Genomic DNA, 57,671 nt, shown 5'->3' on the forward strand with positions numbered 1-57,671 from the left:
CAGGGGCTGGCCTCCTACGGTCGGTCTTGCTGTAGGAGCTCGCCCCGCGAGCGATATATCGGCCAGGGGCTGGCCTCCTACGGTCGGTCTTGCTGTAGGAGCTCGCCCCGCGAGCGATATATCGGCCAGGGGCTGGCCTCCTACTGTTGAAGGTGGAGTTGGTGCAGGGCCAGAGTGCCCTCCGACCAGGCCAGAAAATCCTCGTAGGCGCAGTAATACACCGTGCCCAGAGTATCGGGCTGGCCGCGCAGGGCCAGATGGGCGCATTGGCGTGGTTTTCTGTAGCGTCCGGTGATCCAGTGCAGGGTATCGCCGTTCCGGCGGACCAGGGCCCAGCGATAGTCGTTCAGGGCATAGTCGGGGCGCGCCGTAACCTCGGGCGTTTCACCCAGTTCGTGCATGATGCGACGCCACTTCGGGCCGTGACCGGTACCCGGCCCGGCAAGCGCGTGGGCGATCTCGTGCAGCAGGGTGGCGCGGGCCTGGGCCATGTTGCCGGCCGCTGCGTGATGGCGGGAGAGTTCGATGCGGCGCTCGCGGTAACGACAGAGCCCCAGTGTGCGGCGCTGCCGATTGAAGGCAAACTGCCAGCCCGGCAGGTGCCGGGCCAGCAGGGAATCAGCCAGCATCTCTACAGAGCGCAGCTTGGACTGTTGTGCGTCTGCTGCAACCAGACGGTTACTGTCTACTGTCGACCGTCTACTGGCGACCGTCATATGTCCAGCTCACAGCACTGCTTCTAGTTACCGGAATAACGCTGGAAGACCAGCGTCGAGTTGGTGCCGCCGAAACCGAAGCTGTTCGACATGACGCGATTCAGCGTCACCCCTTCGCGGGTTTCGGTCAGGATGTTGCAGCCTTCGGCTGCCGGGTCGAGGGTGTCGACATTGGCCGAGCCGGCTATGAAGTTGTTCTGCAGCATCAGCAGCGAGTAGATGGCCTCCTGCACGCCGGTTGCACCCAGCGAATGGCCGGTCAGTGACTTGGTGGACGCCACCAGCGGTACCGCCTTGCCGGCGAAGGCTTCTTTCACCGCGCCCAGTTCAGCCGTGTCTCCGGCCGGGGTGCTGGTACCGTGCGCATTGATGTAGTCGATGTCGCCGTCAACGGTGCTCATGGCCTGCTGCATGCAGCGCACTGCGCCCTCGCCGCTCGGGGCCACCATGTTGTAGCCATCCGAGGTTGCGCCATAACCGACCAGCTCGGCGATGATGTTGGCGCCTCGGGCCCTGGCGTGTTCCAGCTCTTCCAGTACCAGCATGCCGCCGCCGCCGGCGATCACAAAGCCGTCACGGTCGGCATCATAGGGGCGGGAGGCTTTCTCGGGCGTGTCGTTGTACTTGGTCGACAGGGCGCCCATGGCATCGAACAGGCAGGACAGGGTCCAGTGCTCTTCCTCGCCGCCGCCGGCAAATACGATGTCCTGCTTGCCGAGCTGGATCTGCTCCATGGCATTGCCGATACAGTGCGCGCTGGTTGCACAGGCAGAAGTGATGGAGTAATTGATGCCCTTGATCTTGAAGGGCGTGGCCAGACAGGCCGATACGGTGCTGCCCATGGTCTGGGTTACCCGATAGGGGCCGACCCGCTTCAGGCCTTTTTCCCGCAGGGCGTCGGCGGCGTCTACCTGATTGGCTGAAGACGCACCGCCGGAACCGGCGATCAGGCCCACCCGGGGGCTGGAGTATTCGGCTTCGGACAGTCCGGCCTGCGCGATGGCCTGCGCCAGGCTGTAGTAGGCGTAGGCTGCTGCATCGCCCATGAAACGCAGGGTCTTGCGGTCAATATGTTCCTGCAGGTCCAGATCGGTCTGCCCCGCAATATGACTGCGCATACCCATTTCTGCGTAAGCTTCTACCCGGCGGATGCCGGATTTCATCTGACGCAGACTGTCTGTCACGGCCTCAAGGTCATTGCCGAGGCAGGACGCAATACCCATTCCGGTGACTACTACACGACGCATATCAGCCCTCCATCTGGCCGGACGAAAAGAGCCCGACCCGCAGATCTTTTGCGGTATAAATGACTTTGCCGTCGACTTCGACCGTGCCGTCGGCAATACCCATGACCAGCTTGCGCTCGATCACCCGTTTCATCTGGATATTGTAGCGGACCAGCTTGTTGTCCGGCAGTACCTGGCCGGTGAACTTGACTTCACCCGAACCCAGAGCGCGGCCACGACCCGGGTTGCCTTTCCAGCCCAGGAAGAAACCGACCAGCTGCCACATGGCATCCAGGCCCAGGCAGCCGGGCATGACGGGGTCGCCGGGGAAGTGACAGGCAAAGAACCACAGGTCCGGATTGATATCCAGCTCGGCAATGATCTGGCCCTTGCCGTAGTCGCCGGACCCCTCGGAAATATGAGTGATACGGTCCAGCATCAGCATTTCCTTGACCGGAAGCTGAGCATTGCCCGGACCGAACATGTCGCCGTAGCCGCACTGCAGCAGCATGTCCTTGTCCAGTGAACTGGGTCGTTCTGTCATGTGAGTTAACCTTTCTGTGCTCTGAATCGATTCAGGGGCCAGCCGACGGCTGTGGCCACAATGGGCGAGACAATACCGCAAAAGGTCGTGTCTATTCCATAACAGTGGCGAAAAAGTGTCTTGAATAGGCTGTTGCGGGTACAAAAAACCCGGCTGTGCCGGGTTTTTGTGCGTTGCAGGTGAAGCTCGAAGGCGCTCGGGCTTATTGCTCGAACAGTTGGTCCAGACGACCGCGGTTGTTGCGCACTACGTCCTTGTCAGCTTCCGGGGCACTGGCCATGCGTTCCATCATGGCCATGGCGCCACTGGCCTGCTCCCGAATCATCTCGAGCTGCTGCTCGTTGATGTTCGGATCAGACTCGAGCTGTTCCAGCTGGGCCTGCATCTGCTGCTGCATTTCTTCATAGGAACCGGCCTGCGGGTCTTCTTCCATCACCACGGCACCGTAAGCATTGACGATGCGGGCGCCAGTGCTGGCCCAGGCATCACCATCGTTGAAGCCATAGTCTTCAATGATATCCTGCATGCTCGGGTTCTGGCTCACGGCCATGGACATGGAGGCTTCCAGATTGGTGGGGTCATCCGGGTCCGTCATGTCGGCGTCGGACATTTCGTTTTCCTGGGCCCAGACTTCAATCTCGTCCATGGAGTCGGCCCAGCGGTCGATGACATCACTGTCAAGATCGGTGGCAGAAGCTGCTACCGCTGCCAGCATCAGGGCAAGCGCAGCAAACAAGGGGGTAAAATGACGCACAGGAAATCTCCATCTATCTGTTTTTTGGATCGAAGCAGCCCTGCCAGGGCTTCTACTACGACATAGCCAAAAGAGACTAACCTGCTGCATTTTGTGCGTCAAATGGCCCGCCGAGGCGCAATCGAGCCCGGCATGTCAATCCGGCGCGGTATTCACTATGCTTTGCGCATGAGCAATCTATCCCTGACCCCGGGCTGGCTGCGGCGTTCGGCAGGCCTGCTGCGTTCGCTGATCATTTACCGGCATCCGTTTCGACAGCGCGGGCTGCGCCGTCTTTACAAACCTTTTGTACGCAGCGGCGGGCTGGCGTTTGATGTCGGGGCGCATCTGGGTGATCGCACGCGTGCTTTTTCCAGTCTGGGCTGCCGCGTGGTGGCCTGTGAACCCCAGCCGCACCTGCGCGCCTGGCTGCTGCGCCTGGAAGGCCTCCGGCCCGGGGTGACCATCTGCGCTGCCGCCATAGGCGCCGAATCCGGTCGTGCCGAACTGGCCATCAGTCAGGCCACGCCGACGGTATCGACGCTGGCGACGAGCTGGCGTCGGGGCATTGGTGCAGCCAACGAGACTTTCAGCCGCGTACGCTGGGAAGAGCGCATCGAAGTGCCCGTAATCACCCTGGATGAGCTGATTCGCGAGCATGGACTGCCCGATTTCTGCAAGATCGATGTGGAAGGGTATGAAGAGGCTGTGCTGCAGGGGGTGTCACAGCCATTGCCGGCCCTGTCGATCGAGTTTGTGGCGGGCAGTCTGGATGACACCGAGCGCTGTGTGAAGCGATTGGAAGCGCTGCTGGCGCAAGCGCCGGAACCAAGTCGCTATCGGTACAATGTGGTGCCGGGGGAAGGGCGGCGCTTTCTGTTCGGAGCCTGGCAGGCCCCGGAGGACCTGCTGGGCTGGCTGGCGCGTGGCGCCGGAGGCTATTCCTCCGGCGATGTCTACGCGCGTCTGGAGGCCTGCTAGGCAGCTGTCTTGCCGAGCAGGTACTCGGTCAGCAGGCCGACCGGACGCCCGGTTGCACCGGTCTTGGCGCTGGTCCAGGCGGCGCCGGCGATGTCCAGGTGGGCCCACTTGTAGTTGCGGGTGAACTCGGACAGGTAGATGGCGGCCGTGATGGAGCCCCCGGCGCGACCCTGGCCGATATTGCGCAGGTCGGCATAGGGTGATTCCATTTCTTCGCGGTAGTCGTCCCACAGCGGCATGGGCCAGGCGCGGTCCCAGGCCTGCTGGCCGGCAGCGACCAGGTCCTGTTGCAGGCTGTCGTCGTTGCTGTACAGGCCGATCGGATGGTGGCCCAGGCCGATCACGATGGCGCCGGTCAGGGTGGCCATGTTGACCACGCTCTGCGGTTCGAAGCGCTCGGCATAGGTCAGGGCGTCACACAGCACCAGGCGGCCTTCGGCGTCGGTATTGAGAATCTCGACTGTCTTGCCGGACAGGCTGGTCACCACGTCGCCCGGGCGGGTTGCACGGGCCGAAGGCATGTTCTCGGCAGCCGCCACAATGGCTACCACATTGATCTTCGGCTGCAGCTCGGCCAGCGTGGAGATGGTGCCGAAAACGGACGCGGCGCCGCACATGTCGTATTTCATCTCGTCCATGTTCTGGGCCGGTTTCAGGCTGATACCTCCGGTGTCGAAGGTCAGGCCCTTGCCGACCAGGACATGCGGCTTGACGTCATCACCGGCACCCTTGTAGTGCATGATGATCATCTTGCCGGGTTGGTCGCTGCCCTTTGACACGGCCATGAAAGCGCCCATGCCCATTTTTTCCATTTCGGCTTCTTCCAGAATATCGGTCTGCACCTGCTCGTAGTGGTCGGCCAGGCTCTGCGCCTGCTCGGCCAGATAGGTCGGCGTGCAGATGTTGGGCGGCAGGTTGCCCAGCTCGCGGGCCACGTTCACGCCATGTGCCACGGCCTTGCCGTGCCGGATGGACGCGGCCAGTTCGCCTTCGGCGGCAAGCAGGAAGTGTTCCGTGGTGTATTCGGGGTTTTTCTCGGACTTGGTGGTGTCATAGCTGTAGGTGCTGGTCAGGGTCCACTCCACCAGGTGTGCGGCCAGCCAGTCCTGAGTGCGGTCCTTGACCTTGAGGCCGCTCAGCAACACGGTGACCGAGGTCCGGCGTGACTGCTTGACCACCTGTGCCAGCGCTGCCGCCACCTTCTTCAGTTGATTCTCGCTCAGAGACAGCGAGTCGCCGGTGCCCACCAGCATGATCTGGGCGCCTTCGGGCCGCAGCAAGGGTGTCACGGTGCCATCCTTGGTGCTGATCCACTGTTGTTCACGCCAGGTGCGCACCTGGGCGGCCAGGTCCTTGGGCAGCGGGCTCAGGGCAGCGTCTTCCTTGCCCACAAAGGCGATGACAACATTGGCGGCATCGTTGAAATCCGCCTGTGCAGTCTGTTTGAAATTCATACAGGTGTATCTCCGTTGTCGATCCGCAGGCCGCTTTCGGCCTGCGGTGGTCCGATGTTCAGTTGTTGGCGTGCAGTTCGTCGTTCAGTGCCACGGCACTCTTGTTGGTCAGACATTCCACCTGGCCATTGGTCGAGTTGCGGCGGAACAGCAGGTCGGACTTGCCAGCCAGGTCGCGCGCCTTGACGGTTTCCACCGGTTGTCTGTTCTCGTCCAGCATCTGCACCTTGGTGCCGGCCGTGATGTACAGGCCGGATTCGACCGTGCAGCGGTCACCCAGTGGAATGCCGACCCCGGCATTGGCGCCCAGCAGGCAGTTTTCGCCCACCGAGATGATGATGTCGCCGCCGCCGGACAGGGTGCCCATGGTCGAGCAGCCGCCACCCAGATCAGAGCCGTCACCGACGACGACACCGGCAGAAATGCGGCCTTCGATCATGCCCTTGCCCAGGGTGCCGGCATTGAAGTTGATAAAGCCTTCATGCATGACGGTGGTGCCTGCACCCACATGGGCCCCCAGGCGCACCCGTGCCGTGTCTGCAATGCGCACGCCACTGGGCACTACATAGTCTGCCATCTTGGGGAACTTGTCGACGCAGTCAACACTCAGGGTCTCGCCGGCCAGGCGAGCGGCCATGCGGCGCTCGGGCAGGTCGGGCAGGTCGATCGGGCCCTGATTGGTCCAGGCGATATTGTGCAGCAGACCGAACATGCCGCTCAGGTCGGTGCCGTGCGGGCGTACCAGACGATGCGAGATCAGATGCAGTTTCAAAAAGGCCTCGGCCACTGACTGCGGCGCCACATCGGTGGCCAGTACCACCAGCACCAGGTCGGCATCAAAGGCCACGCCGCGCGCCGCGAACTGGGCGGTCACTTCATGGCCAGCAGCGCTCATGGTCTGGGTGATGGTGTGCAGCGCCGAGCTGCGCAGCTCCAGCACTTCATTGCCACCCTGATAACCCATCTCCTGCAGGCGTTCCTGCAGGCTCTTCGGGGCCGACAGCAGCGGTTCCGGAAACCAGGCTTCGATGATCTTCTTGTCACTGTTGCGGGTTACCGACCCGAGGCCGATTGCAAAGGTCATGCTGTCTCCTGCTTGCAGAAATTGATGAAAGGGAAATTCAAAGTACGGCGGCCCAGTCGTCGGCGTGGAAGCCGACCAGCAGGTGCTCCCCTGCGGGCATGACCGGGCGCTTGATGACCGAGGTGTTGGCGGCCAGTACCGCCGCTATCCGGCTGTGGTCGTCACTGTCGCAGGCCTGTTTGTCGGCCTCGGAAAGACGCCGCCAGGTGGTGCCGCGCCGGTTGACCAGTACCTCGGAGCCAACCTGTTCCAGCCAGGCCACAAGTAGGGCTTCGTCGATGCCGGCCTTCTTGTAATCATGCAGTTCGAACTCGACACCGCGATCGGTCAGCCAGCGCATGGCCTTCTTCATGGTGTCACAGTTGCGGATACCGTAAATCGTGTAATCAGTCACAGTGTATTCCTTGCGCCTTGTTCGGGTCGCCGTCTACAGGCTTTTGCAGAAGTCGCGGATGCGCTCGGCCGCTTCCAGACACTCGCCCAGCGGGGCGACCAGAGCCATGCGCACGCGACCTGCGCCCGGGTTGATGCCATCCACTTCGCGGCCGACGTAGGAGCCCGGCAGTACGGTGACATGGGCCTGTTCATAGAGTCTGCGCGCGAAGTCTTCATCCGATATGGGGGTGCCGGCCCAGAGATAAAACCCCGCATCCGGCATGCTTACGTCCAGCACATCTTCCAGCACCGCCAGTACGCGGCGGAACTTTTCCCGGTAGGCGGTACGGTTCAGCTCCACATGGTTTTCTTCCGACCAGGCGAGGGCACTGGCTTTCTGCACCTGCAGCGGCATGGCACCGCCCTGATAGGTACGATAGCGCAGAAACGGGCGAATCAGGTTCGCATCACCGGCGACAAAGCCGGAACGCAGGCCGGGCAGGTTGGAACGTTTGGACAGGCTGTGGAAGACCATGGCCCGCCGATAGGTCGCATCGCCCCGATGCGCACAGGCCTCCAGCAGGCCGACCGGGCGTTCGCGCTCGGTGAAGTAGATCTCCGAATAGCACTCATCGCTGGCAATGATGAAATCATGCTCGGCGGCCTTGTCGAGCAGATAATCCAGCACATCCATGGGCACCACGGCACCGGTCGGGTTGCCGGGTGAACAGAGGAACAGAATCTGGGTGCGTGCCCAGACCGAATCCGGCACGGCGCGGTAGTCCGGGTTGAAGTGCTGCGCGGGCAGACAGGGCAGCAGCAAGGGCTCGCCGCCGGCCAGGAAGGTGGCGCCTTCATAGATCTGATAGAAGGGGTTGGGCATGACGACATAGGGCCGTTCAGCGGCCTGGCTGCGATCGAACACGGCCTGCACAAAGGCGAAGATGGCCTCGCGGGTGCCGTTGACGGGCAGTACATGGGCGTCAGCGTCCAGCGGTGGCAGACCGAAGCGATGGCTGAGCCAGCGCCCGATGGCATTTTTCAGCTCTGCACTGCCGCCGGTGGTGGGGTAGACCTCGATGTCGTCCAATGCCTCGATCAGCGCCTGGCGCACGAATTCGGGCGCCGTGTGCTTGGGCTCACCGATGGACAGCGCAATCGGGTCCAGGTCCGGGTTCGGTGTGACCTCGGCCTTGAGAGCTTTCAGGCGCTCGAACGGATAGGGCTGCAGCCGACCAAAGTGTTCATGCATGAGTCTGCTCCGTCAGTTCATTCAGCTTGCGTGTCAGTTCAGCACGCAGGCGCTCACTCAGTTCGCCGTCCTGCAGTGGCCGGTTGTCGGCATCCACGACAAAGAAGACGTCTTCCACCCGCTCGCCCAGGGTCGAAATGCGGGCGCTCTGCAGGTAGACCCCGATGTCGATGAACACCTCGCCGATCAGTGCCAGCAGGCCGGGTCGGTCCGTGGTAATGACTTCAACAATGGTGCGCTCGTTGAGCAGGTCATTGGACAGCGTCACCCGGGTCGGAATATTGAAATGCTTCAGTGTGCGCGGCACGCGCCGCGTGCTCGGCTTGCGCTCGGGCGGCTCGGCCACGGCCATCAGCAGCCGGTGCTGGATGTCGCGCAGACGTTCGGTATCGCGCATGTCTATCGGGCTGTCGTCTTCCTCCAGTACGATAAAGGTATCCAGACTGTAGCCGGAAGAAGGCGATGTCATGATGCGGGCGTCATGGATGTTGAGCTGCAACTGGTCCATCACATAGGCAATATCGGCAAACAGATTGATCCGGTCCGGCCCGTAGATGAAGATCTGGGTGGCGGACTCGAACGCCCCTTCGTTCAGTTCCTGTACCAGCACCAGCGGCACGCCTTCGCCCTGCTGACAGATGGCCTTGGTGTGCCAGGCAATGTTCTCGGCGGTTTCGCGCAGGAAATAGTCGTCACCCGGGTTCTTCCAGAAACCGCGTATCTCGTCTTCGGCATAGCCGTCGGCCGCCAGGATGCTGATCGCCTTGCGCTTGGTGTCCTCGATACGTTCTTCCTTGCCCACCGGGTTTTCCAGACCCCGGCGCAGGGCCAGCTTGGACTCGGTGTAGAGCTGTTTCAGCAGTGCCGCCCGCCAACTGTTCCAGAGGCTCGGGTTGGTGGCATGGATATCGGCCACCGTCAGTACGTAGAGATAGTCCAGATGCACCAGGTCCTGCACCTTTTCGGTGAAACGGTGGATGACATCCGGGTCGGACACGTCTTCCCGTTGCGCGGTGAGCGACATCAGCAGGTGATTCTCCACCAGCCAGACCACCAGATCAGTGTCCCAGTCGGGCAGGCGGTGGCGATGACAGAACTGGTGGGCCAGTTCGGCGCCGATTTCGGAGTGGTCGCCGCCCTTGCCCTTGCCCAGGTCGTGGAAGAGCCCGGCAATATAGAGCAGATCCACCTTGGGCAGCAGATGGATGATGCGACAGGCCAGCGGAAACTCCACCAGGTTGGCCCGGTGTCGGAACCGGCGCAGGTTCTGCACGGTTTTCAGGCTGTGGGCATCCACGGTGTAGACATGGAACAGGTCGAACTGCATCTGGCCGATGACATCGCCGAACTCGGGCAGGTACAGACCCAGTACTCCATAGCGGTTCATGCGCCGCAGGTTGGTCGACACCCCCTGCGGCGAGCGCATCAGTTCGATAAAGAAGGAACTGTTGCGAATGTCATTGCGAAAGGCGGGGTCGATCAGATGGCGGTGTGCGAAGATGCTGCGAATGGTACTGGCGCGAATGCCCTTGAGCTCCGGGTTCTCGGCCAGCAGTACAAAGACCTCCATAAGTGCCGACGGGGTGCGCTGAAAGACCTCCGGCGAAGTCATCTCCAGATAGTTGTTGCGTACCTGAAAGCGGTTGTTGAGGCGGCGCGGTTCGGTATCCTTATCCTGACTCAGCAGGGCTTCTTCGAAATGCTGCAACAGCATTTCATTGAGTTCCCGCAGGTGGAAGACCGTGCGGTAATAGGTCTTCATCAGTTGTTCAACGCCCAGCGCCTCTTCGCTGTCGCGGAACCCGAACAGTTCGGCAACGGCCTTCTGCAGGTCAAACAGCAGGCGATCTTCCTCGCGCCCGGCCAGCAGATGCAGCGCATAGCGGATGCGCCACAGATAGTTCTGGCCGTCGATCAGGGTCTGGAATTCGTTCTGGGTCAGAAAGCCGCGCGAGACCAGCTCTTCCAGCCGATCATCACCGAAGTGGCGCTTGACCACCCAGCCAATGGTCTGGATGTCGCGCAGGCCGCCGGGCGAGGACTTGATGTTGGGTTCGAGGTTGTAGGCCGTGTCACCGTATTTCTCGTAGCGGTGCACCTGTTCGTTCATCTTGGCCTTGAAGAAGCTGGCGCTGGGCCAGATATGGGCCGCATCGGTGGCCGCCTGCATAGCATCGAACAGGCTCTGGTCACCTTCCAGCAGGCGGGCTTCCAGCAGGTTGGTGACAATGGTCAGGTCTTCGGTGGCCTCGTCGATACAGGCATCCAGGGTGCGCACGCTGTGGCCGATGTCGAGGTTGAGATCCCACAGCAGGGTGATAAAGGCCTGCACGGACTCCACATGGGCTTCGATGTCCTGCTCGGTGCGAAACAGCAGCAGCAGATCGATGTCGGAATGGGGCAGCAGTTCGCCGCGCCCATAGCCGCCGACGGCGACCAGAGCGGCCTGCCGAGGCCAGTCGAAGTGGTGCCAGAGCCGGTGCAGCAGGGCGTCGATGGCACGGGTGCGGTCGCGCACCAGGTCGGCCACGAACTCGCCGCTGCGAAAGCGCCGGTACTGGGCTTCCCGGGTCTGTTCGAGGGCCTGCTTCAGCGCCCCGATATCCATGGGCTGCTGATTGAGGGCGGCGCTGATGGCCGTTTCATCCAGGATCGAGTCGTTGACTTCTGGTGCCAGCGTCATGATGGAGGTCCGACCTGTTAAAAAGGTAACGTTTCGTCACTGCGTCGGGTGAGCACTTCCGGTCCATCAGAGGTCACCAGTATGGTGTGTTCCCACTGGGCAGACAGCTTGCGGTCCCGGGTGACCACAGTCCAGCCATCCGGCAGCAGCTTGTTGTGTCGCTTGCCGGCATTGATCATCGGTTCGACAGTGAAGGTCATGCCTTCGACAATCTCGGTACCGGTGCCGGGACGGCCATAATGCAGAATCTGCGGGTCCTCGTGGAACACGGTGCCGATGCCGTGGCCGCAGTATTCGCGCACCACCGAATAATGGTTGCTCTCGGCGTGCTGCTGAATCACATGCCCGATGTCACCAATATGCTTGCCGGGCAGGGCCTGTTCAATGCCCTTGTACATGCATTCCTGCGTGACCCGGATCAGGCGCTCTATATGCGGCTTGGGCGGCCCGACCACAAACATCTTGCTGGTGTCACCGTGATAGCCATCCTTGATGACGGTGACGTCGATGTTGAGGATGTCACCCTTCTTGAGAATCTTGTTGTCGTCCGGAATACCGTGGCAGATCACATGATTGACACTGGTGCAGATCGACTTGGGAAAACCCTTGTAGTTCAGCGGCGCCGGAATGGCTTTCTGCTTGTTCACGATATGATCGTGGCAGATGCGATCCAGCTCGCCGGTACTGATGCCGGCCTCGACATAGTCGCCGATCATTTCCAGCACTTCGGCGGCCAGACGGCCGGCGACGCGCATTTTTTCGATGTCTTCGGCGCTCTTGATACTGATGCTCTCTTTACCCATTGACTGCAGATGCTTCCTGAGACTGAGGACGCCAGTTTAGTGTTTTTTGCACCTGACTGCGAGGGTCGACCGCTTCCGGTTGCCTGAAAATGCACTCTGTGGTATAAACCGCGCGCTCCATCGCTGTGTGCCGACCCGTCGGCCCGGACGCTGGAGTAAATACACACGGTCTGACAACACGCATCGCCGGGTGCTGCTCGAGAATCTGCGGATTGCGGGCAGTTGGAGGTGTCAGGTCAGACCGGAGGCCTAACCCAAATTGAAAATGAGGCAATTTATGTCAGTCACCATGCGTGACCTGCTCAAGGCAGGCGTACACTTCGGCCACCAGGCCCGTTTCTGGAACCCGAAGATGAAAGAATACATCTTCGGTGCCCGCAACAAGATCCACATTGTGAATCTGGAAAAGACACTGCCCGCGTTCAATGAAGCGCTGCAGTATGTCGAGAACCTGGGTGCCCAGAAGCGCAAGATTCTGTTTGTCGGTACCAAGCGTGCCGCTGCCGATATCATCAAGCGTGAAGCACAGCGCATCAGCATGCCCTATGTGTCCCACCGCTGGCTCGGCGGCATGCTGACCAACTACAAGACCATCCGTCAGTCCATCCGTCGCCTGCGTGACCTGGAAGCCCAGCAAAACGATGGCACGCTGGACAAGCTGACCAAGAAAGAGCACCTGATGCGCGAGCGCGAGATGGACAAGCTCGAGCGTTCCATCGGTGGTATCAAGGAAATGGGCGGTCTGCCCGATGCCCTGTTCGTGATCGATGTCGACCATGAGCGCATCGCCATTACCGAGGCCAACAAGCTCGGTATTCCGGTTATCGGTATCGTCGATACCAACAGCAACCCGGATGGTGTGGATTTCGTCATTCCCGGTAACGATGACGCCATCCGCGCCATCGAGATCTATGTCACCGCTGTGGCTGACGCTGTCGCCCGCGGTCGTGCCAGTGCCGCTGGCTCTCCGGACGAATTCGTGGAAGTGGAAGAGGCGGAAGCGCCTGCAGAGACCACGACTGAAAAGTCGTGATCTGCACCCTCGGGTCGTCCTGACGACGCCCGATGATACTGGCGGCCTGCAACAGGCCGCCCTTCCATCTGAATCCCAATCTTTTTTCGAGGTAGCAACTCATGGCAAATGTAACAGCAGGACTGGTCAAGGAACTGCGTGAACGCACCGGCCTGGGCATGATGGAGTGCAAGAAGGCACTCGTCGAAGCCGGTGGTGAGATCGAGGTGGCCATCGACAACCTGCGCAAGAGCAGTGGTCTGAAAGCCGCCAAGAAGGCAGGTCGTACCGCCGCTGAAGGCGTGGCCGCCATCCGCGTGGCCGAAAACGGCCAGTCCGGTCTGATTCTCGAAGTCAACTGCGAGACCGACTTCGTGGCCCGTGACGAGAACTTCCTGGGTTTTGTCGACACCGTGGCCGACAAGGCCTTTGCGGATCGTCAGACTGACGTCGCGGCCCTGATGGCCGGTGACCTGGAGTCCACCCGTGAAGCGCTGGTACAGAAAATCGGCGAGAACATCTCTGTGCGTCGCACCGCCGTGGTAGACGGTGGTGAGGGTGCCGTGGTGGATGGCTACATCCACGGCGGTCGTATCGGTGTACTGGTACAGCTGCAGGGCGGCAATGCCGATCTGGCGCGTGATATCGCCATGCACGTGGCAGCGATCAATCCGCAGTACGTGGCACCCGACTCCGTGCCTGCCGAAGTGCTGGAGCGCGAGAAGGAAGTGGTGCGGGCACAGTCCGAGGCCTCGGGCAAGCCGGCCGAGATCATCGAGAAGATGGTGCAGGGCCGTATCAACAAGTTCCTGTCCGAGGTGAGCCTGGTCGAGCAGCCGTTCGTCAAGGACCCGGACGTCAAGGTCGGTGATCTGGCCAAGAAAGCCGGTGCACAGGTGGTCAACTTCGTACGTTTCGAAGTCGGTGAAGGCATCGAGAAGGAAGAAGTCGATTTTGCCGCTGAAGTGGCTGCGCAGGCTGGTCTCAACCGCTGAGCCGGTCCCCGCAAGGCCATACGGCCGACCCCGCGTCCTGCGGGGTCGGTTGCCAGGGTGCGTGATTGCCCGCTGACAGTGCCCGCGCCCTGTTGTAACATCCCCCCACCTGATTCCCCACGAGGTCTTTATGCCGAGTAAAGAAAGTTCTTCGCGCTACAAGCGTATCCTGCTCAAGCTCAGTGGTGAGGCGCTTGCCGGCAGCAAGGGCTTCGGTATCGATCCCAAGGTGCTGGACCGCATGGCACTGGAAATCGGGCAGCTCGTGGGTATCGGTGTACAGGTGGGGCTGGTCATCGGTGGCGGCAACCTGTTTCGCGGGCAGGAACTCAGTGCGGCAGGCCTGGACCGTGTCACCGGTGACCACATGGGGATGCTGGCCACGGTGATGAATGCACTGGCCATGCGTGATGCTCTGGAGCGGGCCAATATCCGCACCCGTGTCATGAGTGCCATCCCGATGAGCGGTATCGTGGAGCACTATGATCGGCGCACGGCGGTCAGGTATCTGAATCAGTCCGATGTGGTGATATTCTCTGCCGGTACCGGCAACCCGTTTTTTACTACCGATTCCGCAGCCTGTCTGCGCGGTATCGAGATCGATGCGGACATCGTCCTGAAAGCTACCAATGTCGACGGTGTCTACACGGCCGATCCCAAGAAGGACCCGGAAGCGCGCAAGTACGATGTACTCACCTACAGTGAGGTACTGGACAAACAACTGGGCGTAATGGACCTGACGGCCATCTGCCTGGTGCGCGATCAGAACATGCCCGTGCGTGTATTCGACATGAATCAGCACGGTTCCCTGGTACGACTGGTGGTCGGCGAAAATGAAGGCACGTTGATTGTTGAGGACACTGAGAATGATTGAAGACATCAAAAAGGATGCTGAAGAGTCCATGCGCAACGCCGTTGCAGCACTGGAGCAGGCATTCAAGAAAATTCGTACCGGCCGTGCACACCCCTCCATTCTGGACGGGGTCCTGGTCGATTACTATGGCGCGGAAACGCCGCTGAACCAGGTCGCCAACATTTCGGTGGAAGATGGCCGAACGCTCAGCATCGTACCCTGGGAGCCTTCCATGGTGCCGGCGGTTGAGAAGGCCATCATGAAATCCGATCTGGGCCTGAATCCGTCCACGGCGGGCAACAACATCCGCGTTGCCATGCCGATGCTGACCGAGGAAACGCGCAAGGAATTTGTGCGCCAGGCCCGCCATGAGGCGGAGAATGGTCGTATCTCCGTGCGCAATGCGCGCCGTGATGCCAACAGCATGATCAAGGATCTGCTGCGGGACAAGGAAATCACCGAAGACGATGCGCGCAGTGGCGAAGATCAGATCCAGAAGCTGACCGACAAGTACATTGCCGAAGTTGACGCGCATCTGGAAGTCAAGGAAGCTGACCTGCTGAAGGTCTGAAACTGAGCCCGGCGGCAGCCTCCGGTGCCAGGTTGGAGCTGCTGTCGGGCTGGGTCGTCGCGGGTTGAAGGGCGGCCGGGTCACAGAGAAACGAGGTCAACTCAATGCCGGATTTTTCCCACCTGGGCAAGGTGCCCCAGCACCTGGCCATCATCATGGATGGCAACAACAGGTGGGCGCGTGAGCGCAGGCTGGGTGGCGTTGCCGGTCACAAGGCCGGAGTCCGATCCTTGCGTACCACGGTGGAGCATGCTGCTCGTGCCGGAGTTCAGGTGCTGTCGCTCTATGCGTTCAGCAGCGAGAACTGGCGTCGGCCCGAAGAAGAGGTGAAGGGCCTGATGGAGCTGTTTTCCTGGGCCCTGACCAGGGAAATCTACAAGTTGGTCAAGAACAACCTGCGACTGCGCATCATCGGTGATCGGTCCGGCTTTGCACCGGCCATTCAGGACGCCATCGAGCGGGCCGAACACCTGACCCGTGGTAATACCGGCATGCTGATCGTGGTCGCCGCCAATTATGGCGGCCAGTGGGATATCACCCAGGCCGCCCGGCGGCTGGCCGGCGAGGTTGAAGCCGGACAGTTGCGTGCCAGCCAGATCACCGAGAGCATGCTGGCCGAGTATCTGGCCCTGAGCGACCTGCCGCCGCCGGATCTCTGCATCCGCACGGCGGGCGAACAGCGCCTGAGCAACTTCATGCTGTGGCAGCTGGCCTATGCCGAGCTGCACTTCTCCCCGGTGCTGTGGCCGGACTTTGATGCCGATGCCCTGTACACTGCCTTTGCCGATTATGCCCGCCGCCAGCGACGGTTTGGCGGGCGAGAATCAGAACCCACCGCTGTGGAACTCAAACACTATGCTGCTGAATGATCGCGTCAAAACGGCGCTTGTACTGATCCCGGTCATGCTGGCCGGCATCTACCTGTTGCCGCTGACGTGGTTTGCGCTCTTTATTGGTGTGATCGCCGTCCTGGGGGCCTGGGAGTGGGCTGATCTGTCCGGCTTCAGCGCCACCTGGCAGCGGCTGGCTTATCAGGCGCTGATCGCCGTGTTGCTGCTGGGCCTCTATCTGGGGCTCAGGAAGGACATCCTGCCGGCAGCCGCAGTACTCGTGCTGGCCAGTGCCTGGTGGCTGCTCGGCACCTTGCTGGTGCGGCGCTACCCGGCATCGGTCAGCCTGTGGTCGCAACCACAGGTCAGGCTGCTGATGGGTGTCCTTATCCTGCTGTCGATGTGGATCGGTTTCTACTGGATAGTGCGTGCGGATGACTCCCGGCTGCTGATCACCCTGCTGATGCTGCTGGTCTGGGGCGCCGACGTGGGGGCCTACTATACGGGCCGTCGGTTCGGGCGCCACAAACTGGCGCCGAATGTGAGCCCGGGCAAGACCTGGGAAGGCGTGCTGGGCGGGCTGGTCGGCGCTGCCGTGCTGGCCCTGGTACTGCTGGCGCTGTTCAGTGACCTGTCAGCCTGGAGCGCGCTGGACTATCTGATACTGGCCGTGTTTGCCGGTACCGTGGTGTCCATCTCCGTGGTTGGCGATCTGGTGGAAAGCATGGTCAAGCGTCACCGGGGCCTGAAGGACAGCGGGCAACTGCTGCCGGGCCACGGCGGCATCATGGACCGGATCGACAGCATGTGTGCGGCAGCGCCCGTGTTCGCGGCCTTTGTCTATTTCTGGCCAGCGCTGCAACTGGGGCAGGGGTAACCTATGGCGACCCTGCGTCGTGTCACCGTCCTGGGTGCTACCGGCAGCGTTGGCTGCAGTACCCTGGATGTCATCAGCCGGCACCCGGAACGCTATCAGGTGCTGGCGCTCAGCGGGCACAGCAATCTGACCCGGCTGGCGCAGCAGTGTGCCACCCATCGCCCGGTCTATGCCGTGGTGCCTGATCAGCAGGCGGCCATTCAACTGACCGCAGCGCTCTCATTGCTCAGTCCGCACACCGAAGTTCTGGCCGGTCCGGAAGCCCTGCAGCGGGTTGCGGCGCTGCCCGAGTGCGATATTGTCATGGCGGCCATAGTGGGTGCTGCCGGTCTGGCCCCCACGCTGGCAGCAGCCCAGGCCGGCAAGACGCTGTTGCTGGCCAACAAGGAGAGCCTGGTGGTCGGGGGCGCCCTGTTGATGCAGGCGGTCAGGGCCGGTGGGGCAACACTGCTGCCCATCGACAGCGAACACAATGCCATCTTTCAGTGTCTGCCGGCCGCTACGGACGACCGGGCCGGCGTGACCTCGGTGCTGCTGACCGCTTCCGGCGGTCCCTGCCGTACCCTGAGTGCAGCCGAACTGCAGGCCGTCACCCCGGAACAGGCCTGTGCACACCCCAACTGGTCCATGGGACGCAAGATATCGGTAGACTCGGCCACCCTGATGAACAAGGGGCTGGAACTGATCGAAGCTTGCTGGCTGTTTGATTTACGGCCCTCTGACATCGAAGTGGTGGTGCATCCGCAGAGTGTCATTCATTCTATGGTCAGATACGCCGATGGCTCGGTGCTGGCCCAGTTGGGTGAGCCGGACATGCGCACGCCCATCGCCTATGGTCTGGCCTGGCCGGAGCGGATAGATGCCGGCGTGCAACCGCTGGATTTTTCCACTCTGCAGGCGCTGACGTTTGAAGCCCCGGATATGGACCGCTTTCCCTGCCTGCGCCTGGCGGCCGAGGCCTTTGAGGCGGGCGAGACGGCACCGGCCATATTGAATGCCGCCAACGAGGAAGCCGTAGCGGCTTTTCTGGAGCACCGCATCGGGTTTATGGATATTCCCCGCATCAATGCTGCGGTGCTGGATCAGGTGGCGGCAGTGGCGGTGCGGGATCTGCCCTCGCTGCTGGCCATGGATGAGCAGGCTCGGCAGTCGGCGCGTACCCTGATTAATGCGGTTGAGTGAGGCTTACCGATGCTGACGACCATACTGGTTTTCCTGTTTACGCTGACCATCCTGATTGGGGTGCACGAAGCGGGGCACTACTGGGTAGCGCGCTGGTGTGGCGTCAAGGTCCTGCGCTTTTCCATCGGCTTCGGCAAACCGCTGTTTGGCTGGAAAAATCGGGATGGCACCGAGTTCTCGGTCGCCCCCATTCCGCTGGGCGGCTATGTGAAGATGCTGGACGAACGCGAAGGTGATGTCGCCCCCGAAGATCGACCCCGTGCGCACAACCAGCAGCCTCCCGGGCGGCGTATTGCCATTGCCGCCGCCGGCCCGGCTGCCAATTTCATCTTTGCGGTGTTTGCCTTCTGGCTGATTGCCCTGCTCGGTACCTCGGTGGCGCGTCCCTGGGTGGCCCCGGTGGATGCTGCCGACTCCGCCTGGAGCGACTGGCCGGCCGAACCCGCCGAAATTCAGGCCGTGAACGGGCAGAGCGTGGCCGACTGGCGCGAGGTCCATCTGGCCCTGCTGAATCGGCTCGGCACTACCGGTGAAATCGAACTGACGCTGGCCACCGACAGTGGTCAGCAGTATCAGGTATCCCATCCGGTCGAACGCTGGCTGTCCCGGGTGCAGGACCCGGACCCGGTCGGCGAACTTGGTCTGACTTTCTGGCAGCCCGATCGGCCGCCCGTACTGGGCGATATCCTGGCCGACGGTCCGGCGGCGCAGGCCGGACTGCAGAGCGGCGACCGCATACTGGCCGTTGACGGCAACGAAGTCGCCACCTGGATTGACTGGGTGCAGCATATTCAGCAGCGTCCGGGCACGGAGACCGAACTGCAGGTGGAGCGCAGTGGTCAGCAACTGGCCATCGTCGTTACCCCGCAGGCGGATACCGAGCCTGATGGCGCTGCAGTGGGTCGGGTGGGCGTCTATGCCACGCCCATGGATACCAGCCAGTATTTCCGCACCGTGCGTCATGGCCCGCTGTCAGCGGTCGGCGCCGCCGTGCAGGAAACCGGTGATACCATCAGCATGACGCTGGGCTTTCTGGGCAAGATGCTGACCGGACAGGCCTCGGTGCAGAATCTCAGCGGGCCGGTGTCCATTGCACAGGTCGCGGGTGATTCGGCCGGCTTCGGGCTGGTACCCTTTCTCAGCTTTCTGGCTCTGCTCAGTATCAGCCTGGGCATATTGAATTTGTTGCCGATCCCGGTGTTGGACGGCGGCCACATCCTGTATTATCTCGTCGAAATCGTGCGTGGCCGACCCTTGTCGGAACGCGCACAGATGATCGGTGTACAGATTGGTATAGTGATGTTGATCGGGGTCATGGTGATTGCCTTTACCAATGACTTCAATCGACTGTGGTAAACCACCATCATCAACCCGAGATGGATGGGCTCCGCACTGACTTCCTGCACGGCAATGATGGCGTAAAGGAGTTGCAGGAGCGCCGGTTTGTCTGAAAATCTCCCGCACTATTGGTTTAAGGAAACTGTGCTTTCATGTCGCGACTAGTGCTGTTGGGCAGGACCTGCCTGTTGAGTCTTCTGTTGGCCTCTGTTGTTGTTGCGGACAGCCATGCGGCCCGCAATATCGAAGTGGATGGTCTGCGTCGGGTGTCCATGGCCGCCTTTCTGTCCACGCTGCCCGGGGTCGAGGATGGACGCGCCACCGAAGATTTCAGTGCCGCCGAGGCCATCCAGGCCCTGTATGGCACCGGGCTGTTCCAGGACATCCGGGTATACACTACCGAGGCCGGCAATATCCTCTTCGAGGTGGCCGAATATTCGGTGATTGACCGGGTCAGCGTCTCCGGCAACAGCCGCATTCCGACCGAGGTACTCGACGCCGCACTGGAAGATCTGGACGTGGTCGAGGGTCTGTCCTACCAGCCCGCCATACTGGCCGAAATCCGCCGTGAACTGGAAGCCCAGTATTCATCCCAGGGCCGCTACAATGCGCGCGTCGATGTGTCTGTCGATCCGCTGCCGCAAAACCGGGTCGCGGTGATCATCGAGATTGACGAGGGCTCGCCTGCCGCCATCCGGTCCATCGAACTGCGTGGCAATGAATCCTATGACGCCGACGAGATCCTGCGCGATACCCGCCTGCGCCCGCGCCGCCATGGTGACCCCCTGCAGCTGTTTGCGCGCCGCTATGAATACAACCGCGACACCTATGCCGGTGACCTGGAAACCATCAACAGCTACTACCTGAACCGGGGTCATGTCCGTTTCAATATCGACAATACCCAGATTTCTCTCGAGCCGGATCTGTCCGGTGTCCACCTGCTGACGGAGATTTCGGAAGGCGAGCGCTATCGCTGGGGTGAAGTCGGCGTCAGCGGTGAGTTCCTCGAGTATGAAGACGAAATCCGCGCGGCGGTGATCCCCGAGTCCGGAGAATGGTTCAGCCGGGCCGAGTTGGTCGATACCCAGGATGCCATCATCAATATTCTCGGCAACGAAGGTTATCTGTTTGCCGAGGCCGAACCCCAGGCGTCCATTGACGACTCCGAGCTGACCGTTGATCTGGAGTTCGTGGTGCGCCCCGGCAACCAGATGACAGTGCGGCATATCCGCTTCGAGGGCAATCAGGGCACTCTGGATGAGGTGCTGCGGCGCGAGATGCGCATCTTCGAGGGTGAGATCGCCCGCAGCAATGATATCGCCACATCACGCCGCCGCCTGCAGCAACTGGGCTTCTTCCGTCAGGTGAATGTGTCCCGGGAGCGCGTGTCCGGCACTGACGACCAGGTCGACATCCTGTTTACCGTGGAAGAAGATCAGACCGGCAATGTGCAGGCTTCACTGGGCTTTCAGCCCGGTGTGGGCATGTTCAGTGCGCTGGAATTCCGCCAGGACAACTTCCTCGGCACCGGCAAGAATGTGTCGGTCAGGGGGCAGTTCGGTACCTCCAGTACCGTGTTCAACCTGAGTCACGAAGACCCTTACTTCACCAAGAGCGGCATCAGCCGGGACCTGAGTGTGTTCTATGAGCGCACCAACTGGCTGGATCGAGACGTGGCTACCTACGGTCTGGACCGCTGGGGCGGTGAATTCATCCTCGGGCGGCCGTTTGGCAACAACAGCCGGGTGTCGGCAGGCCTGGGCTTCACCCAGCACGACCTCTATCTGGGTGACTTCCCGCCCACAGAGGTGACCGACTTCGTGGCAGACTATGGCCGCAACTATGCCGACTGGACCGGCGAGCTGCGCTGGGATTACAGCGACCAGATCGGCTCCTTCTACGCCACCGAAGGGCAGCGTCATCGGGTCAACCTGTCGGTGACTCTGCCCGGCAGCGACCTGAACTATTACCGTCTGACCTACCGGGGCGACACCGTCCACCCGCTGGGCAACGGAGACTATGCCTTGCGCTTCCTGGGACAGGCCGGTTACGGTATGGGCTACGGTGATACGGATCGGCTGCCGTTCTACAAGAATTTCTATGCTGGTGGGCCGGGTACGGTGCGCGGTTATCGCGATCGTACCATCAGCCCCTATGGCACCAATCCGCCGAATGCCACCATTGAGGAACGCCCTCTGGGCGGTAACGCCTTTATCAGTACCGGGGCGGAACTGATTATCCCGACGCCGATGGCGCGCGATCAGTCCGTGTTCAGGACGGCTCTGTTTACTGATGTCGGGGCTGCCTTCAATACGGATGACGGTCTGCCCACCGACGAATTCAGAGCTTCCTATGGTGTGGATGTGGTGTGGCGGCCGATCCCCATGTTGCCGCTGCGGTTTATCTATGCACAACCGATAATGCCGCAGGATGGCGATGACACCGAGTCATTCCGCTTTACTTTCTGGAGTAATTTCTGATGCGAACATTGATCCGATTCTCGACCTTCCTGCTGACTGCAAGCCTGCTGGCTTCCCTGGCGCAGGCCCAGAGCGATATCAGCATTGCCGTGATCGACCAGGAGCGTGTGCTGTTCGGCAGTGACGCTGCCCAGGCCGCCAGTTCCGAGCTGCGTCAGCAGTTCGGCGGGCAGGAAGAGCAGGTGCGCCAGCTGGAGCAGCAGATCACCGAAATGCGTGAGCGCGGCGAGTCCGAGCAGGCGCTGATGTCCGATGACGAAGTCGAAGAGCTACAGCAGGAGATTCAGTTCCTGTTGCAGCAGCGCCAGCAACTGGTACAGCAACTGCAGAATGCACAGCAGGAGCGCCGCCGGTCCTTTGTCGAGGAATACGAAGGCCAGTTGACACAGATTCTGGAAGAAATCATCGAGGAAGAGGGCATTGACCTGCTGATTTCCACCGATGAGGTGCTGTATGCGCGACCGGACCTGGACATCACGGAAGAAGCGTTGAATCGCTTCAATGACCTGGTCGGTGGAAACTGAGATACAGCTGATGGCCAGACGGTGTCGGGGCGCTCGAAATCCGGTGCCGTTTCGACGACAATAAGCAGGATACAGATGTTCAGGTCGTGAAGCCCGTGATGAAACAACAGCGTGAACCGAATTCCCTGACCCTGGAAAACCTGGCTGAGCATGTAGGTGGCACAGTCAAGGGAGACCCGGCCTATACCATACAGGGGCTGGCCACGCTGGATCATGCCGGGCCCGAGCATCTGAGTTTTGTGGCCCGTAATCGTTTTCGGCGCCAGGCCGAGGCCTCTGCAGCCGGCGCGCTGCTGGTGCGACCTGCTCTGGCAGACGAACTGGGTTGCCACTGTATCCTGGTCGATGATCCCTATCTGGCCTATGCCCGCATCTCGCAGCTTTTCGGGCCGCCCGACCTGGTCGCTCCAGGCGTGCATGCCAGTGCCGTCGTTCACCCCGAGGCGAGCCTGGGCGAACGCTGTCGTATCGGCGCGCATGTGGTCATTGAAGCCGGTGCCGTACTGGCAGATGAGGTCGAAATCGCAGCCAGCTGCTATGTTGGTGCCGGAGTTCATATCGGCACCGGTACCTGTCTGCGCCCCCGGGTCACGCTGTATCCGGGCGTGCAGATAGGTCGCCACTGCCTCCTCCACTCGGGTGCGGTCATCGGCGCCGACGGTTTCGGCTTCGCGCCGACGGAAGAGGGCTGGGCCAAGATCGTTCAGCTCGGCCGGGTGCGCATTGGTGACCATGTGGAGATCGGTGCCAACAGCGCGATTGACCGTGGCGCGCTCGACGACACCGTGATCGGAGATCACGTCATCATCGATAATCTGGTGCAGATCGGCCACAATGCGGAGCTGGGTTCCGGCAGCGCCATGGCCGGTCAGTCCGGTCTGGCAGGCTCTGCCCGCGTGGGCAGACGGGTCATGATCGGCGGCCAGTCCGGCGTCGGCGGCCACCTGGATATTGTCGATGGCGTGCAGCTGATGGGCGGCACCATGGTCAACAAGTCATTGACTGAACCTGGGGACTACGCCTCGGCGATTCCGGTACAACCGGCCAACGAATGGCGGCGCATGGTAGCTCGACTCAAGCAGTTGTCCACGCTCAGTGACAAAGTATCTGAACTCTGGAATCGGTCCAGACAGAACAAGGAATAGCCTTATGGATGTTCAACTCCCGCTGGATCATGAACAGATCAAGTCCCTGATTCCCCATCGATACCCCTTCCTGCTGGTGGACAGGGTAACCGAAATGGAAGACGGCACCTTGATTCGTGGCTACAAGAACGTCAGTGGCAATGAAGAGTTCTTCAACGGCCATTTCCCCGGTCGCGCCATCATGCCGGGTGTACTGATCCTCGAAGCGCTGGCGCAACTGGGCGCCATTCTCGGCTTTGCCTCTTCGGGCAATCGCTATGAAGACGGTTTCCTGTACCTGTTTGCGGGTATCGACAACGTGCGCTTCAAGCGCTCTGTGGTGCCTGGCGATCAGTTGCAGCTGGAAGTGCGTATCGTCGGCGGCAAGCGGGGTATCCACAAGATGGCGTGTCGCGCCATGGTGGGTGACCATATTGCCTGCAGCGCCGATATCATGTGTGCGGAAAGGCAGGTCAGCAAGTGATTCACCCGACAGCCATTATTGATCCCGGCGCCAGGCTGGCGGACGACGTCGACGTCGGCCCCTACAGCGTGATCGGGCCCGATGTGGAAATAGGACCGGGTTGTGTCATCGGGCCGCATGTGGTGCTGCAGGGGCCCATGCGCATGGGCGCCCGCAATCGGGTGTTCCAGTTCGCCTCGGTGGGTGAAGAGTGCCAGGACAAGAAATATGCCGGCGAGCCGACCTGGCTGATCATCGGTGATGACAACGTGATTCGCGAGTGCGTGACCCTGCAGCGTGGCACTGTGCAGGACAAGGGCGAAACCCGCATCGGGTCGCGCGGCCTGTTCATGGCTTACAGCCACGTAGCGCACGACTGTGTGGTGGGGGATGACGTCATCCTGGCCAACAGCACGCAACTGGCGGGTCATGTCCAGGTGGCCGACAAGGCCATACTGGGGGGCGGCACCCTGGTGCATCAGTTCTGCCAGATCGGCACCCACGCCATGACGGGTGCCGGCACCGTGCTGTTCAAGGATATCCCGGCTTTTGTGATGGCGCAGGGCAATCCGGCTAAACCCTATGCCATGAACTCCGAAGGCCTGCGTCGCCATCAGTATCCTGAAGCGTCGCTGCGCGCCCTCAAGCAGGCCTATCGTCTGGTGTTCCGCCAGGGCCTGACGCTGGAGGCGGCCATCGCCCGTCTGCAGCAGGACAGTGACCCCAGCGTACAGACCTTCGTAGAGAGCTTGCGCCGCTCGCAGCGCGGAATCCTGCGCTGACCATGGCCGCCGCCGAGACAGCGCCCATGGCGTCCAGACCCCGACGTATAGTGATAGTGGCCGGCGAAGCCTCGGGCGACCAACTGGGCGCCGGGCTTATTCGGGCGTTGCGGCAGGCCTGGCCGGATATCGAGATTGCCGGTGTGGGCGGCGAGCGCATGCAGGCCGCCGGGCTTGATCTGTGGGCAGATCAGGAACGCATGTCTGTCATGGGCCTGTTCGAAGTCCTGCGCCGACTGCCGGATCTGCTGCGCTTGCGGCGCTATCTGCGTCGACGCTGTCTGGCCTGGCAGCCCGATCTGTTTCTGGGTATCGATGCCCCCGATTTCAATCTGCCGCTGGCCCGTCGCCTGCGCCGGGCCGGCCTGACCACAGCGCACTATGTCAGCCCCTCGGTCTGGGCCTGGCGGCAGGGACGGGTCAAATCCATCCGCAAGTCCGTTGATCTGATGCTGACCCTGTTCCCGTTCGAGGGCGATTTCTACGCCCGGCATGGTGTGCCCCATGTCTGTGTCGGTCACACCCTGGCCGATCAGTTGCCGATGGTACCGGATGTCGAGACCGCCCGAGCAGCTCTGGGTGTGCAGTCCGTGGGCCCGGTACTGGCCGTGCTGCCGGGCAGTCGGCGGTCCGAAGTGGGTTACCTCTGGCCCGACTTTCTGGAGGCGGCCCGCCTGCTGCGCCAGCAGATTCCGGACCTGCAGGTGCTGGTACCGGCAGTCAATGCGGCGCGCCGGGAACAGATAGAGGCTCTGCTGGACGCAGATGATCGTGCCTGGGTACAGGTGGAAACCGGGCACAGCCACCAGATTCTGACCGCTGCCGATGTGGTGCTGCTGGCCAGCGGTACCGCCGCCCTGGAAGCTGCATTGCTGAAGAAGCCCATGGTCATGGGGTATCGTTTCAGCGGTCTGACCTATCGTCTGGGCCGCCGCCTGGTCAAGACCCCCTGGTATTCGCTGCCCAATATACTGGCGCAGCGTGCGGTGGTGCCGGAGTTGATACAGGATGCCCTGACCCCGCAGCGGGCAGCCACTGAAATCATGACGCTGCTGTCCGACTCGGCACGGCGAGAGGCCTGCCAGGCGGCCTTTGCCGCCATCCATGCCGATTTGCGCCGCGATGCCGATGTGCAGGCGGCCCAGGCGCTGGGGCGGCTGATGTATGGGCTGGAGCAGTCCGATGCTTGAGCTGGATGCCGACTACTGCGGCCAGGTGGTGGCCGGTACCGATGAGGCCGGGCGCGGCCCCCTGTGCGGGCCGGTCTGCGCGGCCGCAGTGATCTGGCCGGAGGCGCTGACGCTGGACGGCCTCAACGATTCCAAGCAGCTCACCGAGGGCCGCCGCGAGGCCCTGTTCGTGCAGGTGCAGCAGCAGGCCATCGGCTGGGCCATTGCCTGGTGTACGGCCGCCGAGATTGACCGCTACAATATCTTGCAGGCCAGCCATATGGCCATGTGTCGGGCCGTAGAGGCCCTACCGGTGCAGCCGGCCCATGTGCTGGTCGACGGCAACCGGGTACCCCGCATGCTGATGGTGCCGGCCACCGCCATCGTCAAGGGGGACGCGAAGCATTCGGCCATTGCTGCGGCATCCATACTGGCCAAGGTGGCACGGGACCGGGTCATGGTCAGCCTGGACCGCCAGTACCCCGGCTACGGCCTGGCGCGCAACAAGGGGTACCCGACCGCAGCGCATCTTGCCGCCCTGACGATACAGGGCGTGACACCCGAGCATCGGCGCAGTTTTGCGCCGGTCCGTGACCGCCTGGGCCCAGTGCCCGACCCGACGTTAACAGAACAAGGCAGACTGGAATTCTGAGTATGAGCACCCCCTTTGTTCATCTGCATGTGCACACCGAATACTCTCTGGTGGACAGCCTCAACCGCATCAAGCCGCTGGTGAAGGCAGCGGCGGACACCGGCATGCCGGCGCTGGCGATCACCGATCAGAGCAACTTCTATGGCCTGATCAAGTTTTACACGGCAGCCATGGCCGCCGGCGTCAAGCCGCTGCTGGGAGCCGATCTGTGGCTGGAAAACCCGGATGAACCCGAGCGGCCATTCCGGGTGCACTTTCTGTGTCAGAGCCAGCGCGGTTACAAGAATCTGATCGAACTGATTTCCCGCGGCTATCAGCACAACCAGATTCATGACCGGGCCGTGGTCACGCGGGCCTGGCTGGAAGAGTTGAACGAAGGGTTGATCGTGTTGTCCGGTGCCAACTATGGCGACGTCGGGCAGGCCATTCTGCGCGGCAACGAACCGGCCGTGGAGCAACGGCTGGCCTGGTGGCAACAGCATTTCCCCGGACGCTATTATCTCGAACTGCACCGCACGCGGCGTGCAGGCGATGACCAGCATGTGGCAGCAGCGGTGCAACTGGCCGAAAAACACGGCCTGCCTGTGGTGGCCACCAATGATGTGGTGTTTCTGCAGGCGGAAGATTTCGAAGCCCATGAAGCCAGGGTGTGCATCAATGAAAGCATGGCGCTGGATGACCCGCGTCGCGAACACCGATTCTCCGATCAGCAGTATCTGAAAACGCCGGCGGAGATGGCCGAGCTGTTTGGGGATATCCCGTCGGCGCTCGAAAACACGCTGGAAATTGCCCGCCGCTGCACCGTGGAAGTGGAGCTGGGCACCTACTACCTGCCCGAGTACCCGATTCCGGATGACCTCGAACAGTCGCCCTTTTTTCAGGGCGAGCTCTCCCTGGCCGCCGTGCGGGCCGATGTCGAGGCCGCCATGCAGGAAAAATGGGCCGGCCGGGAACAGGAACCGGAGTACGAGCAGCAGGTGCGGCTGGGTATCTTCTTCCACAAGGTGTCCTACGAGGGCCTGGAAGAGCGTCTGCAGCAGGACCATGACACCAGTGCACCCGACTTCCCCCAGGTCCGCCAGCAGTATCTGGAGCGTCTGCGCTTCGAGCTGAACATCATTCTGCAGATGGGCTTCCCGGGTTACTTCCTGATCGTGATGGACTTTATTCAGTGGGCCAAGGACAACGACATTCCGGTTGGCCCCGGGCGCGGCTCCGGCGCCGGCTCCCTGGTGGCCTATGCACAGAAGATTACCGATCTGGATCCGCTCAAATACGACCTGCTGTTCGAGCGTTTCCTGAATCCCGAACGGGTCTCCATGCCCGACTTCGATGTCGACTTCTGCATGGAAAAGCGCGATCAGGTCATCAACTATGTGGCCGACCGCTATGGCCGCGATGCGGTCTCCCAGATCGTGACCTTCGGCACTCTGGCCGCCAAGGCCGTGGTGCGCGATGTGGCCCGGGTGCAGGGCAAGAGCTATGGCCTGGCTGACCGCATCTCCAAGATGATTCCAGGTACGCCCGGCATGACGCTGGCCAAGGCACTGGAAGAAGTACCGGAACTCAAGACATTCATCCGCGAGGACGAGGAAGCCCAGGAAATCTGGGAGATGGCGGAAAAGCTGGAGGGCATCACCCGTCAGACCGGCAAGCACGCGGGTGGGGTGGTGATCGCCCCGACCCGACTGACCGACTTTGCACCTCTGTTGTGTGAGGCCGACGGCAGTGGTCTGATGACCCAGTATGACAAGAACGATGTGGAGGCGGCCGGGCTGGTCAAGTTCGACTTCCTCGGTCTGCGCACGCTGACCATCATCGACTGGGCCCTGGATATCATCAATGAGCGCCGGCAGGCCGCCGGTGAAGAGCCGATCGACATCACCCATATTCCGCAGGCAGACGAGACCGCCTTCAGGATGCTGAAGGCGGCGAAGACAACGGCCGTGTTCCAGCTCGAAAGCCGGGGCATGAAGAACCTGATCAAGCAGATGCAGCCGGACAATCTGGAAGAGATGATCGCCCTGGTGGCGCTGTTCCGACCCGGCCCGCTGGATTCCGGCATGGTGGAAAACTTCATCAACCGGAAGCACGGCCGCGAAACGGTCTCCTACCCGGATTCGACCTGGCAGCACGACTCCCTGAAACCCATTCTGGAGAGCACCTACGGCATCATCGTCTACCAGGAACAGGTGATGCAGATTGCCCAGACGCTGGCCGGCTACACGCTGGGCGGCGCCGACCTGCTGCGCCGGGCCATGGGCAAGAAAAAGCCCGAGGAAATGGAAAAACAGCGCCGCATCTTTGCCGAAGGCGCCGAGGCCAAGGGCATCAATGCCGATCTGGCCACGCGCATCTTCGACCTGGTGGAAAAGTTCGCCGGCTATGGTTTCAACAAGTCGCACTCTGCGGCCTATGCCCTGGTGTCCTATCAGACCCTGTGGCTGAAAGCGCATTATCCGGCCGCCTTCATGGCCGCCACCATGTCCTCGGAACTGGACCACACCGACAAGGTAGTGATCTTTCTCGAGGAGTGCCGCGAGCTCGGTCTGACGGTACTGCCGCCGGATGTGAGTCAGGGCGAATACATGTTCACCGTCAACGAGCAGAACGAAATCGTCTTCGGCCTGGGTGCGGTCAAGGGCGTGGGCGAAGGCCCGGTGGAGGCCATCGTCGAAGCCCGCCAGGAAGGCGGCCCGTTCCGGGATCTGTTCGACTTCTGTGCCCGCGTGAACCTGAAGAAACTCGGCAAGCGGGTGATCGAGGCGCTGATCAAGTCCGGGGCTCTGGACCGTCTGGGCCCCAACCGTGCCCTGCTGATGCAGGCCCTGCCGGATGCCATCCGGGCCGCCGAGCAGACCCATGACAATGCCGCTGCCGGCATGATCGACCTGTTCGGTGACCTGCAGTCACCGGAAGACCAGGACCCCTTTGCCCAGTACGGTACCGTGCACGACTGGCCAATCAAGTATCGACTGGCGGGCGAGAAGGAGACGCTGGGGCTCTATCTGACCGGACACCCGATTGACGAATATGAGACCGAGGTACGGGAAATCACCAGCTGCCGCCTGAGCGATGTCAGTGCCCGGGAAGAGCCCCAGGTGCTGGCCGGGCTGGTGATCGACATCCGCCGCATGCGCAGCAAACAGGGCAATGACATGATGTTCGTGACCCTGGATGACCGCACGGCGCGCATCGAGTTCGGCCTGTTCGGTGATCAGGACCCGAGCTGGCTGCAGATGATCGAGATCGGGCAGGTCATTTTTATTCGCGCCGAAGTGACCTGGAACCGCTATCGTGAAGAAAACCGGGTCAAGGCCATTGATGTGGTCGATGTCTCCGGGGCCCGCGCCCGGTTCGCCCGCGCGCTGGTCATTCAGTGGCCGGAACAGCAGGCCGAGGTGCGGGCAGTGCGCGATTTCGCCGAGCAGCTGCGGGATCTGGTGCAGCAGGCCAACGGCATGGGGTCGACCGGCGGCAACCAGTCCCGGATACCGCTGCATGTCGCCTATTCCAACGGCCAGGCGCGCGGCGAGGTACGCCTGGGCGACGCCTGGTGCGCTCCGATGACCGACGAATTCATGTATCGCCTGCGCGACCGTTTCGGGCCGGAAGCAGTGTCGTTACGGTTCTGATGTGAAAGCCGCTACGGTTCTGATGGGGCGCTGCGGCGGCTCTGTCAGAACCGCCGATTTGCGCCCTTGTGGGTTATTGTTTACTTTTATTCAAAGCTCCTTGCGAAGCCGGTGCCTTGTGTCCAGCCGCCGTAGCCGCTAGGCTCCCGACTTATTGCCGATTCTGTCATTACGGGGAAGTGGATTCATGAATCCCAATTATCTGGATTTCGAACAACCCATCGCTGAATTGGAAGCCAAGATTGAAGAGTTGCGGCTGGTGGGTAACGACCACGAGCTGAACATCACCGAGCAGGTAGACAAACTGCGCAACCAGACGGTCAAGCTGACAGAAAGCATCTTCAGCAACCTGACCGCCTGGCAGGTGTCGCAACTGGCACGGCATCCACAACGGCCCAACTCACTCGAGTATTTTTCCCGTATTTTCACCGAATTCGATGAGATGCACGGTGATCGCCACTATGGTGATGACGGTGCCATCATCGGCGGCACGGCCCGCCTGGAAGGTCAGCCGGTCATGGTGATCGGCCAGCAGAAGGGTCGTTCCGTGCAGGAAAAGGTGAAGCGCAATTTCGGCTCGCCAATGCCGGAGGGTTACCGCAAGGCACTGCGCCTGATGGAATTTGCCGAACGCTTTCGCATGCCGGTGCTGACTTTTATCGATACCGCCGGGGCCTATCCCGGCATCGGTGCCGAGGAGCGGGGCCAGAGCGAAGCCATCGCGTTCAATCTGCAGAAGATGTCCAGCCTGAAAACCCCAATCATCAACACCGTTATCGGTGAAGGTGGTTCCGGTGGCGCGCTGGCGATTGGGGTGGGCGACCATCTGCTGATGCTGCAATACTCGACCTATTCGGTGATTTCGCCGGAGGGCTGTGCCTCCATCCTGTTCAAGACCAGCGAACGGGCTGCCGATGCCGCCGAAGCCATGGGCATTACGGCGCACCGGTTGCATGAACTGGGCCTGGTGGATGAGGTATTGCAGGAGCCGCTGGGCGGTGCACATCGTGATCTGGATCTGATGAGCGCGCATCTCAAGCAGGCGCTGGTACGGAACCTGGCCGGCCTGCAGGAAAAATCTCCGGGAGACCTGCTGGACCGGCGCTACAAGCGCCTGATGTCCTACGGCAATTTCAACTGACCGGTCAGTATTGAGGTCGAACTGAACAGATACGTTGCGGGGCGTTGCCATGACGCTGGCCATTGAACCTCCTTTCTACGAGTTCCCCGACCTCAGTGACGGGGTCGTCGCCCTGCGCCACAAGCGGTTTCTGCAGGGCCGGGCAGCCATGGATGGGGTGCCGGCCTATCTGTTCTCGATCTATCGCGCCGACAGCGGCCGTATTATCGGCGAGATCGACCTGCGTCTGGGCGCAACCCGCTACCTGCGTCAGTTCGGGGGCCAACTGGGCTATCATGTCGACAGCCGTTTTCGCGGCCACCGCTATGCCGCCAGAGCCTGCCTGCTGCTGCAGGAAGTCGCCCTGGCCCATGAAATGGAAGGCCTCTGGATTACCTGCAACCCCGACAACCTGGCTTCGCGCCGCACCTGTGAACTGATCGGGGCCACTTACATCGACGAGGTCAGGGTGCCGTTTGCCAGTGAACTCTACTGGCGTGGAGACCGCCGCAAATGCCGTTACCACTGGGATCTGACTTACCCCCACCTGCTGGCGACCTGAGCACCCGGCTGCTGGCGCGTCTCGACACGGCGCTGGCCGAGCAGCCGCAGACCGGGACCCTGTGGGTTGGCTGCAGCGGTGGTCTGGACTCCCTGCTGCTGCTGTGGGCGGTGGCCCGAACCCACCCTCAGCGCGTGCAGGCGCTGCATGTTCATCACGGCCTGCAGCCCGCAGCGGATGCCTGGGCCGACCATCTGACGGCCCTGTGCAGTGACTGGGGCCTGGCGCTGACGGTTGAACGGGTGCAGGTCGAGACCGGCAGCAATCTGGAAGCGCGTGCCCGCGCCGCCCGCTATCAAATCTTTGGCCGTTGTCTGCAGCCCGACGATACCCTGTTGCTGGCCCATCACCGTGATGATCAACTGGAAACCCTGTTGCTGCGTCTGGTACGCGGTGCCGGCCTGGATGGGCTGGCCGGCATGCCGGCCAGTCGGCCGCTGGGGCAGGGCAGGCTGGTACGCCCCTGGCTGCAGGAGGCCCGGGCCGATCTGGAACAGCTGGCGGCAGCCCTTCAACTGCCTTGGCTGGAAGACCCTTCGAACCTCAGCCTGCGGCATGACCGCAACTTTCTGCGTCATCAGGTGCTGCCGCAATTGCGGCAGCGCTGGCCCGGCCTGGAGCAGAGCATGAGTCGCAGCCAGAGCCACCTGCAGAGTGCCGCCGAACGGCTGCAACGACTGGATGCGACGCGCCTGAAGGCACTGCAGCGTCCCGACGGCAGCCTGAACCTGAACGCGCTGCAGCAACTGGACACGCTGGCCGAACGCCAGTCCGTATTGCGGCTGTGGCTGCATGAGCAGGGCCCGGGCGAGGTCAGCCAGGCGCAACTGGAGCACCTGCTGTCCGATGTCGTCGCGGCGCGTGCCGACGCCCAGGGGGAGCTGGCCCTGGGATCCTGGCGCATTCGGCGTTACGACGGCGGACTGTATGCGGTGCTATTGTTGCCCGGCCCGCCGGCAGAACCGCTGGCACTGCCGGGAGATCCGCAGGCCGGTTATCAGCTCCATCATGCCGGCCTGGGCACCCTGACCCTGCAGATGGACACGGCCGGAACTGTGCCGGGCCTGGATGCCGCGCGCCTGGGGCAGTGCAGGCTGACGGTGCGTGCGCGTCAGGGCGGCGAGCGCCTGCGTCCGGTCGGCCGGCAGGGCTCGCGTGACCTCAAGCGACTGCTGCAGGAACTGGACATCCCACCCTGGTTGCGGCCCCACCTGCCGCTGCTGTTTGCCGATGATCAGCTCGTTGCCGTTGCCGATCGGGTGCTGGATCAGCAGTGGATGGCACCGTCGGGGTCGCCTGCGCTGGTACCGCACTGGCAGCAACCCCGAGGTATCGGAATGCTGGCTTAGGGGTCAACCCTGTGGTATCTTTTGCGCCCATCTTGGATTAAGTAGCAGGGCCGGATGCCTGCTGCTCCTGCAACCCCATCCTGCCTGATTTGACCCGCGTCATGCGGCCCGAGCAGGTGGGGTTTTTTGTTTTCAGCAAGATGGGCCACCTATGACTCGCTATATCTTCGTCACCGGCGGTGTGGTTTCCTCTCTGGGGAAAGGCATCGCCTCCGCTTCCTTGGCAGCCATACTGGAAGCACGTGGCCTCAAGGTCACGATGCTCAAGCTCGACCCCTACATCAATGTAGACCCGGGCACCATGAGCCCCTTCCAGCACGGTGAAGTCTTCGTGACCGATGACGGTGCCGAGACGGACCTCGATCTCGGACACTACGAGCGCTTCGTACGTACCACCATGAACCAGTACAACAACTTCACCACGGGCCGGGTTTACCAGCACGTGCTGAAGAAGGAACGCCGGGGTGACTATCTCGGTGGTACGGTGCAGGTGATTCCCCACATTACCGACGAGATCAAGCGCCGCGTGATCGAGGGTGCGGGCAATGCTGATGTGGCGCTGGTGGAAATCGGCGGCACTGTGGGTGACATCGAGTCGCTGCCGTTTCTGGAAGCCATTCGGCAACTGAAAGTGGAGCTGGGCAGCCGTCGCGCGCTGTCCATGCACCTGACGCTCGTGCCCTATATCGCCACCGCCGGCGAGATCAAGACCAAGCCCACCCAGCACTCGGTAAAGGAACTGCGCACCATAGGTTTGCAGCCCGACATCCTGCTGTGCCGCTCCGAAGTCGAAATTGACCGCAGTGCGCTGAAGAAAATCTCCCTGTTCACCAATGTAGAAGAGCGCGCCGTCATTCCGCTGCAGGATGCCGATACCATCTACCGCATACCCAGCATGCTGGCCAGCTATGGCCTGGACGACATCGTGGTGGAGCGGTTCGGGCTGGAGTGTCATGAGCCCGACCTCTCCGAGTGGGACGATGTGGCAGACCGCAAGCTGAACCCCGAGCGCGAGATCACCATCGCCATGGTAGGCAAGTACATGGAGCTGCCGGATGCCTACAAGTCGCTGCTGGAAGCACTGGACCATGCCGGTATCCGCAGCCGCACCCGGGTCAGGGTCGACATGATCAATGCCGATCGGGTGGAAGACGAAGGCGTGGAGATTCTGCATCATGCGGCCGCCATTCTGGTGCCCGGTGGCTTCGGCTACCGCGGCGTCGAAGGCAAGATCAAGGCCGTGCAGTATGCGCGCGAGAACGGCGTGCCCTACCTGGGCATCTGCCTGGGCATGCAGGTGGCCGTGATCGAGTTTGCGCGCCATGTGGCCGGCCTGGAAGGGGCGCATTCGACCGAATTCGAACGCCAGACGCGCCACCCGGTGGTGGGTCTGATCACCGAGTGGATCGAGTCCGACGGGCGCAAGGTTGAACGTGACGAGAAATCCGACCTGGGCGGTACCATGCGCCTGGGCGGCCAGGCCTGCCTGGTCACACCGGAGACGATATCCCATCGGGTCTATGGCAGCGACCGCATCATCGAGCGCCATCGTCACCGTTATGAAGTGAATGACCACTATGTGGCCCAGCTCGAGAAGCACGGGCTGAAGATTGCCGGGCGCAGCGAAGATGGCAACCTGGTCGAAATAGTGGAAGTGCCGGACCACCCCTGGTTCGTGGCCTGCCAGTTTCACCCGGAATTCACCAGCACACCGCGTGACGGCCATGGTCTGTTCTCCGGCTTTGTGGAAGCGGCACTGGCCCACGAGCAGCAGAAAAACAACTGATTTTGTAACTTTATTTTCAAAACACCCCGCAAATGGGCCGATTTCAGGCCCTCGGGGTTTCAATTGGCGCGGTTTTGTAAGAAACTTACACACCAGAAATCCGCGGGTGCTGGCTGACAGTCAGGCCCGACTGAACCAAACACAACCGGAGAGTGTCGAATGACCACTATCGCAGATATCAAAGCAAGGGAAGTTCTGGACAGCCGGGGCAACCCCACCGTCGAAGCCGACGTCTATCTGAAGTCCGGTGCGGTCGGAACCGCCTGTGCGCCGTCCGGCGCCTCCACGGGTTCCCGTGAAGCGCTGGAACTGCGGGATGGTGACAAGTCCCGGTATCTGGGCAAGGGTGTAACCAAGGCGGTTGAAAACATCAACAGCCGTATCCGCACCGCCCTGGTCGGCAAAGACGCTTCCGATCAGCGCGCCATCGACCGGGTCATGCTGGATCTGGACGGTACCGAGAACAAGTCCGACCTGGGCGCGAACGCCATTCTGGCCGTTTCCCTGGCCACCGCCAAGGCCATGGCCACCGAAAAGGGCCTTGAGCTGTACGAATACATCGCCGACATCAACGGCACCCCGGGTCAGTACTCCATGCCGGTCCCCATGATGAACATCATCAATGGCGGTGAGCATGCCGACAACAATGTCGACATCCAGGAGTTCATGGTACAGCCGGTCGGCTTCTCTTCGTTCAAGGAAGCGCTGCGCTGCGGTGCCGAAATCTTCCACGCGCTGAAAAAGGAGCTGGGTGGCAAGGGCCTGAGTACTGCGGTCGGTGATGAAGGCGGTTTTGCCCCGAATCTGGAATCCAACGAGGCGGCGCTGCAGATCATTGGTGACGCCGTGGCCAAGGCCGGTTACAAGCTGGGCGAGAATGTCACCCTGGCGCTGGACTGCGCGGCTTCCGAGTTCTACAAGAACGGCAAGTACGACCTGGCCGGCGAAGGCAAGGTCTATGACTCCAAAGGCTTCTCCGAGTTTCTCGGTGAGCTGTGCGACAAGTACCCGATCGTCTCCATTGAAGACGGCCTGGACGAAAGCGACTGGGACGGTTGGAAAGTGCAGACCGAACTGCTGGGCGACAAGATCCAGCTGGTCGGTGACGACCTGTTCGTGACCAACACCAAAATCTTCAAGGAGGGGATCGACAAGGGTATCGGCAACTCCATCCTGATCAAGTTCAACCAGATCGGTTCCCTGACCGAAACGCTGGAAGCCATCAGGATGGCCAAGGATGCCGGCTATACCGCCGTCATCTCGCACCGCTCCGGGGAAACCGAAGATACCACCATTGCCGACCTGGCTGTGGGCACTGCCGCCGGCCAGATCAAGACCGGCTCTCTGTGTCGCTCCGACCGGGTGGCCAAGTACAACCGCCTGCTGCGCATCGAAGAGCATCTCGGCACCAAGGCGGTCTACAACGGTCTGAAAGAAATCAAGGGCCAGGGCTGACCTTCAATCCCTGCGCGCGGACCCTGCGCCTGACACCGGTCAGGCGCAGTCGGGGTCCGCTGCGGCATTGGCCGGCGCCTTGCAACTGGCCAAATCCCCCCACAACCATTATTCTGTGCGCTTTCGGCCAACAGCTCCGGTTCGCACAGGTTTTTGCATGAAAAAAGCGCTGTTAGTCGCTCTTGTTCTCATCTTCGTCTATTTTCAGGGCCGCCTCTGGTTTGGCTACAACAGCCTGACCGAAATTCGGCAACTGCAGGCCGAGGTGCAGTCACTGCAGTCTGAAATCCGTATTCAGCGGCAAATCAATGCGCGCCTGCGGGCGCAGGTGGAAGCGCTGCGCGATACGGACAACCCCGATGCCATGGAAGAACAGATTCGGGAGCGTCTGGGCCTGACCCATGAAGACGAAACCCTGTTTCTGTTTATTCAGGAGTAGCGTGCACCATGACCCTGCCTGCAGATAACAGCCCGTTCTGGGCCGTGGTGCCCGCCGCCGGGACCGGACGCAGGTTTGGCGCCGATCAGCCCAAGCAGTTCGTGCGTATCGGGGAGCAGTCGGTGCTGGCGCATACCCTGCAGCGTCTGGCCGCCGTGCCCGGCCTGGCCGGTATCGTGCTGGTGGTGGCTGATTTGGCCGACGCCGGTGACTGGTCGCAACTTGCCGTGCCGGTGGTGGCCGTGCGCGGAGGCGCCGAGCGGGCCGACTCCGTCATGGCCGGCCTGTATTGGCTGGTGGCCGAGCAGGGCCCTGATTGCTGGGCCCTGGTGCATGATGCGGCCCGACCCGGGGTGCGGGTGGCGGACGTGGTCACCCTGATGGATTATTGTGCGGCGCATGATCTGGGGGCCATTCTGGCGCTGCCGGCCCGGGATACCATCAAGACAGCGGATGCCGGGGCTATGGTCCTGGAGACGCTGCCCCGCGACAGCATCTGGCTGGCTCAGACGCCGCAGTGTTTTCGCGCCGATCAGCTGTTGCGAGCACTGAAAGAGGCCGCTGAACAGGGCTTGCCGGTTACCGACGAGGCCTCTGCGATGCAGGCCGTCGGCGAACCCGTGCAACTGATCCGTGGCCACTGGCATAATACCAAGCTGACCGAACCGGAAGACTTCCCTCTGATCGAATGGATACTGAGCCAGCATGACTGATCTGCGTATCGGACACGGCTACGACGTGCACCGCTTTGCAACCGACCCCGGGCCGGCCACCCAGAAACTGGGTGGCCTCGATGTGCCGGTGGACTATCCGCTGCTGGCCCATTCGGACGGTGACGTGGTGCTGCATGCGATTTGCGATGCCATCCTCGGCGCACTGGCACTGGGTGATATCGGCACGCATTTTCCCGATACCGACGCCCGCTGGGCCGGCGCCGACAGCACCGAACTGCTGCGTCAGGTCTGGTCGCAGGCGACCGCAAGCGGGTATGGCCTGGGCAACCTGGATGTCACCATCGTGGCCCAGACCCCGCGCCTGCAGGGCTACAAGGGACCCATGGCTGAACATATCGCTCAGGTGCTGGGCGCGCAGCGCCACCAGGTCAACGTCAAGGCCACCACCACCGAGAAACTGGGCTTTGTCGGCCGTCGGGAAGGCATCGCCACACATGCTGTGGTGCTGCTGGCAGGTCGGGAGTGAACGCTGCCGAGACCTTCAACGCCCTGCCGCGGGCCCTGGGCCCGCCTCTGGGCAGCGCCGTGCTGCGGCAGGAGCCGGCCGACTTCGTGGTAACCGAATTGCTGACGCCGCCGCCCTCTGCGGAGCGCGGGCAGCAGGAACATCTCTGGCTGTTGGTCGAGAAAACCGCCGCCAATACCGGCTGGGTGGCGCGTCAGCTGGCCGCCTGGTTCAAGGTGCGGGCGCGGGCGGTCAGTTTTGCCGGGCGCAAGGATCGTCACGCCGTAACCCGTCAGTGGTTCAGTGTGCATCTGCCGGGGCTGGCGGCAGCCGACCCTGACCCGACCTGGCCGCAGGGGGAGGGCTTTCAGGTGCTGGACGCTGCCTGGTCGGCCCGCAAGCTGCGCCGGGGCTGGCACACCGGCAACCGTTTTCAGTTGCGCCTGCGCCACTGGGACCCGGAGCCGGAACTGCTGCAGGCGCGTCTGCAGCAGATACGCAGCAGCGGTGTGCCCAACTACTTCGGAGCCCAGCGCTTCGGTCAGTCCTTTCAGCCTGCGGCAACCCGACTGCAGTGGCCGGAGGATCGCGAACAGCGTGGCTTCATGATCTCTGCCGCCCGCAGCCACCTGTTCAATAATCAGTTGGCCGAGCGGGTTGCAACCAGCACCTGGAGCCAGGCCGCACCGGGTGACTGGGTGGCCTGGCACGGTTCGGCCGCAGGCTTTCTGCTGACCGAGCCGGACGCGCGGCTGCATGAACTGCTGGCAGTCGGCGAGCTGAGTCCGACCGCCTGGCTGCCGGGGCTGGTACGCGACCAGCGACTGGCACCAACCCCGGCCGAGCAGGCTCTGCTGGCGTCCTGGTCGGTGTGGATAGACCAACTGGTAGAACGGCGCGTAGAATGTGCGCGGCGGGCCTGTCGTGTCGTGCCGGCCGAGCTTGCAGCCTGGCAGGAAGACGGAGACTGGCATCTGGCCTTCAGCCTGCCCCCGGGCAGTTTCGCCACTGCTGTCGTGCACGCCCTCTGCAGGGTGGACAGCGCAGCACCGCTACAACCCGAACAACAAACAGAAAGCAGTACAGGACAGAGAACAGCATGAGCGCCCCTGAGACTGGCCCCACCCTGACCCCGCAGGGCATCGGAATGACCTCTGAACGCACCCGGCGGCGCATGGTCGAGCGTCTGCGCGAGCGCGGCATTCATGATGCGGCGGTGCTGGACGTGCTGTTTCGCGTGCCGCGCCACTGGTTTGTGGATGAAGCTCTGGCCCATCGGACCTATGACGATGTCTCGCTGCCGATCGGCTATGGCCAGACCCTGTCCAACAGCTATACCGTGGCACGCATGACCAGTTTGCTGCGTGAGGCGGTGCTGGATGAAGCCGAACTGGAACGGGTCAGGCGGCCGGCGAAACTGGGGCGCGTGCTGGAAATCGGCACCGGCTCGGGTTACCAGACCAGCGTGCTGGCCCATCTGACGCGTGAACTGCATACGGTGGAGCGCATTCAGGGGCTGCAGCAGAAGGCCCGGCGGCGCTGCCGCGAGCAGTCGCTGTACGGCATACAGTTCCATCTCAGTGATGGCCACTGGGGCCTGGCCGAGCATGCACCCTATCAGGGTATTCTCTGTACCGCAGCGCCGGCAACCGTGCCGGAAGCACTGCTGGAACAGCTCGACCCGGAGGGCGGCGTGCTGATACTGCCGGTAGGCCCGGATGGCGATCAGCGGCTGTTGCGCATCATCCGGCAGGGCAGTGAATGGACTCGGGAAGATGTCGAAGCGGTCTGCTTTGTGCCCCTGGTCAATGGCACCCGACGCACGGATGACATCCAGGTGTCGGATGCCGGGAGTCGCCGATGACTGTGAGCAAACGTCAGCGCACAATGACGGAGGTATCGGGCTGGTATGCCCGCGGGCTGGCCATGGGCATTGCCGACATGGTGCCGGGCATCTCCGGCGGCACCCTGGCCCTGATCATGGGTATCTACGCCCGGCTGATCGCCGCCCTGGCCTCGTTTCGGTTGTCGCTGCTGCCGTTGCTGGCGCGGGGCCGGGTTGCCGAGGCCTGGCGCCGTATCGATGGCAATTTCCTGGCCACCCTGCTGGCCGGCATTCTGACTTCCATTGCCCTGATGAGCCACCTGGTGACCTGGATGCTGGAGGAGGCACCGGTGGTACTCTGGGGCATCTTCCTCGGTATTCTGCTGCTGGCGCTGGGTGGAATCTGCCGCCGCGTGAGTTGGCACGGCAACGCGCTGCTGGCCGCCCTGGCCGGAGCGGCGGTCGCCATGACCACGGTGATTGCCGGCGGCATAGCGGTGGAAGCCACGCCGCTGTGGATGTTCTTCGGTGGCATGATAGCCATTACTGCCATGATACTGCCCGGCATTTCCGGCACCCTGCTGCTGCTGCTGCTGGGCCTCTATGCACCGGCAGTGGAAGCCGTGCGCGAAGCGGACTGGGTGCTGCTGGCGCTGTTTGCCAGTGGTTGCCTGACCGGCGTGCTGGTATTTTCGCGTCTGTTACACTGGATTATGCAGAATTACAGTAATCTGGCGTTGGCGGGAATGAGTGGTATTGTAGTGGGGGCTTTGCCCCGGCTGTGGCCCTGGCAATATGAACCGGCGGCCGCGGCGCTGCAGGTGCGCTGGCCGGACTCCGGAACGGACCTGCTCGCTGGGTTGCTCGCCTGTGCTGCCGGAGCCGGCCTGTACCTGCTGATCGGCTGGTGGCACCGGCGGCGGGTAGGTGGCAACACGGCAAGCGGGTACTCGGAGGCTCCTTAGATTCTTTGGTTCTATCGGACAACTTTCTTAACAGTTCGGATTACAAACGATAACAATCTGGCCACGGAGTGAAGCTGCCGGAATGAAGCAGGAGCAGTCAAAGTATTGGCAAGCAGCCCCCGGATGCGGTCCCTGGTCGACCGTAGTCGGACTGTTGTGTCTGCTGTTGCTGATCGGCTGCACCAATCATGCGGATTGGGTGGCTCTGGAGAACCTGCCTGCCGATGGCTCCAGTCAGCGGCAGCAGAGCAGCAGCTCCGGTTCAACACGCACCGCCCTGGCAGAGCCGCAGGCCCGCGAGCAGAGCAGAAGAGACGCGCCCCCGGCGCCACGCTCGCAGGAAGAAGCACCGGAAACTTATCGGGTGCAATCCGGTGACACCCTGTATTCCATCGCCTTCCGCTATTCGCTTGATTTCCGCGAGGTGGCGAACGCCAACGACATACCCCCGCCCTACACCATAGTCCCGGGGCAGGAGATCAACCTGCAGGCCTCGACGGCAGCGTCCACCGGTTCTTCCCGCTCCGGCTCGGCAGAGAGCCGCCAGTCGGCGCGCGAAGGCGCCTCGGAGCAACGTCAAATTACTGCCGCTCCTATTGCATCACCGCGCGCTGATCCGGACGCTGTCGGGTCCTGGGCCTGGCCTGTGGACGGCAATATAGTTCGAACGTTCTCTGATGGAGCGTCAGGCTCTAAAGGTATTGATATCGATGCGCCCTTGGGTGAGTCTGTCCGTGCGGCCGCTGATGGCAGAGTCGTTTACGCAGGAGATGGGTTGCGTGGTTACGGCAACCTGATCATTCTGGAACATCCGGGCCGAATGCTCAGTGCCTATGCACATACCCGGGTGATCAACGTGGACGAACAGCAGGAGGTCAGGCAGGGCGATGTGATTGCAGAAGTCGGCAACCGGGGCAACACCCCTTTGCTGCATTTTGAAATCCGCCAGGAAGGCAAGCCCGTAGACCCATTAGGGTTCCTGCCTCCGCGTTGAGACAGGATTCCTGTCCAATGTGCCGCCGATCAGGGATTGCTGCGCCAGAACCGACGTTGTCGAGTCGGCTCGAATGGCCGCAGTGATCAGACAAAACGGGAGGGTGAAACATGGCCATTGCACGTCACGACGCCAAGCATCAAATTGAGCAGCGCAATCCGCTGCGTCCGCCGGCTGCCGAAACAGCCGTCTTCGATCTCAACGAGGAGTCTGTTGAACTGAGCCTCGATGAGGCCGCTGCCGAGCCGGAAGAGGTTGCAGAGAAAGAGATCGAAACCGTTTCGACGGACTATCAGAAAACGCTGGATGCCACCCAACTGTACCTGAACGAAATCGGCTTCTCGCCGCTGTTGACCGCGGACGAGGAGAAGTACTACTCCCGCCTGGCGCAGAGTGGCGATGAGTCGGGGCGCAAGCGCATGATTGAAAGCAATCTGCGCCTGGTGGTCAAGATTGCCCGGCGTTATATCAATCGCGGGCTGCCGCTGCTGGACCTGATCGAAGAGGGCAATCTGGGCCTGATTCGGGCGGTGGAGAAGTTCGACCCGGAGCGCGGTTTCCGTTTCTCGACCTATGCCACCTGGTGGATTCGGCAGACCATCGAGCGGGCCATCATGAACAGCACCCGCACTATTCGGCTGCCCATCCATGTGGTCAAGGAACTCAATGTCTATCTGCGCGCGGCACGCGAACTGACCCAGAAGCTGGATCACGAGCCCTCGGCGGAAGAAATTGCCGAGCTGCTGGACAGACCGGTGGCTGACGTCAAGAAGATGCTGGGCCTGAACGAACGGGTGACCTCCGTCGACGTACCGCTGGGGTCGGGCTCTGACCGCACGGTGCTGGAAACCATTGCCGACGAGCATGCCAGGTCCGACCCGGAGGCGCGGCTGCAGGATGATGATCTCAAGTCCAGTATCGATTTCTGGCTGGGTGAACTGTCGGAAAAACAGCGCGAGGTCGTGGTGCGCCGTTTCGGCCTGCGGGGCTATGAAACCAATACCCTGGAAGAGGTCGGCTACGAGATAGGCCTGACCCGGGAGCGCGTGCGGCAGATTCAGGTGGAAGCCCTGCGTCGGCTGCGCGACATCATGGAGAAGCAGGGTCTGTCAGCGACCTCTGTGTTCAGCGAATAACGGTCTTCAACAAGGGGCGCGTGCGCGCCCCTGCTGCCAGCGCATCAATGCCGGCAGCGTGCGGGCACCCGTGAGTGTCGGTCAGCGCTCCAGCTTTTCAATCTTGTTCGGCACGCCGTTCCAGTCCTCGGCATCGGGGGCCGGGTCCTTCTTCTCGGTAATATTGGGCCATACCTCGGCCAGCTCCGCATTCAGCTCGATGAACTGCTGCTGATCATCCGGCACCTCGTCTTCCGACAGAATGGCCTCGGCGGGACACTCAGGCTCACACAGCGCACAGTCGATACATTCATCCGGATGAATGACCAGAAAGTTGGGGCCTTCGTAGAAGCAATCCACGGGGCAGACTTCCACGCAGTCCGTGTATTTGCACTTGATGCAGTTGTCCAGAACTACAAACGCCATGTAGCTGTCTCCTGAGGTGTCTTGATGCCTGAGCGTTGTCGGTAAAACGCCGACAACTGTCCGGCGGGTATTCTAGGGATCACGGCGCGGCCAGACAAGGTGCCATGCATGCTCCGGTGGCCCGAAGCTCAGAATATTTTGTTATGAGCTTAGCCACGGCCGGTCACAGGCGCGACTGCCACTCATACAACCACTGCTGTGCTTCGCGGGGTGTCATGTCATCCAGTGCCAGTTTTTTCAGCGCCACCTCGACCGGGCTGGGCGCGGCCACGAAGAGGTCGCCCTGTTGCGGCCCGCCGGCTTTCCCGGGCGACGGTGCCGCCTGGTTGCCCTTGATCGACTGCTCTTCCAGGCCCTGCAGCTTCTGCCGGGCCTCGGCCAGCACACTGGCCGGCACGCCGGCCAACTGGGCCACCTGAATACCATAGCTCTGACTGGCCGGCCCTGCCAGCACCTGGTGCAGAAAGACGATATGGTCCTCGTGCTCGGTGGCATTCAGATGCAGGTTGCCCACGCCGACTTCACGATCCGCCAGTGCAGTCAGCTCGAAATAGTGGGTGGCGAACAGGCACAGGGCCTGGTTCTGCCGCGCAATGTGTTCGGCGGCGGCCCAGGCGATGGACAGGCCGTCAAAGGTGGAGGTACCGCGCCCCACCTCATCCATCAGTACCAGGCTGTGGCGGGTCGAATTGTTGAGGATATTGGCGGTTTCCGTCATTTCCACCATGAAGGTGGAGCGGCCGCCGGCAATGTCGTCACTGCTGCCCATGCGGGTAAAGATGCGATCCAGATCGCCCACCACGGCCTCGGCGGCAGGCACGAAGCTGCCGATATGCGCCAGGATGGCAATCAGCGCATTCTGGCGCATGAAGGTGGATTTACCCCCCATGTTGGGGCCGGTGACCACCCACATGCGCTGGTCGTCATTCAGCGTCAGATCATTGGGCACAAAGGGGTGCTCGCTGACCGACTCCACCACCGGGTGGCGACCGGAGCGGATGTCGAGCACGGGCTCCGGGCTCAGTTGCGGCCGTGTCCAGTCGAAATGGTCCGCCTGCCGGGTCAGGCAGCACAGCACATCGGTCTCGGCCAGGGCCGAAGCGGTCTGCTGCAGGCCACTGAGCTCGGCGTTGAGCTGGTCCAGCAGATCCTCGTAGAGGCGCTTTTCCATGGCCAGAGCACGGCTCTTGCTGCTCAGCACCCGATCCTCGTATTCCTTCAGCTCGTCGATGATATAGCGCTCGGCATTCTTCAGGGTCTGCCGGCGAATATAGTGCGCCGGCACGCCGTCGGACTGGGCCTTGCTGACCTCGATATAGAAGCCGTGTACGCGGTTGTAACCCACCTTGAGCGTGGACAGGCCGGTCTGCTCGCGTTCGCGGGCTTCAACCTGGGTGAGCAGATCACCGGCGCCCTGGCTGAGGGCGCGCAGCTCATCAAGTTCGGCATTGTAGCCTTCCCGTATCACGCCGCCGTCGCGCAGGACCACCGGCGGGTTCTCCTCCAGCGCCCGGTCGAGCTCAGCGCACAGGTCGGGGAAGGGCTGCATCTGCTCATGCAGATGACGCGCCAGGGCACGGTCCAGCCCTGCCAGTGTGGAGCGGATTTCCGGTATCTGGTGCAGCGTCTCGCGCAGCCGGGTGAGATCCCGTGGGCGGGCCGAGCGCAGTGATACCCGACCCAGGATGCGCTCCAGATCACCCACCGGGCGCAGTTGATCGTACAGTTCATCGGCAGCCAGTTCGGCTCGCAGCGCGTCGTTGAAATTGAGCCGCTCGTTGAGCAGGGCCTGATCGCGCAGCGGCCGGTTGAGCCAGCGCCGCAGCAGACGCCGCCCCATGGGGGTGGTGGTGTCATTGAGCACGGCGTTGAGGGTGAAGTCCTCGCCGCCGTGCAGGTTGATGTCGAGTTCCAGGTTGCGCCGCGAGGCTGCATCCAGCGCGATGGCATCATCCGGCAGTTCGGTGGTGATGCGACGCAGGTGGCGCAGATCGGAACGCTGGGTGTCACGGGCATACTCGAGCAGGGCCCCGGCGGCATTGATGGCGCTGGGCATCTCGTCAATGCCGAAGCCCTTGAGGTCGCGCGTGCCGAAGTGTTCCTGCAGCAGGCGGCGGCAGGTGTCGTGGTCGAAATGCCAGGGTGGCCGGGTTCTGACCGCGCCAAACTCGCTCAACTGCGTGGCCCACTCGGCCTGCTCGTCAACCAGAATTTCGGCCGGGCGCAGGCGCTGCAGCTCAGCCTGCAGGCTGGACTCGTTGGCCAGCTCCAGCACACCATAGTGGCCGGTGCTCAGCTCCAGCCAGGACAGGCCCAGCGGCTCGCCGCCGGCAACCGCCACCAGCAGGTTGTCCTGGCCGTCGGGCAGAAAGGCTTCGTCGGTCAGGGTGCCGGGCGTGATCACGCGCACCACCTCACGGTCAACCGGCCCCTTGCTGGCGGCCGGGTCGCTGGTCTGCTCGCAGATGGCGATGGAGCGACCCAGTCTCACCAGACGGGCAATATAGCCCTCGCAGGCATGGTAGGGGATGCCGGCCATCGGAATGGGCTTGCCGCCGCTCTGGCCGCGGGCGGTGAGGGTAATGTCCAGCAGGCGGGCGGCTTCCCGGGCATCTTCGAAGAACAGTTCATAGAAATCACCCATGCGATAGAACAGCAGATCATCGGGATGCTGTGCCTTTATCCCCAGATACTGCTGCATCATTGGCGTATGTTCTTTGGTTGTCATGCCTTTGTCCGTTATCCTGTGCAAGCGGCCGATATGGTAGCAGAGGGAAAGGATGAATAAACCGTTTGATGATCCGGGCCTGCAGGCACGGGCTGAGGCACTGGCGGAGCGGTTGCAGGCCCAGAACCTGACCATGGCTACTGCGGAGTCCTGCACCGGTGGCTGGATCGGCAAGGTCTGCACTGACCTGCCGGGCAGTTCACGCTGGTATACAGGGGGCATAGTATCCTACAGCAATGCCGCCAAGGTACGCCTGCTGCGGGTGTCGGAGATGCTGCTGGTAGAGCAGGGGGCGGTCAGTCAGCTGGTTGCCGAAGCCATGGCGCAAGGCGCCCGCGAAGCGCTGGGCAGCCATCTGGCCGTGGCCGTCACCGGGGTGGCCGGCCCCGACGGCGGCAGTGCCGAAAAACCCGTGGGCACCGTCTGGCTGGCCTGGGCCGACCAGCAGCAGGTGCGCAGCCAGCGTGTGTTGCTGGCGGGGGACCGGGAAACCATACGACGCCAGACCGTGGCGCTGGCGCTGGAAGGCATGCTGCCGGAATGAGCCGGGCAGGTGCAAACTGAGTGCGCAGACAGTTGCAGATCAGCCCCGCAAAAGACAGAGTTGAACACCACCATTGGCACAGCGCTACCACTGTGGCATGATACTGGTTATTCATACAGCATTTACAGGTGAACCATGACAGAGAATCGCAGCACCGAAGATCGCAGCAAAGCACTGGAAGCCGCTCTGGGCCAGATCGAACGTCAGTTCGGCAAGGGCTCCGTCATGCGTCTGGGTGATCAGGGACGTGTGCGCATGCCAGCCATTTCCACCGGTTCACTGGGGCTGGATATTGCCCTGGGCATCGGTGGCCTGCCGAAGGGTCGCGTGGTTGAAATCTACGGGCCGGAATCTTCGGGCAAGACCACGCTGACCCTGCAGGTGGTTGCCGAAGCGCAGAAGAATGGCGGCACCTGTGCGTTCATCGACGCCGAGCACGCACTGGATCCGAATTATGCCGAAAAGCTGGGCGTCAATGTGGATGACCTGCTGGTCTCCCAGCCCGACACCGGTGAACAGGCGCTGGAGATTGCCGACATGCTGGTGCGCTCCAATGCCGTGGATGTGGTCATTATCGACTCCGTGGCTGCACTGACCCCCAGAGCCGAAATTGAAGGTGACATGGGCGATCAGCACGTGGGTCTGCAGGCGCGTCTGATGTCGCAGGCACTGCGCAAGATTACCGGCAACATCAAGAATGCCAACTGCCTGGTGGTGTTCATCAACCAGATCCGGATGAAGATCGGCGTCATGTTCGGCAGCCCTGAAACCACTACGGGTGGTAATGCGCTGAAATTCTATTCCTCGGTACGCCTGGATATCCGTCGTATCGGCACCGTCAAGGAAGGCGACGAGGTGGTCGGCAGCGAGACCCGCGTCAAGGTGGTCAAGAACAAGGTAGCGCCGCCGTTCAAGCAGGCCGAGTTCCAGATTCTCTACAATCGCGGCATCTACCATATGGGTGAGGTGATTGATCTGGGCGTCAAACTGGGTCTGGTGGACAAGGCCGGGGCCTGGTACAGCTACAAGGGCGACAAGATTGGTCAGGGCAAGGCCAATGCGGCACGCTACCTGGAAGAGAATCCGGCCGTGGCGGCGGAGATTGAAGCCCAGATCCGCACGCATTACCTGGGTGATGCGGAAGTGCCGAAGGACGCCGTGGAGGCACCCGAAGCTGCGGTCGACAAGAAAGCTGACAAGGCGGCCGAGAAAGCCGCCGAGAAAACTGCTGAGAAATAAGGTACTGGCGGATCATGTCGGAACCGTTCGACCCCACAGCGGCAGACGAAGATCATGGCGCCAGGGAGGCTCCGCCGCGCGGCAAGTCTCCCCGGCACTATGCCATGGATCTGCTGGCGCGGCGTGAATACAGCCAGCGCGAGTTGATGGAGCGCCTGCACCGCCGCTATCGCGAGGCCACGGCCGAAGCGCTGGCCGAGGTGGTGCAGCAACTGGCCGACGAAGGCCTGCAGAATGACCTGCGCTTTGCCGAATCCTATGTGCGGCTGCGGGTCAGTCGCGGGCAGGGCCCGGCCAAGATCGCCTGGGAACTGCAGCAGCGCGGCATTGATGCCCCGACCGCAGACAGTCTGCTGGCCGCCTATGACTGGCGCGAACTGGCCGACGCCGCACTCGACAAGAAATACGGCCGCCGGCAGCCGCAGGACCTCCAGGACAAGGCCCGCATGGCGCGCTTCCTCTCCCAGCGCGGCTTCGACTGGGATCATCTGTAACAGGGGCGGTCCAGGTCCGTTGCCAGGCTAGGGTGCATCCCGGAATGGCCCTGATCGAGGCCTTGCCGCCGTGGTCGGGGTGCTGGGTGAGCAGACACGCAAAAAACGTCGTCCCTGACAGCTCGACTGCGCACATCCATGTGCGCAGACGGTCTGCTCACCCAGCACCCACTCCCGGCGGCTGCACCAACCCTGCCGCCAAAACCCTTGTAGTGAGGGACGCAAGTCCCGATGAAGAGGCACAAGCCGATACCTGTAGCGAGCGACGCAAGTCCCGATGAAGAGGCACAAGCCGATACCTGTAGCGAGCGACGCAAGTCGCGATGGCGGCGTCAGCCGTCCCTTTTTCGGGATATCCAGCCCCAGTTGGGACTTGCGCCGCGTTATCGGGACTTGCGTCCCTCGCTACGGAGTGGAGCTTCAGCAGGGGGTTGGAGTCGCCTGCCGGGTGCAGGCCCTGTGAGACCGTTTGCGGCCAGGGACAAAATTGCCGGGAGCAATTTTGCACGAGCGAAGCGAGCCCGCAGGGTCAGGCCCAGGGACGGGCCTGATACTCGCCGCAACCGAGCTGGCATGGATGCCGTTTTTTGCGTGTCTCACAGGGCATGTACCCGAGCCTGGCGACGGTCCGATCGGCACCCCACTATCAGGCGGCATGGGCGCAACTTTCTGGTTTGCGATGGACCTTCCACTGGCCTCCAGTCGGGACTTGCGTCCCTCGCTACGCCCCCTCCCGCGACAGTCACCGATTGCTGTAAAACCGGCCGCATTGTACCATTGCCAGCACTTTTCCCGAGAGATGGTGTGAGTTAATGAAAACCGCTGAAATTCGCCAACGGTTTCTGGATTTTTTTGCCCGCAACGGGCACGAAATAGTGCCGAGTTCCAGCCTGGTGCCGCACAACGACCCGACCCTGCTGTTCACCAATGCAGGCATGAACCAGTTCAAGGAAACCTTTCTGGGTCAGGAAAAGCGGGATTATCAGCGGGCTACCACCTCCCAGCGCTGTGTGCGCGCGGGTGGCAAGCACAATGACCTGGAAAATGTGGGCTATACCGCCCGCCATCACACCTTCTTCGAAATGCTGGGCAATTTCAGCTTCGGTGACTACTTCAAGCAGGACGCCATCCGTTTTGCCTGGTCCTTTCTGACCGAAGAGCTGGGCCTGCCGGCCGAGAAATTGCTGGTGACCGTCTATGCCGAAGACGATGACGCCTTTGACCTCTGGCACAAGGACATCGGTGTGCCCGCCGAGCGTATTATCCGCATCGGCGACAACAAGGGCGAGCGCTACGCATCCGACAATTTCTGGCAGATGGGTGACACCGGCCCCTGCGGCCCCTGCACCGAAGTCTTCTATGATCATGGCCCGGAGATCTGGGGTGGTCCACCGGGCACAGCTGAAGAAGACGGCGATCGCTTTATCGAAATCTGGAATGTCGTCTTCATGCAGTACAACCGCCAGCCCGACGGCACCATGGAGCCATTGCCAGCCCCCAGCGTTGATACCGGCATGGGCCTGGAGCGTCTGGCGGCCATTCTGCAGGGCGTGCACGCCAACTACGAGATTGACCTGTTCCGCAACCTGATGCGCGCTGTGGCCAGTGTTACCGGAGCGGCCGAGCAGGATTCACCGTCGCTGCGCGTGGTCGCCGACCATATCCGCAGCTGCGCCTTCCTGATTACCGATGGCGTCCTGCCCTCCAACGAGGGCCGCGGCTATGTGCTGCGCCGCATCATTCGCCGCGCCGTGCGCCATGGCAACAAGCTGGGTGCCAGCGGCCCCTTCTTCCATCAGTTGGTCCAGCCGCTGGTGGAAGAGATGGGTGAAGCCTATCCGGAACTGACGCAGGCCCGGCCGCAGGTCGAACGGGTGCTGCTGCAGGAAGAAGAACAGTTTGCCCGCACGCTGGACCACGGCATGCGCCTGCTGGAAGAAGCCATTGCCGACCTGGATGGCAAGGTAATTCCGGGGCAGACCATCTTCACGCTCTATGACACCTATGGCTTCCCGGTTGATCTGACCGGGGACATTGCCCGCGAACGGGATCTCGAGCTGGATATCGAAGGTTTCGAAACGGCTATGGAAAAACAGCGGGCGCAGGCGCGTCAGGCCAGCAACTTTGGCATGGACCTGTCTGCCCTGGCCGATCTGGATGCAGAAACCCATTTTGCGGGCTATGACCTGCTTTCCGTATCCGGCACCGTGGAAAAGATCCTGATCGACGGCAAACCAGTCGATGCACTCGACGCAGGCCAGTCCGGTATCGTGATTCTGGACGAAACGGCCTTCTATGCGGAGTCGGGCGGCCAGGTGGGCGATACCGGTCAGATTCGCGGCGACCTGACAGTGTTCGATGTCGAAGACTGTCAGAAGCAGGGGCGGGCACATCTGCATTTCGGCACTGTCAGTGAAGGCCGGTTGCAGGTGGGCGATCAGGTCGGCAGCTTTGTAGACAGTCAGCGGCGCCATCTGACGGCCCTGCACCACAGTGCGACCCACCTGCTGCATGCGGCGCTGCGCAAGGTGCTGGGTGAGCATGTCCAGCAGAAGGGGTCTTTGGTGACCGACGAGCGGTTGCGCTTCGACTTTGCCCATTTCGAGGCTGTCACGCCGGCGCAGGTTCGGGCCATTGAAGAGCTGGTCAACCAGCAGATTCTGACCAATGTGCCGGTACAGACCGAAATCATGCCTATCGAAGAGGCCAAGGCCAAGGGTGCCATAGCGCTGTTTGGCGAGAAATATGATGATGAAGTTCGCGTGCTGACCATGGGCACGGATGATTTCTCGGTAGAGCTCTGTGGTGGTACCCATGTGCGCCGTACCGGTGATATCGGCCTGTTCAAGGTGGTGTCCGAACAGGGTATTTCCGCTGGCGTGCGCCGTATCGAAGCCGTGGTTGGCCCGCGTGCACTGGCGCTGGTGGACCGGGTCAGTGATCAGCTCAATGAACTGAGCCAGGTGGTCAAGGCACGCCCCGAGCAGTTGGTGGAAAAAACCGAGGCACTGGTGCGCCGTCAGCGCGAACTGGAAAAGGAAGTCGAGCGGCTGCAGAGCAAACTGGCCGCACAGGCAGGGGGTGATCTGGCCGCGCAGGCGGAGATGGTCGGTCAGGTCAAGCTGGTGGCCGCACGCGTGGAAGTGGCCGATGCCAAAGCCATGCGCGAGCTCGTCGATCAACTCAAGAACAAGCTGGGTTCCGGGCTGGTGCTGGTGGCGGCCGAACTGAACGGCAAGGTGCAACTGGCCGCCGGGGTTACCCGTGACCTGACCGGCAGCTACCGGGCCGGTGACCTGGTCAATGCCGCTGCGGCGGTAGTCGGCGGCAAGGGCGGCGGCAAGCCGGACCTGGCCATGGCCGGCGGCAAGGATGTAGCAAAAATAGATGAGGCTATTGCGGCCGCACGTAACTGGGTGGCCGCTCAGGCAGCCTGATCTTCAAAGAATCTGGAGGATTCACAGTCGATGGCACTCTACGTGCAGAAGTATGGCGGTACCTCGGTCGGCAGCGTCGAGCGCATTGAAGCCGTGGCCGATCGGGTCAAGCGTTTCCGGGATCAGGGGCATGATGTGGTGGTCGTGGTGTCTGCCATGTCCGGCGAAACCAACCGCTTGATCGAGCTGGCGCAGCAGATCAGCCCCGAACCGACACCCCGTGAAATGGATACACTGCTGGCCACCGGTGAGCAGGTGACCATAGCGTTGCTGAGCATGGCGCTCAATCGCCGTGAGTGTCCGGCGCGCTCCTATACCGGCTGGCAGATAGGCATTCGCACCGACAGTGCGCATACCAAGGCCCGCATTCAGGACATCGATACCGACAGCATGCAGCGTGAACTGGCGGCCGGTCGGGTCGTGGTGGTGGCTGGTTTTCAGGGTGTGGACGACGGCGGCAACATCACCACACTGGGCCGCGGCGGTTCGGATACCACTGGCGTGGCTCTGGCAGCGGCGCTGAAGGCAGATGAATGCCAGATCTACACCGATGTAGACGGGGTCTATACCACGGACCCGCGCGTGGTCGAGAGCGCCCGTCGCATGGATCAGGTCACCTTTGAGGAAATGCTGGAAATGGCCAGCCTGGGTTCCAAGGTGCTGCAGATCCGCGCGGTTGAATTTGCCGGCAAGTACAGTGTACCGCTGCGCGTGCTGTCCAGTTTCAAAGAAGGGCCGGGTACCCTGATAACACTTGAAGGTGATGATGCAATGGAAAAACCCGTAATCTCCGGTATCGCGTTCAATCGGGATGAAAGCAAGCTCAGTGTGATGGGTGTCCCTGACCTGCCTGGCGTAGCGTCTCGTATATTGGGGCCGGTATCGGCAGCGAATATCGAAGTCGACATGATCGTGCAGAACATTTCCGAGGATGGCAGTACCGACTTCACGTTCACCGTGCATCGCAATGATTTTCGGCGCACAGAGTCTATACTCAAGAATATCACTGACGACCTCGGTGCCAGAGAGGTGCTCGGTGATGATCGCATCGCCAAGGTGTCCATTGTGGGTGTTGGCATGCGTTCACACGCAGGCGTAGCGTCACGGATGTTTGACGCCCTGGCAGCAGAGTCCATCAACATCCAGTTAATCTCGACATCCGAAATAAAGATTTCGGTCGTGATCGAGGAAAAGTATCTGGAACTGGCGGTGCGGGCTCTGCATTCCGCCTTTGGGTTGGATGCTGTAGAAGAAACATCTTAAACGCGTTATTCTTGCGCAAGCGCGATCCAAGGCGAGTCTGTGATGCTGTCGACACGCTGCGGCAGACTCAGGAAAGAGTCCGACAATAGGAGATAGGAAACATGCTGATTTTGACCCGGCGCGTGGGTGAAACGCTGATGATTGGCGATGAAGTCACCGTGACCGTATTGGGTGTGAAAGGCAATCAGGTACGCATTGGTGTCAATGCACCCAAGGATGTTGCGGTACACCGCGAAGAAATCTATCTGCGTATCCAGCAGGAGCTGGATGGCCCGGAAGAGGAAGACAAATAAACACGCAGACCACGCGGTAGGCCATTCATTTTATTGAACTTTCCCTTTAATTTTTGAATCGGCATGGTATCATGCGCCGCGTGTTCGGAGAGGTGGCCGAGTGGCTGAAGGCGCGCCCCTGCTAAGGGCGTATGGGAGAAATCTCATCGAGGGTTCGAATCCCTCTCTCTCCGCCATCCTGTACGCGCCCGTAGCTCAGCTGGATAGAGTACCTGGCTACGAACCAGGCGGTCGGAGGTTCGAATCCTCCCGGGCGCGCCATTTCAGGACAACCCTGCAAGGGTTGGTGTTAGTGCAAGATCGCTCCACCCAAGACTGCTGTTTCCGGTAGCGGAACAGCCAGTGCAGTATCAGCGCCCGTAGCTCAGCTGGATAGAGTACCTGGCTACGAACCAGGCGGTCGGAGGTTCGAATCCTCCCGGGCGCGCCATCTGTTTGCTCCTGTTATTCCCTGTTTCTGTGCCTTGCATCGCATGCCTTGTGCGGGTCTCACCGCGACCGTCATGACTGTGTGCGGTTCTGTTATTTTGTAATTTAGCTACATTTTTTGCCGTTTCTAAGACGTTTTCTGGCGTCTTTGCGCCGGAAAGGTGTTGCTGTATTACAGAAAAGTAAGCGATTACATTCCCCGTCCGGTCGAGCCATTACGCGGATTTGGGGTCGATAAGTCACTAAAAGCCGGAAATATGACGCCAAAAGTGTTGAAAAAATGGCGAACAGTCGGGAATGTGTTTCCCATGACAGCTCTATTGCTTACTGAGGCCGGCTTGGGTAAAGTGTCGGCGGTCTGAAACTCGCAGGATGCGACGGGGTGAACAGCCCTGGGGATATCCTCGAGGCTCACGGAACATCCACACAAAAGGTTTCCGCAGATGTCAGAATTATTACAGGAAGGGCTGCAGTTGATGGCCCTCGGCATGGGTACGGTTTTCGCCTTTCTGGTCATCTTGATCTTCGGCACCATTGCCATGTCCAGCCTCGTTGGCCGCTTCAGCAAGCCGGAAGTGGCTGCGCAATCCGGCGGCCGCCGCAAGAGCGGCGCCCAGATGGACCAGATAGCCGCTGTGGCCGCTGCTGCACGTGCGGCGCACAGTCGATAAGTATTTCAAAACTTACGCGTAGGAAAGGTCATTCATGAGTGACAAAAACCCCGTCAAAATTACCGATGTCGTCCTGAGGGATGCGCATCAGTCCCTGTTTGCAACCCGGTTGCGTCTGGACGACATGCTGCCTATCGCCGAGAAGCTGGATCAGGTCGGTTTCTGGTCGATTGAGTCCTGGGGTGGTGCCACCTTCGACGCCTGTATCCGCTATCTGGGTGAAGATCCCTGGGTACGCATTCGTGAACTGAAGAAAGCCATGCCGAAGACGCCCCAGCAGATGCTGCTGCGCGGCCAGAACCTGCTGGGTTACCGGCACTACGCCGATGACGTGGTGGACCGTTTTGTAGAGCGGGCGGCAGAGAATGGCGTCGATGTGTTCCGCGTCTTTGATGCGATGAATGACCCACGCAACCTGCAGCGCGCCATGGAAGCCGTGCGCAAGCAGGGCAAGCACGCGCAGGGTACCATTTCCTATACCACCTCCCCGGTTCACACCATGGAGAGCTGGGTTGAGCTGGCGCAGGAAATCGAGGCCATGGGTGCCGACTCCCTGGCCATCAAGGACATGTCCGGCATCCTGACGCCCTATGACAGCTATGAACTGGTGTCCCGGCTCAAGAAGACCCTGAAGGTCCCGGTGCAGTTGCACTGTCACGCCACCGCTGGCCTGTCTTCGATGACCATCCTGAAGGCCATCGAGGCGGGCATCGACCATGTCGACACCGCCATTTCCTCCATGTCCATGACCTATGGTCACTCGCCGACCGAATCCATCGTGGCCACCCTGAAGGGCACCGACCGGGACCCCGGGCTGGATATCGAACTGCTGGAAGAGATCGCGGCCTATTTCCGCCAGGTACGCAAGAAGTATGGTCAGTTCGAAGGCGCACTGCGCGGTGTCGATTCGCGTATTCTGATTGCTCAGGTGCCGGGCGGCATGCTGACCAACATGGAAAGCCAGCTCAAGGAGCAGGGCGCCGGCGACAAGTTCGACGAAGTGCTGAGTGAGATTCCCCGCGTGCGGGAAGATCTCGGCTTTATCCCTCTGGTCACGCCGACCTCGCAGATTGTCGGCACCCAGGCGGTGCTGAACGTACTGACCGGTGAGCGTTACAAGAGTATCTCCAAGGAGACCTCCGGCATTCTCAAGGGCGAGTACGGTGCAGCCCCTGCCGAGTACAACAAGGAACTGCAGACGCGGGTTCTGGACGGCGCCGAGCCCATCACCTGCCGGCCGGCTGATTTGCTGGAAGACGAGATGGACCGTCTGACCGAAGAACTCGAGTCCATTGCGAAGGAAGACGGCTTCGAACTGGCGCAGGACAAGGTCGATGATGTTCTGACTTATGCGCTGTTCCCGCAGATTGGCCTGAAATATCTGAAGAACCGTGGCAACCCCGACTTCTTTGAGCCCGTGCCCCAGGCGCCCGATGACAGTGGCAAGGCGGTGGCCGCCGGTGGTGCCGGCGGTACCTACACCGTGACGCTGGATGGCAAGCAGTACGTTGCCGAAGTCAGTGGTGATGGCGCGGTGAAGGTTGTCGTCAATGGCAAGACCTATGACACCACGGTAGCCGAGGGTGGCGAACCTGCGCCTGCCGGCGGTGAAGGCAGCGCTGGTGAGGGTTCCGGCGAACCCATAGTCGCGCCGCTGACCGGCAACATCTTCAAGATTCTGGTGGGTGAGGGCGATTCGGTCGAAGAGGGTGAAACCGTCATCGTGCTGGAAGCCATGAAGATGGAAACCGAAGTCAAGGCATCCAAGGCCGGCACGATCAGCCGCATCTGCGTGAAGGAAGGTGACTCCGTGAACAGCGGCGACACCCTTCTCGAGCTGTAAGGAGCTCCCTCATGGATAAACTGCATACACTGCTGGCGGAATCCGGGCTGGCCAACCTCAGTCTGGGCGAGTTTGCAATGATCCTGGTGGGCCTGCTGCTGGTCTACCTCGCCATTGCCAAACGCTTCGAACCGCTGCTGCTGCTGCCGATCGGTATCGGCGCCGTACTGGTCAATATACCCGGTGCCGGCCTCTATGATGCGCCGGTCTATGGTGATGCGGGAGAACTGCTGTCACCAGGCGGGCTGCTGTACTACATTTTCACCCTGGGTATCGATACCGGGGTCTTCCCGTTGCTCATCTTCATGGGTGTGGGGGCCATGACCGATTTCGGACCCATGCTGGCCAACCCCAAGACGCTGCTGCTGGGCGCCGCCGCCCAGTTCGGTATCTTTGCCACGCTGCTGGGCGCGCTCGGCCTGAACGAAACCGGGTGGTTCAGCTACTCGCTGGAACAGGCGGCGACCATCGGCATCATCGGCAGTGCGGACGGGCCCACGTCCATTTTCATTGCCAGTCAACTGGCCCCGGAAATACTGGGTGCGGTGGCGGTCGCGGCCTATTCCTACATGGCGCTGGTGCCCATTATCCAGCCGCCCATCATGAAGCTGCTCACCTCGGCCAAGGAGCGCCAGCTCGAGATGAAGCAACTGCGTCCGGTAGGCAAGCGCGAGCGCATCCTGTTCCCGCTGATGCTGCTGATGCTGGTCGCCATGTTCCTGCCCAGCGCCGCGCCGCTGCTCGGCATGTTCTGCTTCGGCAACCTGATGCGTGAATGCGGCGTGGTGGATCGCCTCAGCGACACCACCCAGAATGCGCTGATCAACATTGTCACCATCTTCCTGGGCCTGGGTGTGGGCGCCAAGCTGAACTCCGGCGAATTCCTGAACATGGAAACACTGGGTATCTTCCTGCTGGGTATTGTGGCGTTCGCCATTGGTACCGCCACCGGAGTGCTGATGGCCAAGGGCATGAACATGGTCAGCAAGTCGAAGATCAATCCGCTGATTGGTGCCGCCGGGGTGTCTGCGGTGCCCATGGCCGCCCGCGTGGTGAACAAGGTGGGTCTGCAGGCAAACAATCAGAACTTCCTGTTGATGCATGCCATGGGGCCGAATGTGGCCGGTGTTATCGGTTCGGCCATCGCCGCCGGTGTCATGCTGAGCTTCCTGGGCTG

General features: G+C 61.6%; 51 protein-coding genes and 3 tRNA genes (1 of these 54 only partly in view). 42 read left to right on the forward strand and 12 right to left on the reverse strand.

Annotated features, from left to right (window positions below):
- Nucleotides 1-140: 140 nt before the first annotated feature.
- The 4 genes from E4656_RS01395 to E4656_RS01410 all read right to left on the reverse strand — a co-directional run bounded on the left by E4656_RS01395 (nt 141) and on the right by E4656_RS01410 (nt 3,240).
- Nucleotides 141-716, reverse strand: a complete 576-nt coding sequence (locus E4656_RS01395) for a SprT-like domain-containing protein (protein ID WP_135480506.1) — start codon at nt 714-716, stop codon at nt 141-143.
- Between the two features lie 23 nt (nt 717-739).
- Entirely contained in the window at nt 740-1,963 is a 1,224-nt protein-coding gene (gene fabB, locus E4656_RS01400) for a beta-ketoacyl-ACP synthase I (RefSeq protein WP_135480508.1), read from the reverse strand.
- 1 nt (nt 1,964) lies between these two features.
- Nucleotides 1,965-2,486, reverse strand: coding sequence for a 3-hydroxyacyl-[acyl-carrier-protein] dehydratase FabA (gene fabA, locus E4656_RS01405; RefSeq protein ID WP_135480510.1), 522 nt, complete (start codon nt 2,484-2,486; stop codon nt 1,965-1,967).
- 202 nt (nt 2,487-2,688) lie between these two features.
- On the reverse strand, nt 2,689-3,240 hold the full coding sequence (locus tag E4656_RS01410) for a hypothetical protein (protein WP_135480512.1): 552 nt from the start codon (nt 3,238-3,240) through the stop codon (nt 2,689-2,691).
- A gap of 168 nt (nt 3,241-3,408) precedes the next feature.
- On the opposite strand from E4656_RS01410, the gene E4656_RS01415 reads away from it, so the two are divergent.
- Entirely contained in the window at nt 3,409-4,200 is a 792-nt protein-coding gene (locus tag E4656_RS01415; RefSeq protein ID WP_135480514.1) for an FkbM family methyltransferase, read from the forward strand.
- Here E4656_RS01415 and E4656_RS01420 read toward each other — a convergent pair.
- Genes E4656_RS01420 through map form a run of 6 tightly spaced genes read right to left on the reverse strand, consistent with a single transcriptional unit; the run spans nt 4,197 to nt 11,851 of the window.
- Nucleotides 4,197-5,654 (reverse strand): leucyl aminopeptidase, encoded by a 1,458-nt coding sequence (locus E4656_RS01420; RefSeq protein WP_135480516.1) that lies wholly within the window; start codon nt 5,652-5,654, stop codon nt 4,197-4,199. The genes E4656_RS01415 and E4656_RS01420 overlap by 4 nt on opposite strands.
- 58 nt (nt 5,655-5,712) lie before the next feature.
- A complete protein-coding gene (dapD, locus tag E4656_RS01425; RefSeq protein ID WP_135480518.1) occupies nt 5,713-6,738 on the reverse strand; it encodes a 2,3,4,5-tetrahydropyridine-2,6-dicarboxylate N-succinyltransferase in 1,026 nt (341 codons plus the stop codon).
- Nucleotides 6,739-6,775: 37 nt separating this feature from the next.
- Nucleotides 6,776-7,132: a Spx/MgsR family RNA polymerase-binding regulatory protein gene (locus E4656_RS01430; protein WP_240753877.1), complete on the reverse strand. Its 357-nt coding sequence runs from the start codon at nt 7,130-7,132 to the stop codon at nt 6,776-6,778.
- A 33-nt stretch (nt 7,133-7,165) separates the two neighbouring features.
- A complete protein-coding gene (gene dapC / locus E4656_RS01435; protein WP_135480520.1) occupies nt 7,166-8,365 on the reverse strand; it encodes a succinyldiaminopimelate transaminase in 1,200 nt (399 codons plus the stop codon).
- Complete coding sequence (gene glnD, locus E4656_RS01440) at nt 8,358-11,048, reverse strand: [protein-PII] uridylyltransferase (RefSeq protein WP_135480522.1); 2,691 nt, start codon at nt 11,046-11,048, stop codon at nt 8,358-8,360. Before glnD ends, dapC begins: the two co-directional genes overlap by 8 nt.
- A gap of 17 nt (nt 11,049-11,065) precedes the next feature.
- Nucleotides 11,066-11,851, reverse strand: a complete 786-nt coding sequence (gene map / locus E4656_RS01445; protein ID WP_135480524.1) for a type I methionyl aminopeptidase — start codon at nt 11,849-11,851, stop codon at nt 11,066-11,068.
- A 277-nt stretch (nt 11,852-12,128) separates the two neighbouring features.
- Between map and rpsB the strand changes: the two genes are divergently transcribed.
- The 29 genes from rpsB to rpoS all read left to right on the forward strand — a co-directional run bounded on the left by rpsB (nt 12,129) and on the right by rpoS (nt 43,148).
- A complete protein-coding gene (rpsB, locus tag E4656_RS01450; RefSeq protein ID WP_135480526.1) occupies nt 12,129-12,884 on the forward strand; it encodes a 30S ribosomal protein S2 in 756 nt (251 codons plus the stop codon).
- A gap of 101 nt (nt 12,885-12,985) precedes the next feature.
- Nucleotides 12,986-13,858, forward strand: coding sequence for a translation elongation factor Ts (gene tsf, locus E4656_RS01455; RefSeq protein WP_135480528.1), 873 nt, complete (start codon nt 12,986-12,988; stop codon nt 13,856-13,858).
- Between the two features lie 130 nt (nt 13,859-13,988).
- Entirely contained in the window at nt 13,989-14,732 is a 744-nt protein-coding gene (gene pyrH / locus E4656_RS01460) for a UMP kinase (RefSeq protein WP_135480530.1), read from the forward strand.
- On the forward strand, nt 14,725-15,282 hold the full coding sequence (gene frr / locus E4656_RS01465; protein WP_135480532.1) for a ribosome recycling factor: 558 nt from the start codon (nt 14,725-14,727) through the stop codon (nt 15,280-15,282). Before pyrH ends, frr begins: the two co-directional genes overlap by 8 nt.
- A gap of 104 nt (nt 15,283-15,386) precedes the next feature.
- Entirely contained in the window at nt 15,387-16,151 is a 765-nt protein-coding gene (gene uppS, locus E4656_RS01470) for a polyprenyl diphosphate synthase (RefSeq protein ID WP_135480534.1), read from the forward strand.
- Nucleotides 16,138-16,989: a phosphatidate cytidylyltransferase gene (locus E4656_RS01475; RefSeq protein WP_338089984.1), complete on the forward strand. Its 852-nt coding sequence runs from the start codon at nt 16,138-16,140 to the stop codon at nt 16,987-16,989. Before uppS ends, E4656_RS01475 begins: the two co-directional genes overlap by 14 nt.
- Before the next feature lie 3 nt (nt 16,990-16,992).
- Nucleotides 16,993-18,171 (forward strand): 1-deoxy-D-xylulose-5-phosphate reductoisomerase, encoded by a 1,179-nt coding sequence (gene ispC / locus E4656_RS01480; RefSeq protein ID WP_135480536.1) that lies wholly within the window; start codon nt 16,993-16,995, stop codon nt 18,169-18,171.
- A gap of 9 nt (nt 18,172-18,180) precedes the next feature.
- Nucleotides 18,181-19,527 carry an RIP metalloprotease RseP gene (gene rseP, locus E4656_RS01485; protein ID WP_135480538.1) on the forward strand — a complete coding sequence of 449 codons (1,347 nt, stop codon included), beginning with the start codon at nt 18,181-18,183 and terminating at the stop codon, nt 19,525-19,527.
- Nucleotides 19,528-19,697: 170 nt separating this feature from the next.
- Nucleotides 19,698-21,989 (forward strand): outer membrane protein assembly factor BamA, encoded by a 2,292-nt coding sequence (bamA, locus tag E4656_RS01490; RefSeq protein ID WP_167855887.1) that lies wholly within the window; start codon nt 19,698-19,700, stop codon nt 21,987-21,989.
- Nucleotides 21,989-22,513, forward strand: coding sequence for an OmpH/Skp family outer membrane protein (locus tag E4656_RS01495; RefSeq protein ID WP_135480542.1), 525 nt, complete (start codon nt 21,989-21,991; stop codon nt 22,511-22,513). Before bamA ends, E4656_RS01495 begins: the two co-directional genes overlap by 1 nt.
- Before the next feature lie 98 nt (nt 22,514-22,611).
- Nucleotides 22,612-23,658 (forward strand): UDP-3-O-(3-hydroxymyristoyl)glucosamine N-acyltransferase, encoded by a 1,047-nt coding sequence (gene lpxD / locus E4656_RS01500; protein ID WP_135480544.1) that lies wholly within the window; start codon nt 22,612-22,614, stop codon nt 23,656-23,658.
- 4 nt (nt 23,659-23,662) lie between these two features.
- Complete coding sequence (gene fabZ, locus E4656_RS01505; RefSeq protein ID WP_135480545.1) at nt 23,663-24,121, forward strand: 3-hydroxyacyl-ACP dehydratase FabZ; 459 nt, start codon at nt 23,663-23,665, stop codon at nt 24,119-24,121.
- The gene (gene lpxA, locus E4656_RS01510) at nt 24,118-24,882 is read left to right on the forward strand and encodes an acyl-ACP--UDP-N-acetylglucosamine O-acyltransferase (RefSeq protein WP_135480547.1); all 765 of its coding nucleotides are present in this window, start codon (nt 24,118-24,120) and stop codon (nt 24,880-24,882) included. The genes fabZ and lpxA overlap by 4 nt, the downstream gene beginning before the upstream one ends.
- A 26-nt stretch (nt 24,883-24,908) precedes the next feature.
- Nucleotides 24,909-26,072 (forward strand): lipid-A-disaccharide synthase, encoded by a 1,164-nt coding sequence (gene lpxB / locus E4656_RS01515; RefSeq protein WP_135480549.1) that lies wholly within the window; start codon nt 24,909-24,911, stop codon nt 26,070-26,072.
- On the forward strand, nt 26,065-26,703 hold the full coding sequence (gene rnhB, locus E4656_RS01520) for a ribonuclease HII (RefSeq protein WP_135480551.1): 639 nt from the start codon (nt 26,065-26,067) through the stop codon (nt 26,701-26,703). Before lpxB ends, rnhB begins: the two co-directional genes overlap by 8 nt.
- Nucleotides 26,704-26,705: 2 nt before the next feature.
- Nucleotides 26,706-30,338, forward strand: a complete 3,633-nt coding sequence (gene dnaE, locus E4656_RS01525; protein WP_205849068.1) for a DNA polymerase III subunit alpha — start codon at nt 26,706-26,708, stop codon at nt 30,336-30,338.
- A gap of 187 nt (nt 30,339-30,525) precedes the next feature.
- The gene (accA, locus tag E4656_RS01530) at nt 30,526-31,479 is read left to right on the forward strand and encodes an acetyl-CoA carboxylase carboxyl transferase subunit alpha (RefSeq protein WP_135480555.1); all 954 of its coding nucleotides are present in this window, start codon (nt 30,526-30,528) and stop codon (nt 31,477-31,479) included.
- A gap of 49 nt (nt 31,480-31,528) precedes the next feature.
- The gene (locus E4656_RS01535) at nt 31,529-32,020 is read left to right on the forward strand and encodes a GNAT family N-acetyltransferase (protein WP_135480557.1); all 492 of its coding nucleotides are present in this window, start codon (nt 31,529-31,531) and stop codon (nt 32,018-32,020) included.
- Nucleotides 31,972-33,369 carry a tRNA lysidine(34) synthetase TilS gene (tilS, locus tag E4656_RS01540; RefSeq protein WP_135480559.1) on the forward strand — a complete coding sequence of 466 codons (1,398 nt, stop codon included), beginning with the start codon at nt 31,972-31,974 and terminating at the stop codon, nt 33,367-33,369. The genes E4656_RS01535 and tilS overlap by 49 nt, the downstream gene beginning before the upstream one ends.
- Nucleotides 33,370-33,520: 151 nt before the next feature.
- A complete protein-coding gene (locus tag E4656_RS01545; RefSeq protein ID WP_135480561.1) occupies nt 33,521-35,155 on the forward strand; it encodes a CTP synthase in 1,635 nt (544 codons plus the stop codon).
- A gap of 159 nt (nt 35,156-35,314) precedes the next feature.
- Nucleotides 35,315-36,610 carry a phosphopyruvate hydratase gene (eno, locus tag E4656_RS01550; RefSeq protein ID WP_135480562.1) on the forward strand — a complete coding sequence of 432 codons (1,296 nt, stop codon included), beginning with the start codon at nt 35,315-35,317 and terminating at the stop codon, nt 36,608-36,610.
- 157 nt (nt 36,611-36,767) lie between these two features.
- Complete coding sequence (locus E4656_RS01555) at nt 36,768-37,049, forward strand: FtsB family cell division protein (RefSeq protein WP_135480564.1); 282 nt, start codon at nt 36,768-36,770, stop codon at nt 37,047-37,049.
- An 8-nt stretch (nt 37,050-37,057) separates the two neighbouring features.
- Entirely contained in the window at nt 37,058-37,762 is a 705-nt protein-coding gene (gene ispD, locus E4656_RS01560; protein ID WP_135480566.1) for a 2-C-methyl-D-erythritol 4-phosphate cytidylyltransferase, read from the forward strand.
- Nucleotides 37,755-38,249 carry a 2-C-methyl-D-erythritol 2,4-cyclodiphosphate synthase gene (gene ispF, locus E4656_RS01565; RefSeq protein ID WP_135480568.1) on the forward strand — a complete coding sequence of 165 codons (495 nt, stop codon included), beginning with the start codon at nt 37,755-37,757 and terminating at the stop codon, nt 38,247-38,249. Before ispD ends, ispF begins: the two co-directional genes overlap by 8 nt.
- Nucleotides 38,246-39,331: a tRNA pseudouridine(13) synthase TruD gene (gene truD / locus E4656_RS01570; protein WP_135480571.1), complete on the forward strand. Its 1,086-nt coding sequence runs from the start codon at nt 38,246-38,248 to the stop codon at nt 39,329-39,331. The genes ispF and truD overlap by 4 nt, the downstream gene beginning before the upstream one ends.
- Nucleotides 39,328-40,092: a protein-L-isoaspartate(D-aspartate) O-methyltransferase gene (locus E4656_RS01575; protein WP_135480573.1), complete on the forward strand. Its 765-nt coding sequence runs from the start codon at nt 39,328-39,330 to the stop codon at nt 40,090-40,092. The genes truD and E4656_RS01575 overlap by 4 nt, the downstream gene beginning before the upstream one ends.
- The gene (locus E4656_RS01580) at nt 40,089-41,018 is read left to right on the forward strand and encodes a DUF368 domain-containing protein (RefSeq protein ID WP_135480575.1); all 930 of its coding nucleotides are present in this window, start codon (nt 40,089-40,091) and stop codon (nt 41,016-41,018) included. The genes E4656_RS01575 and E4656_RS01580 overlap by 4 nt, the downstream gene beginning before the upstream one ends.
- An 82-nt stretch (nt 41,019-41,100) precedes the next feature.
- Nucleotides 41,101-42,012, forward strand: a complete 912-nt coding sequence (locus tag E4656_RS01585) for a peptidoglycan DD-metalloendopeptidase family protein (protein ID WP_135480577.1) — start codon at nt 41,101-41,103, stop codon at nt 42,010-42,012.
- Between the two features lie 110 nt (nt 42,013-42,122).
- Nucleotides 42,123-43,148, forward strand: coding sequence for an RNA polymerase sigma factor RpoS (gene rpoS, locus E4656_RS01590; RefSeq protein WP_135480579.1), 1,026 nt, complete (start codon nt 42,123-42,125; stop codon nt 43,146-43,148).
- Between the two features lie 81 nt (nt 43,149-43,229).
- Here the strand turns inward: rpoS and fdxA are convergent, their stop codons facing one another.
- Together fdxA and mutS are read right to left on the reverse strand one after the other, a co-directional pair.
- Entirely contained in the window at nt 43,230-43,553 is a 324-nt protein-coding gene (gene fdxA / locus E4656_RS01595) for a ferredoxin FdxA (protein ID WP_135480581.1), read from the reverse strand.
- 163 nt (nt 43,554-43,716) lie between these two features.
- Complete coding sequence (gene mutS, locus E4656_RS01600) at nt 43,717-46,281, reverse strand: DNA mismatch repair protein MutS (protein ID WP_135480583.1); 2,565 nt, start codon at nt 46,279-46,281, stop codon at nt 43,717-43,719.
- A gap of 52 nt (nt 46,282-46,333) precedes the next feature.
- Between mutS and E4656_RS01605 the strand changes: the two genes are divergently transcribed.
- The 12 genes from E4656_RS01605 to E4656_RS01660 form a co-directional block, all read left to right on the forward strand.
- Nucleotides 46,334-46,825, forward strand: coding sequence for a CinA family protein (locus tag E4656_RS01605; protein ID WP_135480584.1), 492 nt, complete (start codon nt 46,334-46,336; stop codon nt 46,823-46,825).
- A gap of 135 nt (nt 46,826-46,960) precedes the next feature.
- Entirely contained in the window at nt 46,961-48,064 is a 1,104-nt protein-coding gene (gene recA, locus E4656_RS01610; protein WP_135480586.1) for a recombinase RecA, read from the forward strand.
- A 14-nt stretch (nt 48,065-48,078) separates the two neighbouring features.
- Nucleotides 48,079-48,558 (forward strand): regulatory protein RecX, encoded by a 480-nt coding sequence (locus tag E4656_RS01615; protein ID WP_135480588.1) that lies wholly within the window; start codon nt 48,079-48,081, stop codon nt 48,556-48,558.
- Nucleotides 48,559-49,370: 812 nt separating this feature from the next.
- A complete protein-coding gene (alaS, locus tag E4656_RS01620; RefSeq protein ID WP_135480590.1) occupies nt 49,371-51,995 on the forward strand; it encodes an alanine--tRNA ligase in 2,625 nt (874 codons plus the stop codon).
- Nucleotides 51,996-52,025: 30 nt separating this feature from the next.
- Nucleotides 52,026-53,258, forward strand: a complete 1,233-nt coding sequence (locus tag E4656_RS01625) for an aspartate kinase (RefSeq protein ID WP_135480592.1) — start codon at nt 52,026-52,028, stop codon at nt 53,256-53,258.
- 101 nt (nt 53,259-53,359) lie between these two features.
- Nucleotides 53,360-53,551 carry a carbon storage regulator CsrA gene (gene csrA, locus E4656_RS01630; RefSeq protein ID WP_135480594.1) on the forward strand — a complete coding sequence of 64 codons (192 nt, stop codon included), beginning with the start codon at nt 53,360-53,362 and terminating at the stop codon, nt 53,549-53,551.
- An 86-nt stretch (nt 53,552-53,637) separates the two neighbouring features.
- Nucleotides 53,638-53,727: transfer RNA gene (locus E4656_RS01635), tRNA-Ser, on the forward strand.
- Nucleotides 53,728-53,735: 8 nt separating this feature from the next.
- A tRNA-Arg gene (locus E4656_RS01640) sits at nt 53,736-53,812 on the forward strand.
- 92 nt (nt 53,813-53,904) lie between these two features.
- Nucleotides 53,905-53,981, forward strand: a tRNA-Arg gene (locus tag E4656_RS01645).
- 442 nt (nt 53,982-54,423) lie between these two features.
- The gene (locus tag E4656_RS01650) at nt 54,424-54,651 is read left to right on the forward strand and encodes an OadG family protein (protein WP_135480595.1); all 228 of its coding nucleotides are present in this window, start codon (nt 54,424-54,426) and stop codon (nt 54,649-54,651) included.
- Nucleotides 54,652-54,685: 34 nt separating this feature from the next.
- Nucleotides 54,686-56,494, forward strand: a complete 1,809-nt coding sequence (oadA, locus tag E4656_RS01655; protein WP_135480597.1) for a sodium-extruding oxaloacetate decarboxylase subunit alpha — start codon at nt 54,686-54,688, stop codon at nt 56,492-56,494.
- An 11-nt stretch (nt 56,495-56,505) separates the two neighbouring features.
- A protein-coding gene (locus E4656_RS01660) for a sodium ion-translocating decarboxylase subunit beta (RefSeq protein WP_135480599.1) crosses the window boundary here: on the forward strand, nt 56,506-57,671 show its 5' portion. The gene runs 1 nt beyond the window's last position; 1,166 of the gene's 1,167 nt are visible here — the first part of the coding sequence; it begins with the start codon at nt 56,506-56,508; its stop codon straddles the right edge of the window (only 2 of its three bases are visible, at nt 57,670-57,671).

It is taken from the genome of Natronospirillum operosum (assembly GCF_004768465.1).
Taxonomy (GTDB): Bacteria; Pseudomonadota; Gammaproteobacteria; order Pseudomonadales; family Natronospirillaceae; genus Natronospirillum; species Natronospirillum operosum.

What these genes read in the sequence shown, in the direction of transcription:
- E4656_RS01545 (WP_135480561.1), top strand. Translation starts at nt 33,521, where the DNA reads ATGACTCGCTATATCTTCGTCACCGGCGGTGTGGTTTCCTCTCTGGGG.
- E4656_RS01535 (WP_135480557.1), top strand. Translation starts at nt 31,529, where the DNA reads ATGACGCTGGCCATTGAACCTCCTTTCTACGAGTTCCCCGACCTCAGT.
- E4656_RS01415 (WP_135480514.1), top strand. Translation starts at nt 3,409, where the DNA reads ATGAGCAATCTATCCCTGACCCCGGGCTGGCTGCGGCGTTCGGCAGGC.
- E4656_RS01395 (WP_135480506.1), bottom strand. Translation starts at nt 716, where the DNA reads ATGACGGTCGCCAGTAGACGGTCGACAGTAGACAGTAACCGTCTGGTT.
- pyrH (WP_135480530.1), top strand. Translation starts at nt 13,989, where the DNA reads ATGCCGAGTAAAGAAAGTTCTTCGCGCTACAAGCGTATCCTGCTCAAG.
- rnhB (WP_135480551.1), top strand. Translation starts at nt 26,065, where the DNA reads ATGCTTGAGCTGGATGCCGACTACTGCGGCCAGGTGGTGGCCGGTACC.
- recA (WP_135480586.1), top strand. Translation starts at nt 46,961, where the DNA reads ATGACAGAGAATCGCAGCACCGAAGATCGCAGCAAAGCACTGGAAGCC.
- dapD (WP_135480518.1), bottom strand. Translation starts at nt 6,738, where the DNA reads ATGACCTTTGCAATCGGCCTCGGGTCGGTAACCCGCAACAGTGACAAG.
- csrA (WP_135480594.1), top strand. Translation starts at nt 53,360, where the DNA reads ATGCTGATTTTGACCCGGCGCGTGGGTGAAACGCTGATGATTGGCGAT.
- lpxB (WP_135480549.1), top strand. Translation starts at nt 24,909, where the DNA reads ATGGCGTCCAGACCCCGACGTATAGTGATAGTGGCCGGCGAAGCCTCG.
- fabB (WP_135480508.1), bottom strand. Translation starts at nt 1,963, where the DNA reads ATGCGTCGTGTAGTAGTCACCGGAATGGGTATTGCGTCCTGCCTCGGC.
- E4656_RS01475 (WP_338089984.1), top strand. Translation starts at nt 16,138, where the DNA reads ATGCTGCTGAATGATCGCGTCAAAACGGCGCTTGTACTGATCCCGGTC.
- lpxD (WP_135480544.1), top strand. Translation starts at nt 22,612, where the DNA reads ATGAAACAACAGCGTGAACCGAATTCCCTGACCCTGGAAAACCTGGCT.
- tsf (WP_135480528.1), top strand. Translation starts at nt 12,986, where the DNA reads ATGGCAAATGTAACAGCAGGACTGGTCAAGGAACTGCGTGAACGCACC.
- dapC (WP_135480520.1), bottom strand. Translation starts at nt 8,365, where the DNA reads ATGCATGAACACTTTGGTCGGCTGCAGCCCTATCCGTTCGAGCGCCTG.
- oadA (WP_135480597.1), top strand. Translation starts at nt 54,686, where the DNA reads ATGAGTGACAAAAACCCCGTCAAAATTACCGATGTCGTCCTGAGGGAT.
- uppS (WP_135480534.1), top strand. Translation starts at nt 15,387, where the DNA reads ATGCCGGATTTTTCCCACCTGGGCAAGGTGCCCCAGCACCTGGCCATC.
- ispD (WP_135480566.1), top strand. Translation starts at nt 37,058, where the DNA reads ATGACCCTGCCTGCAGATAACAGCCCGTTCTGGGCCGTGGTGCCCGCC.
- mutS (WP_135480583.1), bottom strand. Translation starts at nt 46,281, where the DNA reads ATGACAACCAAAGAACATACGCCAATGATGCAGCAGTATCTGGGGATA.
- frr (WP_135480532.1), top strand. Translation starts at nt 14,725, where the DNA reads ATGATTGAAGACATCAAAAAGGATGCTGAAGAGTCCATGCGCAACGCC.
- fabA (WP_135480510.1), bottom strand. Translation starts at nt 2,486, where the DNA reads ATGACAGAACGACCCAGTTCACTGGACAAGGACATGCTGCTGCAGTGC.
- E4656_RS01605 (WP_135480584.1), top strand. Translation starts at nt 46,334, where the DNA reads ATGAATAAACCGTTTGATGATCCGGGCCTGCAGGCACGGGCTGAGGCA.
- E4656_RS01420 (WP_135480516.1), bottom strand. Translation starts at nt 5,654, where the DNA reads ATGAATTTCAAACAGACTGCACAGGCGGATTTCAACGATGCCGCCAAT.
- accA (WP_135480555.1), top strand. Translation starts at nt 30,526, where the DNA reads ATGAATCCCAATTATCTGGATTTCGAACAACCCATCGCTGAATTGGAA.
- E4656_RS01495 (WP_135480542.1), top strand. Translation starts at nt 21,989, where the DNA reads ATGCGAACATTGATCCGATTCTCGACCTTCCTGCTGACTGCAAGCCTG.
- E4656_RS01585 (WP_135480577.1), top strand. Translation starts at nt 41,101, where the DNA reads ATGAAGCAGGAGCAGTCAAAGTATTGGCAAGCAGCCCCCGGATGCGGT.
- E4656_RS01615 (WP_135480588.1), top strand. Translation starts at nt 48,079, where the DNA reads ATGTCGGAACCGTTCGACCCCACAGCGGCAGACGAAGATCATGGCGCC.
- rseP (WP_135480538.1), top strand. Translation starts at nt 18,181, where the DNA reads ATGCTGACGACCATACTGGTTTTCCTGTTTACGCTGACCATCCTGATT.
- E4656_RS01555 (WP_135480564.1), top strand. Translation starts at nt 36,768, where the DNA reads ATGAAAAAAGCGCTGTTAGTCGCTCTTGTTCTCATCTTCGTCTATTTT.
- glnD (WP_135480522.1), bottom strand. Translation starts at nt 11,048, where the DNA reads ATGACGCTGGCACCAGAAGTCAACGACTCGATCCTGGATGAAACGGCC.
- alaS (WP_135480590.1), top strand. Translation starts at nt 49,371, where the DNA reads ATGAAAACCGCTGAAATTCGCCAACGGTTTCTGGATTTTTTTGCCCGC.
- E4656_RS01650 (WP_135480595.1), top strand. Translation starts at nt 54,424, where the DNA reads ATGTCAGAATTATTACAGGAAGGGCTGCAGTTGATGGCCCTCGGCATG.
- rpoS (WP_135480579.1), top strand. Translation starts at nt 42,123, where the DNA reads ATGGCCATTGCACGTCACGACGCCAAGCATCAAATTGAGCAGCGCAAT.
- fdxA (WP_135480581.1), bottom strand. Translation starts at nt 43,553, where the DNA reads ATGGCGTTTGTAGTTCTGGACAACTGCATCAAGTGCAAATACACGGAC.
- tilS (WP_135480559.1), top strand. Translation starts at nt 31,972, where the DNA reads ATGCCGTTACCACTGGGATCTGACTTACCCCCACCTGCTGGCGACCTG.
- rpsB (WP_135480526.1), top strand. Translation starts at nt 12,129, where the DNA reads ATGTCAGTCACCATGCGTGACCTGCTCAAGGCAGGCGTACACTTCGGC.
- E4656_RS01575 (WP_135480573.1), top strand. Translation starts at nt 39,328, where the DNA reads ATGAGCGCCCCTGAGACTGGCCCCACCCTGACCCCGCAGGGCATCGGA.
- dnaE (WP_205849068.1), top strand. Translation starts at nt 26,706, where the DNA reads ATGAGCACCCCCTTTGTTCATCTGCATGTGCACACCGAATACTCTCTG.
- ispC (WP_135480536.1), top strand. Translation starts at nt 16,993, where the DNA reads ATGGCGACCCTGCGTCGTGTCACCGTCCTGGGTGCTACCGGCAGCGTT.
- map (WP_135480524.1), bottom strand. Translation starts at nt 11,851, where the DNA reads ATGGGTAAAGAGAGCATCAGTATCAAGAGCGCCGAAGACATCGAAAAA.
- E4656_RS01625 (WP_135480592.1), top strand. Translation starts at nt 52,026, where the DNA reads ATGGCACTCTACGTGCAGAAGTATGGCGGTACCTCGGTCGGCAGCGTC.
- ispF (WP_135480568.1), top strand. Translation starts at nt 37,755, where the DNA reads ATGACTGATCTGCGTATCGGACACGGCTACGACGTGCACCGCTTTGCA.
- eno (WP_135480562.1), top strand. Translation starts at nt 35,315, where the DNA reads ATGACCACTATCGCAGATATCAAAGCAAGGGAAGTTCTGGACAGCCGG.
- E4656_RS01580 (WP_135480575.1), top strand. Translation starts at nt 40,089, where the DNA reads ATGACTGTGAGCAAACGTCAGCGCACAATGACGGAGGTATCGGGCTGG.
- fabZ (WP_135480545.1), top strand. Translation starts at nt 23,663, where the DNA reads ATGGATGTTCAACTCCCGCTGGATCATGAACAGATCAAGTCCCTGATT.